Origin of the sequence: Pseudomonas sp. PNPG3 (assembly GCF_023093815.1) — a bacterium.
In the GTDB taxonomy this organism is placed as follows: domain Bacteria; phylum Pseudomonadota; class Gammaproteobacteria; order Pseudomonadales; family Pseudomonadaceae; genus Aquipseudomonas; species Aquipseudomonas asiatica.
This window is the reverse complement of sequence record NZ_JALLKV010000001.1, coordinates 282,002-337,706: the sequence shown is the minus strand read 5'-3', so window position 1 is coordinate 337,706 and position 55,705 is coordinate 282,002. Positions and strand designations below refer to the sequence as shown.

Sequence of the window (55,705 nt, the reverse complement as noted above, 5' to 3'; positions counted from 1 at the left end):
GCCAAGGCCCGGTTGATGTCGAGTTGGGCGAACGCCTGGCTGTTGATCAGCTGGTGTGGCTGGGCAACGAGACTGCATCGGCACGGCGCCCATTGGCTCTGTGCTTCCTGACGGCGAATTGCGCCTTTCGCGACACCGTTTTCCGGTGTCTTGGCGAAGCAGGTATCGTGGCAAAGGTGGTATTTGAAAATGCGTCGGTCGATACCACGTTGACCATGGTTCGCAACGGGCTGGCGGTTACGCCATGGCTGCAAAGTCTCGTTCCTGAAGATATCAGCCTGGCTGCACCTGAATGTGGGTTACCGACACTGCCCGCGTTCGCCGTGCGGTTGCAGACGGTCGAGGATGCCAGTCGTTCCGTTTCTGGCCTCGCGGACATTATCCGGGAACATTTCAAGCGCTGAGACGGCTGCGTTTCTCATCACTGCGAAGCCGGTCCAAATGAGCAGTGCCAGATTGTTTGTTGACGTTGCTCCACGCCTGTGCACCCGACTGACGCAGGCCTACGGCTCTTGCGCAAGACCGTGCAGGTGCTCGCGCAGAAAGTCGATGAAGGCCATCGCCCGTGCCGAATGTCGCCGCTCGCGGCTGAACACCGCGCTGACGGGCAGTGCCGTGGCTTTGTAATCGTCAAGCACGCTTAGCACGCTGCCGCGTTCAACGTCTGCTTTGAAAAGCCATTGTGGGGAGAGGGAGATGCCCAAACCGCACAGCACCATTTCCCGAATGGCCTCGCTGCTGTTGCTGGTGACGTTGCCTGTGATGGCGATATCGAACGCGTCCGACCCCCGTGTGAAGCGCCAGCGATCGTATTGCTCCAGCAACGTGAAGCCGATGCAGTTGTGGTTTGCCAGTTCGCCAGGCTCCAGTGGCAGGCCGTGGCGTTCCAGATAGGCAGGCGAGGCGTATACCTGCCGCAGGGTGTTGCCGAGCGGTACCGCCACCAGGCCCTCGTTTTTCACTACGCCTATCCGGATCGCCACATCTATGTCCTCCATGAGCAGGTCTTCGTTGTGATCGTTCAGCCGGAGGTCAAGCCGCACATCGGGATAGCGCTGCAGAAAAGTCCCGATCAGAGGCGCTATGCACAAGCGTCCGTAGCTGACCGGTGCGGCGACGCGCAGGGGCCCCGCTATCTGCTCCTGGCCACTGGCAAAGCTGCGTGTGGCACTTTCGAGTTGACCGAGAATTTCCTGGCAGTGGCGGTAGAAACGTTGCCCTTGGTCGGTCAGCGCCAGGTGGCGGGTGCTGCGGGCGAATACTGGCCCGCCCAGGTATTGCTCCAGCGCACGGACCTGCTTGCTGATTGCCGGCTGCCCCATGTTCAGCTCCCGGGCCACTGCCGAGAAAGACCCACGCTCCACGACGCGTACGAAGATGCGCATGCTGTCGAACAGATCCATTGCCACCTGGCCTCTACTGGGAATGAGTAATATGCAAATTCAGCTTCTTATCGGAATGGGTGAGGGGGCGCAACCTGTATGCATCCACTGAACAGAGGTATCCGTCATGAGTCAGACCATGCTTGCCGCCATCGCCGAGTCCGCCCAAGCCCCACTGGTCGTTCGCCGCATTCCTCGCCCGGTTCCCGCTAGAGGCCAGGTCCTTGTCAGCGTTCACGCCGCTGGAGTAAACCCGCTCGATACCAAGATTGCCTCTGGTGCAGGGGCGCACGCCCGTCAGGCGCTGCCAGCGGTGCTTGGTCTGGATCTGGCCGGTACGGTCGTCGAACTGGGCGAGGCGGTAGAGGGCTTCACGCTCGGCCAGGAGGTTTTCGGCATGGCCGGCGGAATCGGCGGGGCCCAGGGCACCATGGCCGAATACATTGCCGTGGATGCCCGGCTTATCGCAGCAAAACCGCACACTCTGGGCATGCATGAGGCAGCAGCCTTGCCTTTGGTGTTCATCACCGCCTGGGAAGGTCTGGTTGATCGAGCCAATGTCCGGGCTGGCCACACCGTGCTTGTTCACGGTGGTGCAGGTGGGGTAGGCCAGATGGCCATCCAGCTGGCGAAAGCTCGCGGGGCCAAAGTCTGTGCCACCGGTTCGGCCAGCAGCCTCGATTTCATACGTTCACTGGGTGCTACGGCGATCGACTACCAGGCGCAGAGCGTAGAGTCCTACGTCGAGCAACATACCGCAGGGGCAGGTTTCGACATTGTTTATGACACTGTGGGCGGTAGCACGCTGGATGCGTCATTCAAGGCGGTGAAGCCCTATACCGGTCACGTGGTGAGCTGCCTTGGTTGGGGCGAGCACAGTCTTGCGCCGCTCTCGTTCAGAAGCGCCACTTATTCGGGGGTGTTCACCCTGGCCCCGTTGCTCACGGGCCAGGGCCGCGAACACCATGGCGCAATCCTGCGCGAGGCGGCCGAGCTGGCAGATGCGGGGCAACTGACGATCCGGGTGGATCGGCAACGGTTCGCACTGGACGAGGTAAACGACGCCTTCCGCCAGGTCGCAGAAGGCCGCGCCAAGGGCAAGACAATCATCCAGTTGTTGAGCGAATAGAACCGAGAACGTTGAACGCCAAGGCATCCGCCGATGGGGCCGCTTTACCGAGCGGCCCCCTGACTTTGTCGTGCTGGAGAGCAGGTTTCGGGGGACGCGATTCTATGGCACACGCTGAGTGGGTCAATTGCAATCGCTGGCATGCCTTGGCAATGCACTCGATATCAGTGCTGCCAGCAGAACAAATACTGTGGAGATCCACAGGCAGGCCTCCAACCCGTAAGCCTGGAATACCCAGCCGGAAAGCAGCGTACCGACCAGCCGCCCTAGCGCGTTGGACATGTAGTAGAAGCCCACATCCAGCGATACCCCGTCTTCCTTGGCATAGCTGACGATCAGGTAGCTATGCAGTGACGAATTAACGGCGAACAGCACGCCGAACAGCATCAGCCCGCCAAGCACCATCACCTGGGCCGACCAGCCCGCCGACAGGCCCACGGCGATGAGCGCCGGCAGCCCGGCAAGGGCGATCGCCCAGATGAAAGCCGCGCGACCGTCGGGCACCTGGCCGCGTTTCTTGCCAGTGATGTGGGGGGCAAGCGACTGGACGATGCCGTAGCCGATTATCCATGCAGCCAGGAAGCCGCCGACCAGCCAGAAGTCCCAGCCAAAAGCCGTGGTCAGGTACACCGGCAATGCCACGACGAACCAGACGTCACGGGCGCCAAAGAGAAACAGCCGTGCGGCCGAAAGAATGTTGATGGCCCGGCTCTTGGACAGCATGTCGCGGAACTTCGGCTTGGCCTTGGCCTTGCCGAGGTCCTTCTTCAGCAGGATCAGGCTGCCGACCCAGATCAATGCCAGTACCGTCGCCATGGCCAGCACCGCCAAGGTAAACCCGAGCAGTGCGAGCAGTGCTCCGCCGAGGAAGAAGCCCACTCCCTTGAGTGCATTTTTCGAGCCCGTGAGGATGGCTACCCACTTGTAGAGGGTGCCTTGCTGGCTATCCGGCACCAGGAGCTTGATGGAGCTCTTGGCACTCATCTTGTTCAGGTCCTTTGCGATGCCGGACAGCGCCTGTGCCGCCATCACCCAGGGCACTGTCAGCCAGGCTGCTGGTACCGTGAGCATCAGCAAGGCCAGCACCTGCATGCCCAGGCCGATGTTCATGGTGCGGTTGAGCCCCAGGCGGGCGCCGAGGTAGCCGCCCACCAGGTTGGTGATCACGCCGAACACTTCATAGAACAGGAACAGCGCCGCGATCTGCAGCGGCGTGTAGCCCAGCGTATGGAAATGCAGTACCACCAACATGCGCAACGCACCGTCGGTGAGGGTGAAGGCCCAGTAGTTGCCGGTAACCAGCAGGTACTGACGCACGTGTGCAGGCAGGGCTGACAACGCCTTCATGATTGCCGGTTACTCCGCCGTGCCGACCATTCGGGCCAGTTCCGCTGCGCGGTTGGCGTAGCCCCACTCGTTGTCGTACCAGGCGTAGATCTTCACCTGGGTACCATTGACCACCAGGGTCGATAGCGCATCGATGATGGAGGACCGCGGGTCGGTGCGGTAGTCGATGGACACCAGCGGTCGCTGTTCGTAGCCCAGAATACCCTTCAACGGGCCTTCGGCAGCCGCCTTCAACAACGCATTTACCTCTTCGGCCGTGGTCTCGCGTGCCACTTCGAACACGCAGTCGGTCAGCGAGGCGTTGGCCAGCGGTACACGTACGGCGTGCCCATTCAGTTTGCCGCGCAGTTCAGGAAAGATCTCGGCGATTGCGGTAGCCGAGCCCGTGGTGGTCGGGATCAGGCTCATGCCCGAGGCGCGGGCGCGACGCAGGTCCTTGTGCGGTGTATCGAGGATGCTCTGGGTATTGGTCAGGTCGTGGATGGTGGTGATCGAGCCGTGGCGGATGCCCAGGTTCTCGTGAATCACCTTGATCACCGGGGCCAGGCAGTTGGTGGTGCAGGAAGCGGCGGTGACGATACGGTGCTGCGTCGGGTCGAACAGGTGCTGGTTGACGCCCATCACCACGTTCAGCGCGCCTTTCTCCTTCACTGGCGCGCAGACCACCACGCGTTTGACGCCCTGGTCCAGGTAGGCCTGGAGCACGGCCACCGACTTCATCTTGCCGCTGGCTTCGATGACCAGGTCACAGCCCGACCAGTCGGTGTCGGCGATCGTCTTGTTCGCAGTGACCTTGATGCGCTTGCCCTCGATCACCACCGAGTCGCCATCTGCCCCGGCTTCACGATCCCAGCGGCCGTGGACCGAATCGAAATTGATCAGGTGGGCGTGGGTTTCGGCGTCGCCAGCCGGGTCATTGATCTGGACGAATTCGAATTCCGGCCAGCCCCAGGACGCGCGTAGCGCCAGGCGACCGATACGGCCAAACCCATTGATGCCTACTTTGATTGCCATGGTCTTGTTCTCGAGTTGTGACTTCAGATGGATCGTTGATTGACACGCCTGGATAATTCCTCGGCCGACTCCTTGCGCTCGGAGTAGCGGTCGACGAGGAAGTCGGCGCGGTCGCGTAACAGCAGGGTGAACTTCACCAGCTCCTCCATGACATCGACGACACGGTCGTAGTACGGGGACGGTTTCATGCGGCCCGTTTCGTCGAACTCCAGGTAGGCCTTGGGCACGGACGACTGGTTAGGGATGGTGAACATGCGCATCCAGCGGCCAAGCACGCGCAACTGGTTGACCACGTTGAACGACTGCGAACCGCCACATACCTGCATGACCGCAAGGGTCTTGCCCTGGGTCGGCCGTACGGCGCCCATGCTCAGGGGGATCCAGTCGATCTGCGACTTGAACACGCCGGTCATTGCACCGTGGCGTTCCGGCGAGCACCAGACCATGCCTTCGGACCACAACACCAGATCGCGCAGTTCCTTGACCATGGGGTGGTCATCGGGCACGTCATCCGCCAGTGGCAGCCCGGTCGGATTGAAGATGCGCGTCTCGGCACCGAAGTGCTCCAGCAGGCGCGCCGCTTCTTCCGTCAGCAGGCGGCTGAACGAGCGTTCGCGGGTCGATCCGTACAGCAGCAGGATGCGAGGCTTGTGGGTGGACTGCTGCGCGATCGCCAGTTTCTCGGCTGTCGGCACATCGACCAAGTCGTTGTCGATGTTGGGAATGTGGTGTTCGGTCATGGTTTCACTCCTGAGACAAGGCGCCAGATGGCTGATCGAACCAGCGACGCTTGAGCCACCAGGCCACGCCAACCAGCGAGATCAGTACCGGCACTTCCACCAAGGGCCCGATGACGGTGGCAAACGCGACCGGCGAGGCGAGGCCGAAGGTGGCGATGGCCACAGCAATGGCCAGTTCGAAATTGTTGCTTGCCGCGGTGAAGGCCAGCGCAGTGGTGCGGGGGTAGTCGGCCTCCAGCAGCTTGCCCATCCAGAAGCTGAAGAAGAACATCACCACGAAATAGATGGTCAGCGGGATGGCGATGCGCAGCACGTCCAGCGGCAGTTGCAGCACCATGTCGCCTTTCAGGCTGAACATGGCAACGATGGTCAGCAGCAACGCCACGAGCGTCAGCGGGCTGATTTTCGGAATGAAGTGCTCCTGGTACCACGTGGCACCTTTCCGGCTGATCAGGGTCTTGCGGGTCAGGAAACCGGCCAGGAACGGGATGCCCAGGTAGATCAACACCGATTGGGCTATATCGAGGAAGCTGGTCTCGATGACGCTACCTTCCAGGCCGAACAGTGGCGGTAGCAGGCCCAGGAAGATCCAGGCGTACACGCTGAAGAACAGGATCTGGAAAATGCTGTTGAAGGCGACCAGTCCGGCCACGTACTGGTTATTGCCGCCGGCGATCTGGTTCCATACCAGCACCATGGCGATGCAACGCGCCAGGCCGATGAGTATCAGGCCGGTCATGTACTCGGGCTTGTCGGAAAGGAACACTACTGCCAGCCCGAACATCAGCACCGGGCCGATCACCCAGTTCTGGATCAGCGACAGGGCGAGGATGCGCTTGTCCTTGAAGACCTGTGGCAACTCCTCGTATTTCACCTTCGCCAATGGCGGGTACATCATGACGATCAGGCCGATTGCGATGGGGATGTTCGTCGAGCCCACCGACAGCCCGTTCAGCCACGCTGGCAACCCCTGGAACAGGCTGCCGAGAGCGATCCCCAGGCCCATGGCCAGGAAGATCCAGACCGTCAGGTAGCGGTCGAGGAAGGAAAGCCGGCTTTTGCTCATGGTGTATCTCCCTGAACGTCAGTGCGTTCCGATGATCGCCAGCTCGGCCTTGAGCCCGGCGGCATCCAGTTGTTCGAAAGGCAATGCGAGAAATGCCTTTTTTCTCGGCAGTGGTCAGCAGCAGGCAGCGACGCGCTGAGGGCGGTCACCCATGGTGTCCAGTCGTTTGGCGCTGGTGCTCAACCATTCGCGATTGGCTTCCAGTGTGGTTACCAGAACATCGCGTACCCAGGCGGGAAGCTCTGGATGCAGGCGGTAGTAAACCCATTGGCCCTGCCTGCGGTCTTCAAGCAGGCCGCAGGTGCGCAATTGTGCGAGGTGGCGGGAAACCTTGGGTTGGCTTTCTTCCAGGGCACAGATCAGTTCACAGACGCACAGCTCTTCCTCGCGAGCGATCAGCAGCATCATCCGAATGCGGTTCTCGTCGGCGAGGCATTTGAAGACCTGGGTCGGGGTCAGCGAGTCAGTCATGGGCGTTCTCGGGGCGGGCAGCTGGTGCCTATGGCGGGGTATTCAATGTATATGTTTTTTCGAATATACGGATTTTCGAATGTATTGCAAGGCCGCCGGATCTGTTCTGCGCACCATGTGAAAGCAACGGCCTTGCTCAATTCCCAAAGCTGGCGCGATCCCTGTGGGAGCGGCCTTGTGTCGCGAAAGGGCCGCAAAGCGGCCCCAGGTTTGATGTGCAACAGTTGAAATTGCTGGGGCTGCTATGCAGCCCTTTCGCGACACAAGGCCGCTCCCACAAGGTCCTTGTCAACTTGATGAGGCACAGTGGCGTTCTGTCGATCCAGGCTGTGCAAATACGTTTAACATGCTCCAGGCCCGCCCTCATCGTTGAAAGAGAGTTGTATGGAGTTACGTCAGCTTCGCTATTTCCTGAGTGTTCTGGAGTACGGCAGCCTTGGCAGGGCTGCGGTCGAGCTAGGGGTTGGCGCCTCGGCTTTGAGCCAGCAGTTGTCGAAGCTGGAGAGCGAGGTGAGTACCCGGCTTTTGACGCGTTCGAGCACCGGCGTAGCGCCGACCGCGGCCGGGCTGGCCTTCGAATACCATGCGCGTCTTGCGCTTCGTCAGGCGGAACATGCTGTGCTGGCAGCTCAAAGTGGCCGCATGAGCGGCTATGCCAGTGTGGGGCTGGCACCGACCACTGCATCGATCCTTGGCTTGGCGTTGATCGACAGGATGCGCGAACGCTATCCCGACATCCGGCTGCACCTGGTGGAGATGCTGTCTGGTTATCTGATGAACCAACTCAATGCCAGGCACCTTGACCTGGCGGTGCTGTTCCAGGCAGAGACGGGGCCGCGCCTGGAGGTGCGGGGGCTGCTGACGGAGCGGCTGTTCGTGCTGGTTCCCGCACCGCTGGTCAAGGACGGCTGGGGCGAGTCGCTCACGTTGCAACAGATCGCGACGTTGCCGTTGGTGATGCCCAGCAACCAGCATGGATTGCGCACGACGTTGCGCTCGATTTTCGAGCGGGCAGGGCTGGAGGCCAGCATCGTCATGGAAGTCGATGGCCTGTCGCTGTTGATGGATTGCGTGTGTGCGGGCCATGCCGCCACCATCCAACCTGGTGCGACAGTGGCCCGGGCGCATCAGGCGGGCCTGCGCGTGTTTGCTGTCGACGAAGCCCTGGCGCAGCGTCGCAATGTGATTGTCAGCCTGACTGATGACGAGCTCTCACCGGCGGCGCTGGCTACGCGGATCGTACTGCAGGACGTTGCCCGGGAGCTGGTGGAGCAGGGCCGATGGCCAGGCGCACGGCTGCTTTGACCCAGGCGCCGGGTGCGCTTGTTCCGACCCTTTAGAAAAACTGAATGCCTCCCCCCGACCATCGCGTTTCGCGGTCTGCGGGCGCTCATTAAAGTCCCCGGTCACGAGGAGCAGCCGAACATTCGGCTCTTCGTGATCTGGAGGCGAAATGATCGATGTGCTAGTCATCGGAGGGGGCAATGCCGCCCTCTGTGCCGCGCTGATGGCGCGAGAGGCCGGAGCCAGCGTGCTGCTGCTCGAGGCCGCACCCCGCGCCTGGCGTGGTGGCAACTCACAACACACGCGTAACTTGAGGTGCATGCATGATGGCCCGCAGGATGTGTTGGTCGAGGCATACCCGGAAGAAGAATTCTGGCAGGACCTGCTGAAGGTTACCGGTGGCCAGACCGACGAAAAGCTTGCGCGGCTGGTGATTCGCGCGTCCTCCAGTTGTCGCGGGTGGATGCGCCGCCATGGCGTGCATTTTCAGCCCTCATTGTCCGGTGCGCTGCACACAGCAAGGACCAACGCCTTCTTCATGGGCGGTGGCAAGGCACTGGTCAATGCCTACTTTCGCAGCGCCGAAAACCTTGGCGTACAGATACGCTACGACACGCCAGTAGCCGACATCGAACTGCAGGGCGGACGCTTCGTCGCGGCCCATGTGCCGGCGCGTGAGGTTCAGGGGCGACACCTGCCTGCCGAGCGCATCGAGGCGCGTACCTGTGTGCTTGCCGCCGGCGGCTTCGAGTCCAACCGTGAGTGGTTGCGCGAGGCGTGGGGGCAGAACGAGCGAGGGGAGTGGCCTTCGGACAATTTCCTGATCCGTGGCACGCGCTTCAATGACGGGGTGCTGTTGCGCCGCATGATCGAACAGGGCGCCGACACGATTGGCGACCCGACCCAGGCGCACATGGTGGCGATCGATGCTCGTGCGCCGTTGTACGACGGCGGCATTTGCACGCGCATCGATTGTGTGTCGCTGGGCGTGGTGGTCAACCGCGATGGCCAGCGCTTCTACGATGAAGGCGAGGATTTCTGGCCCAAGCGCTATGCCATCTGGGGGCGCCTGGTGGCGCATCAGCCTGGGCAGGTGGGGTTCTCTATCATCGACCAGAAAGCCCTCGGGCGCTTCATGCCACCGGTTTTTCCAGGCGCCACTGCCGATAGCCTGGAGGCGTTGGGCGGCCTGCTCGGTTTGCCTGTGCAGGCCTTCCTGGAAACCGTGCATGCCTACAACCGAGCCTGCCAGGTGGGCACTTTCGACCACACCCGGCTGGACGACTGCCACACCGCAGGCCTGGAACCGGCGAAGAGCCACTGGGCGCGCCCGATCGATACGCCGCCTTACTACGGCTACCCGCTGCGCCCTGGCGTGACTTTCACCTACCTGGGGCTGCGCACCGATGAAACCGCCGCCGTCCATTTCGACGGGCGTCCCAGCCCGAACCTGTTCGTTGCCGGCGAAATGATGGCGGGCAATGTACTGGGCAAGGGCTACACCGCAGGCGTCGGCATGTCCATTGGCACCGCCTTCGGCCGTATTGCCGGGACCAGCGCTGCTGCGGCGGCGGGTTACGAACATCCAGAAAAAGAGAAGAGCCATGACTGCGCAACTGCCTGAGCCACGCCAGCCTGACACCGCCGGGCCGGCCCTCGAACTGATCCCGGTGTTGAACGTCGAGGAGCAGGAAGTGGACCGGCAAATGCGGATCTGCAATGCCTGCCGTTACTGCGAGGGCTTTTGCGCCGTTTTCCCGGCGATGACCCGCAGGCTGGAGTTCGGCAAGGCCGATATCCATTACCTGGCCAACCTGTGCCACAACTGCGGCGCCTGCCTGCATGCCTGCCAGTACGCGCAGCCCCACGAATTCGCGGTGAACGTGCCCCAGGCGATGGCCAAGGTGCGCGGGCAGACCTACGCCGAGTACGCCTGGCCGGCCCTCTTCGGGCGGCTGTACAGGCACAACGGCACCTATGTCGCCAGTGCATTGGCCGTAGCCTTGTCGCTGTTCCTGCTGCTGACCTTGTTCGTCAACGGCACGCTGCTGCCCGGGCGGTTGGCTGGGAATTTCTATGCGGTCTTCCCGCACAACACCCTGGCACTGATGTTCGGTAGCGTCTTTGCCGCTGCAGCGCTGGCCCTGGCGGTGGCGGTACGTCGCTTCTGGCGCTCGGTCTCGCCTGCCGAGGCGCTGGCGCAACCGGCCAAAGGGGCGGTGTTCGAGGCATCAAGCGCGGTGTTGACCCTGAAATACCTCGACGGTGGGCACGGCCAAGGTTGCAACAATGCCGATGATCGCTACACGCTCTGGCGCCGTCGCTTCCATCACTTCACCTTCTACGGCTTCATGCTGTGCTTTGCCGCCACGGTGGTCGCCACCGGTTATCACTACCTGCTGGGCCAGCAGGCGCCGTACCCGCTGCTGAGTGCACCGGTGTTGCTCGGAACCCTGGGCGGAATTGGCTTGATTGTCGGGCCGGCCGGGTTGCTGGCGCTGAACCTGCGCAGGGCGCCGGAGCAGGGCGATGTGGCCCAGCGCCCCATGGACCGGGCCTTCATTCTGCTTCTGCTGTTGGTCAGCGCCACAGGCCTCGCCTTGCTGGGCCTGCGTGATACCGCCGCGATGGCGATCGTGCTGGCGCTTCACCTGGGGACGGTGATGGCGCTGTTCATCACGCTGCCCTATGGCAAGTTTGCCCATGGCCTGTTCCGCAGCGCGGCACTGCTCAAGTTTGCACTCGAGAAGCGCCGGCCCAACAAGCTGGGCCTGGGCGGGGAGTGAACCATGAACTCAGCCCGTATTTCCCCTGCGCCGTGCCGAGCCGGAAGCAAGGCATTTCGTTCAACGGTTGGGCCACTTGTCCAGCAGGATCGACACGAACTTCTCCGCTGCCGGCGACAGCGACGCCCCTCTGCGGTAGACCAACCCCAGGGTGCGGGTTACCTGGGGCTCGATCAGCGGCACGCTGACCAGCGTCGGGTGGTCGGCGCTGGGCATGGCCAGGCTGGGCATGGCCGACACGCCCAGCCCGGCCTCGACCATGCCCAGCGAAGTGGACAGGTGCTGAACCTCATAGAACCACTTGGGCCGCAGGTTGAGCCCGGACAGGGCATGGTCCAGCAGCATCCGGTTACCGCTAAGCCGGCCTACGCCGATCAGGCGGTAGTCGGCCAGTTCTGTCCAGGTGACGGCCTCACGGTTCGCCAGCTTGTGGTCCCTGCGGCAGGCCAGCACGAAGTGCTCCTGTACCAAGGAGACGAACTCGATGTCCGGGTGCTGGCCACTCATCATGTTGATGCCGAAATCGGCTTCACCCCGCAGCACGGCTTCGAGCCCGTCGTTGGCACTGAGGTCCAGCAGACGAATGCGAATCTTGGGGTATTGCTCGTTGTAGTCGCGGATCACCGATGGCAGGAAATAGAACGCTGCGGTCGGAATACAGGCGAGGGTTACCTGGCCGGTCTGTCGTTCTGCGAGTTCGCGAATGCTCAGGATCGAGTCTTCGAAGTCATCCAGCAGGCGCCTGGCCTTGGGCAGGAAGTCACGCCCGACGCTGGTCAGGCTGACCCGACGAGTAGTGCGTTCCAGCAACGAAGTGCCCAAGCCTTCCTCGAGCTTCTTGATCCGTCGGCTCAAGGCGGGCTGGGACAGGTGCAGCGCTTCTGCGGCTTCGTGGAAGCTGCCGAGTTCGGCGATTTTCACGAAAGATCGTATGTCTTGCAGCTCATATTCCATCTCGGATCGCTCTTGGCATTGGGTTCGGTATTGATGCTTAAATCGGAACAATAACTACGATATTTGCATTGGATTGATTTATCCATCCCTGTCAATCTTTTGTCCACAGCATCAATGATGTCCATTGATCAACAAGAGTGCGAAATCATGCAACGAATTCCTTGCGTACTCATGCGCGGTGGCACCTCCAAGGGCCCCTTTTTCCATGCATGGGACCTTCCTGCCAATGTGGTCGAACGCGACGAATTGCTGATCAACCTGATGGGTTCCGGGCATGAACTGGAAATCGACGGCATCGGTGGCGGTAGCCCGCAGACCAGCAAGGTAGCGATTGTCAGCCCCTCGCTGCATGCCGACGCCGACGTCGACTACCTGTTCGTGCAGGTCATGGTCGCCCAGCGCCGGGTCGATACCGCGCCCAACTGCGGCAACATGCTGTGCGCCGTTGGCCCGTTCGCCATTGAGCAAGGTCTTGTCAAAGGCCAGGACGGCAAGACGCTGGTGCGTATTCGCAACCTCAACACCGGCACTTTCGTCAATTCGCTGGTGGAAACCCCCGGCGGCATCGTGCGCTATGAAGGCCGCACGGCGATCGATGGCGTACCGGGCACTGCCGCCCCGGTACACCTGACCTTCCTCGATGCGGTCGGCAGCAAGACCGGCAAACTGTTCCCGACTGGCAAGGCCAAGGATGTGATTGACGGCGTTGCAGTCACCTGCATCGACATGGCCATGCCGATGATGGTGGTGGAAGCCAGCCAGCTGGGCGTCACCGGCTCGGAATCCCCGGCCGAACTCGACGCCAACGGCGAACTGCTCGAGCGCCTCGAGGCGTTGCGCCTGAAGGCCGGCAAGGCCATGGGCCTGGGTGATGTCAGCGGCATGGTCATCCCCAAGCCTGTGCTGGTGTCCAAGCCCCGTTATGACGGCACGTTGCAGGTTCGCTACTTCATGCCGCACAACTGCCACCGCGCCTTGGCCATCACCGGAGCGATAGGGCTGGCGACTGCCTGCGTCAGCCCAGGTACGGTGATCGGCGATCTGCTGGGCGAGGGCGCCGTGCAGTTGACCGAAGTGCGTCTGGAACATCCAAGTGGCGGTATCGATGTCGCGCTGTCGCGCAGTGGCGCAGATGGCAAGACGATTCAGGCCTCTGTGGTGCGAACTGCCCGGCGGTTGTTCTCAGGCTTCGTTTACGCGCCTACATTCCGCAGGTTGGCGGGGTAGGCCCAGGCGGTAGTCCAGACCTGTACATTCGCAACAAGCGCATCCGCACAATTTCAACAATGGGTGATGCCTCATGAGACTCGCCAAATCGCTGTACTTCCAGATCCTCTGCGCCGTCCTGCTGGGCGTGGTGGTCGGTCACTTCTGGGCGCAACAGGCCGTTGCGCTCAAGCCCCTGGGTGATGCGTTCATCAAGCTGATCAAGATGATGATCGCGCCGGTGGTTTTCTGCACTATCGTCACCGGTATCGCCGGGATGACCGACAAGCGCTCCCTCGGGCGTTTGATGAGCAAGACCTTGCTGCTGTTCCTGGTATTGACTGTCATCAGCCTGATGATCGGCCTGGCAGCGGTATACCTGTTCCGCCCAGGTGTCGGCATGAACATCGACCCTGCCACTCTCAGCACTGCGGGGCTCGGCCAGTACGCCGCATCTGCGGCGAAGCTCAGCGTGGTCGACTTCTTCATGCATATCATTCCCGACACGTTCATCGGGGCGTTCAACAAGGGTGAAGTGTTGCCAGTGCTGTTCATCGCGGTGCTCAGCGGCTTCGCCTTGTCTTCGATGGGCGAGAAGGGCAAGCCGGTACTCGATGTGCTGGAGTCTGCCTCGACCATGGTGTTTCGCATCTTTGGCTACCTGATGCGTTTCGCACCGGTCGGCGCCTTCGGTGCCCTGGCCTTCACCGTCGGGCAGTATGGCGTGACGTCCCTGGGTGCACTGGCCAAGCTGGTAGGTACGCTCTACATCGCCTGTGCGTTTTTCGTGCTGGTGGTGCTTGGCGGCATCTGCCGTGCCCATGGCTTCAGCTTGTGGAAGCTGCTGCGCTATTTCCGCGAGGAGTTTCTGGTGGTGCTCGGCACCTCGTCCACCGAGCCTGTACTGCCGCGCATGCTGGAAAAGCTGGAGAAACTGGGCTGCAAGAAAGGTGTGGTCGGGCTGGTACTGCCAACCGGTTACTCCTTCAACCTCGACGGTACTGCCATCTACCTGTCGTTGGCGGCGGTCTTCATCGCTCAAGCTTGCAACATCGACCTGAGCCTTGGCCAGACGGTGACGATGCTGGCAATCATGCTGTTGTCGTCAAAAGGCGCGGCGGGTGTGACCGGTAGTGGTTTCGTTGCGCTGGCTTCGACCTTGACCGTCATTCACGACATCCCGTTGGCAGGGCTTGCCTTGCTGATCGGCATCGATCGCTTCATGTCCGAGGCGCGTGCCCTGACCAGCCTGGCCAGCAATGCCGTGGCCACGGTGGTCATCTCGCTGTCGGAGAATGCCTGTGAGCGGGAAACCTTGCTGCGCCGCCTGAACGGCATTCCGGCTGCACCGGACGAGGCGGATATTGCGCAGGCCGACTGGTCTGCCGAGCCTCGGCATCACGGCTGAAAAGCCTCTTCACCTTCCATAGTTGACTTAGAATCCCACTCAGCATCCCTGCGATGCCGAGTGGGGTAGGGGGCCGTCTGCCTTGCCGATGGCCGCAATAGAATAAAAACAAGAGAAAAGACCATGCTCGCACTCCTGGGCCTGATCATGGTGGTGACCTTCACCTACCTGATCATGAGCAAACGCCTGTCGCCAATCGTTGCGCTCACCGTGGTACCCATTGTCTTTGCAGTGATCGGCGGCTTCGCCCCCGAGCTGGGCAAGATGATGCTCGATGGCTTGAAAATGGTGGCGCCCTCGGCGGCCCTGTTGTTGTTCGCCATCCTGTTCTTCGGCCTGATGATCGATGCCGGCCTGTTCGACCCGCTGATCCGCAAGATCCTCAAGCGCGTCAATGGCGACCCGGTCAAGATCGCCATCGGTACCGCGCTGCTGTCGCTGCTGGTGGCGCTCGACGGTGACGGCACCACCACCTACATGATCACCTGCGCGGCCATGCTGCCGCTGTACAAGCGCATCGGCATGAACCCAATGATCCTGGCCACGGTATCCATGCTGTCGCTGAGCATCATGAGTGGCATGAGCCCTTGGGGTGGGCCGGCCACCCGGGCCATTGCCGCGCTCGGGCTGGATGCGACCGAGTATTTCATCCCGATGCTGCCGACCGTGATCGGCGGTGCGGCCTGGGTAGTGTTCACCGCGTTCCTGCTGGGCCGCGCCGAGCGCCGACGCATCGGTAACATCGCCCTGGAGTCGGGTGGCGGCAACTGCTACATCAAGGAAATCCTCGGCGAGAGCCCACATAAGCGCCCACGCCTGGCGTATGTGAACCTGGTGCTGGTGATTGCCGTCATGGCAGCGCTGGTGATGGGCGTGATGCATTCCGCACTGTTGTTCATGATCGGTTTCGTCGCGGCGCTGATGATCAACTACCCGCAGCTGGATCTGCAGAAAGAGCGCATCCTCGCCCATTCTGGCAATGCCATGACAGTGGTACTGCTGGTATTCGCCGCAGGCATCTTCGCGGGGATCTTCTCGGGTACCAAGATGGTCGATGCGCTGGCTCAGACCCTGGTCGACTGGATTCCCGAGGCGTGGAGCCACTGGTTCCCGCTGGTGGTGGCGCTGACCAGCATGCCGCTGACCTTCGTACTGTCCAACGACGCTTACTACTTTGGCGTGGTGCCGATCCTTGCCAACGCTGCGGCCGCCTACGGCATCGACCCGGTTGAAATCGCCCGCGCCTCGGTGCTGGGGCAGCCAGTGCACCTGATGAGCCCGCTGGTGGCCTCGACCTTGCTGCTGGTGGGCATGGTCGATCGCGACATCGGCGACTTCCAGAAGGCCACCGTGAAATGGGCGGTGCTGACATCACTGGTCATCACCGCACTGGCCTTGGTCACGGGTGCCTTGTCCTTCTTCGTCTGATCTGCTTCGGGCGCCGCTGGCGCCCACCTCATCCAAGAACAACAACAGAGTATCGAAAATGTCCCGAATTGTTTTCCGCCGGGCCACCTGTGGCCTGCTTTGCGGCTGGCTGCCTGTGGCCGGCGCTGCCGGATTCATCGACGACGGCAAGCTCAAGCTGCAGCTGCGCAACGTTTACTTCAACGAAAACTTCCGCGACGAACAAGGCATGAGCGCCCGCGCTGCTGCAACTGCAAAGAGCGAGCGGGTGGAATGGGCGCAGGGTTTTCTGCTCGACTACCAATCAGGGTTCACCCAAGGCCCGCTGGGCCTGGGGCTCGATGCCTTGGGGCTTGTAGGCGTACGGCTCGATTCGGGCCGCGGCCGCAGCGGTACCGGCTTGCTGCCGGTGCATGACGATGGCCGTGCCGCGGACGAGTTCGCCAGTGCCGGGGTAACCGCCAAAGCTCGACTGGGGCAGACCATCGTCAAGCATGGCACCTTGCTGCCCAAGACACCGGTGTTGGTGTACAACGATGCACGATTGTTGCCTCAGACCTACCAGGGTACGCAGCTGACCAGTACCGATGTCGATGGCCTGACCCTGACCGCCGGCCACCTGGACCGCTTCAAGCAGCGGGACTCCTCGGACAGCACCGGTCTGTTCCTGGATGGTTATGGTGGCGGCGAGTCTGGCGATTTCAACTTTGCCGGGGCCGACTATGCCGTCAGCAAGCAGCTGCGCCTGAGCTATTTCCACGGCCAGCTCGAACACTTCTATCGCCAGGACTATGCCGGCCTGGTACACGACCTGCCGTTGGGTGGAGGGGTGTTCACCACCGACTTGCGCTATTTCAAGAGCCGCGACAGCGGAGCCGCTCATGGCGGCCAGATCGACAATGACATGTTCAGCGGGCAGTTGTCCTATACCCACTCCGGGCACACTGTCGGTGCCGGTTACCAGGTGCTCGACGGCGAGGCAGGGCTGCCGTACATCAGCGGCGCGACGGTTTACTCGTTCAGTAACGTTGGCATAGGCAAGTTCATCGAGGAGGAAGAGAAAACCTGGATGGCGAGCTACGCCTACAACTTTGCAGCGGCCGGTGTGCCCGGGCTGACCTTCATGGCGCGTTACCTGAGCGGGGACAACGGTCGTTCCGGTGAAGCCGGGCTCAGCGAGTGGGAGCGTGATGTGGAGCTTGCCTACGTGGTGCAATCCGGGCCTGTGAAAGGTCTGGGTGTGAAGCTTCGCAACTACGTCTACCGCTCTGACTTTTCCCGAGGGCGCGACAGCAACCGGATCTACCTGACCTACGATATTGCGATCTGGTAATGCGGCCGTGCGAGCATGCATGCCTCGAGGTGCTTGCTCGCACGCGTTTCATGCTTTGGACGGCTGTGGCGCTTTCTTGCCAAGTCGGATCAGCTCATTGGAGAAGCACAGGCCGAAGAGAATCAGCCCGGCCCCCAGGTACAACGTGTCCCGCGGTACTTCATTGAGCACCACGAACGCCAGCAGTGCGGCAAACAGCGGCTCGGTCAGCTCCAGCGCCTGGACTTGCGAGGGTTTCAGGTACTCGATGGCCTTGGTGGTACAGAAGAAGCCGAGGATAGTCGGCAACGCAGCCAGCGCCAGCAATGCCAGGACCGCTCCCGGCGACAGTTCACCAATGATGAACCCATCGGTTGCAGCCGGCATCAGCAGGTAGAGGCTGCCGAAAAACAAGAGTTGCCGAGTGAAATGCAGCCCCCCGGAAACGCCCATGCGCTTCATGGCAACTGAAAATGCACCGTAGCCGCAGCCCCCAGTCGCAGCAAGCATTGCGCCTTGCAGCGTGAAGCCTTGGTCCAGGTCGGCTCCAAAAATCACGGCAATACCAGCTATGGTCAAACCGGCGCCTACTGTCGCATTGGCGGTGATTGGATCCTTGAGGACTATCCGTCCCAGTAATATCGAAGAAATGGAGGCGCTTGCCATCAGGATCACCACGACGCCTGCCGCGGCGTAATGGCTATAGGCCGAAGTCTCAAAGTGGAACAGCACAAAAATGCCGAGAAAGGCGCAAACGGCGGCATGGAACCATTTGGCCGTATGCAGTGGCCGCTTGAGGAACAGTAGCAGTGCTGACAGCAACAGGCAGCCGAGGACTGTTTTTATCAGGGCGATGCTGCTGGAGCTGAATCCGCTGTTCATCAATACCTTGCTGAGTACACCGATCGTTGCATTCAGTGCAGCGGCGCAGAGTGCAAAGAGCAAGCCTTTGCTGAAATGAGATTGCATTTATACATTCCTTGTTATTTGGTTTTATGTCTTCGCCCGGTCGACATGGAGGCGATTGCGGCCGGCCTGCTTGGCGATATAGAGCGCCCGGTCGGCGCGCTCAATCAGTGATGGCGCGCTGTCCAGGGCCGTACCTTCGGAGCAGGCGATGCCGATACTGGCGGTTATGTGTCCGAATGGGCTGCCGTTGTGAGGGATGGCTTGCAAGGCCAGGCGCTCGAGCATCAGCCTGGCGACGACGGCCGCTCCATCGTTGTCGGTATCGGGCAGGATTACCGCCATTTCCTCACCCCCGTAGCGTGCCAGCAGGTCGCGAGGGCGGCGAATGCAGGAAGAGAGCAGGGAGGCTATCTGCTGCAGGCAGGCATCGCCCGCCGGATGCCCGTAGGTGTCGTTGTAGGGTTTGAAATGATCGATGTCGATCATCAGCAAAGCCAGCGTGGTGCCATTGCGATGGGCCGTGCGGATTTCCTGAGTCAGCGCTTCGTCAAAGCAGCGCCGGTTGGCAAGCCCCGTGAGCGCATCGTGCATCGCCAGGCTCTCGAGCTGCTGGTTGCTGTCGAGTAGCCGTTGCTGGGTCAGTCGAAGCTCGCTTTCGACCGCATTTCGCCGGCTCATGGCGCGAATCAACAGCCAGCCAATGGCCCCGGTCAGTGCCAGCAGCACAGCGACCACCAGCGTTGACAGCAGCGCCTCGAGCCGCCAGGCCGAGAGTGCCTCCTGCTTGCCCAGCGCGACCGTTGTCACCAAAGGTAGCTTGTCGCTCTTGCGAAACGCATAGAGGCGCTCCACGCCGTCCAGGCTGGAGGTGAACGATGCAGTGCCTGCTGACTGGTCGACGAGATACTTGGTAAAGATGGGCGACTTCGAAAAGTTGCGCCCCATGTCCTGTTCCCGAAACGGGTAGCGCACCAGCATGGAACCGTCGGTATAGGCCAGCCCGATGGCACCCTCATGGCCGACATCGAGTTTGCCGAATAGCTGCAGGAAGTTCTCCACGCCAAGCGTCATGGCGACAACGCCGGCGAATTCGCCATGGTCATCGTTGAACCGCCGGCTGATGGTGATCACCCATTCCTGGTTGACGCGGCTACGGATTGGCAGGCCGATGAAAGGGTCGCGGGACGGGTCGTCACGATGGTGTATGAAAAAGGCGCGGTCGCTGCTGTTGGCACCGACGGGGGTCGGCTGGTTGGACGACATCAGCCAGCGTCCGTCCCTGGCGTAGATCATGATACCGCTCATTGGCGGCATCAATGGTTGCTGGCGCTTGACCAGTTGATCCAGCCGCTCGATCTGCGCAGGTCCCGAGCCCTCGGTTTCCAGGCGCTCGACCAGCCCGAGCAGCAGCATTGAGCTCTGACGGACAATACCTTCCGAATAGGTGGACAATGCCTGGGTCAGGTTAAGGCCATGGACATTGATGTCTTCCAGGGCACGCTCGCGAGAAGCCATGACCTTCCACAGCGTTAGCGAGGCGAGAGAACAACCGATGACCGATAGCAGTAGCACAACGAGGTGGATGTCACGCTTCACGTCAATTCACACGCCTTTTTCCCTAAAGACCAAGTTGAGCGTCGACACGCTTTAGCTAACCGGACGGTCAGAAAGTAACCAATCGGTTCATGTGCAACAATATAACACCGAAGTTGCTGGAATGTTCGACAGAATCACGCGTTCTGTCAGAACCCGTTTGTTATCTTCCGGCAGGATATGCAGAAGTATGAACATGACGATTGGGCAAGTAGCCCTCAACGTAGCGCACCGTCTTTTCCAAAGTTCGCGTCATGTCGGGATGGGCCAACTGATACTTTCGTTCCAGTTGCTGGCTGTCGTTCATGTCGAACCGCTGCGTCTGGATGAAGTTCAGTGACTCCGCGCTGATCGATAATCGGTTGGCCAGTCCTGGAATCGCCAACAGCCACTTCAGCAACCCTATGGGTACATGGCGGCGGGGGGGCTCTATATCCAGCGTTTGTGCCATTTGCTCAAGCATACCCTGCAGGTTCGGCGTGTACTCATACAGCGCCAGGACCTGCCGGTTGACCATTGATGGGTCGAACGCCACGCACGTCATCATCTTTACCAGGTAATCAACGCTGACCAGCGGCAACCAGTGCCTGGCGGAACCGGGGACAGCCTTGAACCGGCCCAGTGCCAGGTTTCTGATGAGGTCCACCAGAGGTTGACCTTCAGGGATATGCCCACTCTCGCTGTGACCACATACCGTAGCAGGATGAACGATCGAGTAATCTGCGCCTACCTCCTGCATGTAACGGATGACTGCGAAATGGGACTCCAGCTTGCTGCCTTCGTAGCCCCCGACACGGCCATATACTGCAGGCCAATTGGTGTTTTCAGGGTGCGCGTTATCAACCCCGATACTTGCAAGATGGGTAAGGTTCTGCAGCATATAACCGCCAGCCATTAGCAAGCGGATACGCTGGCTCGCCGCAAGCCTGGCGACCCTCAGCGCCCCTTGTACGTTGACTGCGCGGGCCTGTTCCATTGTAAGGCCCCAGGTAAACTGCGCCGCGAGGTGAAAGACCACCGCGGCCGAAGTTACGCATTGCCTGTCTGCTTCGCTGAGTCCAAGCCCATCCCTGCTGATGTCTCCTTCAACTGCGTTTAAATACGCGGGATTACCTCCCAGCTGGCCTACCTGCTCTTTGAGGCGTTCGATGTTTGCAGGGTTGCGCATGAGCACCCAGGTCTTGTGCCCTGTCGCGGTAAGATGGGCCAGCAGATGTTGACCCACAAACCCACTGCCGCCAGTGACGAAGCATTCCACGCTCATATCTGAATCCTTGTCTGGATGATCGGCGCAGGCTAAGGTGTAGAGCCTACTCTACAGTCAAGGAATTTTTATCGTGAATGTCGGAGAGTTGGAGCGCCGGAGTGGGGTGGGCCGCCATACACTGCGTTATTACGAGCAACTCGGGCTTATCGTGGCCCATCGCCAAGCCAACAATTACCGCAGCTACAGCGACCAGACCGTTGTTGACCTGGCCTTTATTCAAAGTGCCCAGAGCGGCGGTTTTTCGCTCGCCGAGATTGGCGACATCCTTGCGGCCAAGCGCGGTAACACGATCGATTGCGCCCAAGGCGCGATGTTGGTAGCCGGCAAGATGGCTGAAATTCAAGCGAAGATCAACACGCTGCAAGCCGCCTATGTCTTTCTGGATGCGGAGCGTGCAAAGCTGGAAGCCAGTGCCATTGCCAACGGTCTGACCATTCCTCGCCCTCTCTCGGTTTAGCATGGCTCGATGCTGTAGCTTGTTTATTCGCAATTATTTCTCATTTACACTTGTGTCTTGTTTTCGAGGCCTACCTCTTATCCAGGATGCATCGTGTCGTTCGATCCCGCCAAACCGTCGCTGCTGTCTACATTGGTCCGTCACTATGACGAGCTGGTGGACCACATTCGCCGACGCTTCGGCGACAGAAGCATGGCGCGCGATGTAGTGCATGACGTGTGTGTGCAGTTGCTTGAGCGCGGTGAGAAAGAAGACGTCAGAACCCCACTGGCCCTGCTACGAAAAATCTCCCACGACACCGCCGTGAGCCGCTATCGTAGCGATCGGCGCCGAGGCGCCTGGGTAGAGGCAATTTCCGAGCTGCCAGAGGTGGCCTGCCCGGCAGCCACCCCGGTGACCAGGTATGACAGCGCGCGCGAGTTTCAACTGCTCGTCAACGCTATCGCTGATCTCCCACCACGCTGCCAGGCTGTTTTCGTCATGCACAAGATTCACGAAATCCCCCAGGCAGAAGTCGCTGCGCGCCTCGGTATTTCCCTCAAGACTGTGGAAAAGCATCTGCGCCTGGGGTTGGCGGCGTGCAGGCAACGGCTTGGGCGCGATGAGGTGCATCCATGACCAAGCAGCCCGAACAGGTGCCATTGGACGAGGCACTGGGGCGACATCGTGAAGAGCTCAAGCAGCTGTTCCCCATGCCGCCGTCCAGGTCAGCGCCCTCCAAAGCGGTGAAGTCGGCCGGTATCACACTAGCGGTTGCGATCGCCTTTGCGGCCCTGGCGTGGCTGAACCCAGCCTACAAGAGCGAGCGTTTCTCTACCGCCATTGGTGAGCGGCGCGCTGTGCTGCTGAGCGATGGAAGCAAGCTGCTGCTCGACAGTGGCACGCATGTCGATATCAGTTGGCGTCTGCTCAGCCGCGAAGTCGACCTGCGCGCAGGGCAGGTGCTTTTCGATGTGTCCTCGGCCGTGTACCGCCCCTTCGTAGTGTCCGCTGGCATCGCGAAAGTCGAGGTGCTCGGTACGCTGTTCAATGTCCGCCGGCTGGATAACGACGCGGTGCGTGTGACCCTGGCCCGTGGGCGCGTGGACGTCACCGCTGCTGCAGCACAGGCGCCTGTCACCCTGACGCCAGGGCAACAGGTCGACTCGATTGGCGGGCAACTGATGCCGGTTGCAAAGGCTGACGCCTCCAAGGCGATGGCATGGAAAGATGATCGCATCGTGTTCGAGCAGACGCCGCTGGATGAAGCGGTGTCGTTGTTGCGCCACTATCGCAAGGCCCCCATCGAGCTGAGCGACCCAAGCCTGGCCGCACTCAAGGTGACGGGGGTGTTCGAAGCGCGCAATGTCGACCTGCTACTGGATCTGCTCCCCAGCATTCTGCCTGTCGCCGTGCTGCAGGTAGGGGACGGCAGTGTCCGGATTCAACGCAAACCGACAAGAAAATAATTCTCAGGCGCAGGTAGGGTTTCTCGATCCCCATGGCGGCTACTGAAAAAGCCCAACCACAAAAAGGAACTCGAGAAGTGCATTTTCCCCTCCGCAGTCGCCAGCTACGCCTGTCATTGCTTGCCAGTAGCCTGCTCATCGCAATGTCGGCCCAGGGCCGGGAAAAGGTGAACGTGGATCTCCCCGCCGCACCGCTGGGCGATGCCATCAACGCACTCGCACAGCAATCTTCGGTACAGATCATCTTCGCCAGCGATCTTGGTGCAGGCCGAAACGCGCCTGCGGTGAAGGGGCGGTTCACACCCGAGGAAGCACTTCAAACACTGCTAAAGGACAGTGGCTTGCAGGTACAGGCCAAGGATGAGCGCACGTTCGTCATTGTCGCGCAGGGTACCCCTGCATCAAGTGCTGGAATCCAGAGCGGACCCGTGGAAATGGCCCAGATGGAAATCACCGCCTCGCGCACCAGCAGCAGCCTGGTTTCCGCGACGCGGCAATCCACCATTCTCGAGCATGAACAACTGCAGGAGCTGCGCCAGGGGTCAGAGAGCCTGGCTACGGTACTGGCCAAGGCGGTTCCCGGCATGTCCGACTCCAGCCGCACCGTCACCGAGTATGGCCGGACCCTGCGCGGGCGCAGCATGCTGGTCATGGTCGACGGGGTGCCGCTCAATACCAACCGCGACTCCTCGCGCAACCTGGCCAACATCGACCCGGCACTGATCGAACGGGTCGAAGTCATTCGTGGCAGCAGCGCCATCTACGGCAGCGGCGCCACGGGGGGCATCATCTCCATTACCACACGGCCCGCGGGTGGTGAAAACCGCGCCGAAACCAGCCTGAGCGCGACGTCGCCGCTGACCCGCCTTGGCAGCGATGGCCTGGGGGGGCAGTTCCAGCAATATTTCGCGGGCTCTCAGGGTGCGGTGGACTACTCGTTCGACTTCGGTACCCGTCATATCGGTGCCTCGTATGATGCGCACGGTGACCGGATCGCCCCGGAGCCAAGCCAAGGCGACCTGTTCGATTCGAACATCTACAACATTGGCGGCAAGCTGGGGCTGCACATTGACGAGAACCAGCGAGTGCAGCTTGCAGTCAGCCACTACGATGCCCGCCAGGACACCGATTACGCTACCGACCCAAGCGTCGCGAAACTCCCTGCTGGCTCTGTGCCGGCCAATACGATCAAGGGCCTGGATCTTGACGAGCAGAACCGCATTCGCAACACGCTGGTGAACCTGGAGTATGAAAATCTCGACATCCTCGGGAGCCGGCTTTCTGCCCAGATGTACTACCGGGACTACTTCACACGCTTCACCCCGTTCGATGCCCGTGCCGTTGCTACCCGCGGCGGCAATGTTGACCAGATCATGCAAAACAGCGAAGTCTTCGGAAGCCGCCTGACCCTGCGCACGCCGATTGGCGACAGCGGCAGTACCGAACTGGTGTGGGGTGGTGACTATAACCAGGAGCGCAGCGACATGCCGCTCGATGTCTTCGACCCGGCGGCTTATGACGCCAGTGGCGGCCTGGTTTTCGACAAGACTGGCAAGCTCACGTACATGCCCCCGCTGAGGACGCGAAGCGCCGGTGCCTTCGCCCAGCTGCAGCATCGCTTCGATGAGCATTGGTCGGTCGACGGCGGCCTGCGCTACGAATACTCCACCGCCGAATTCGATGACTTCGTTCCGTTGTCCGAATCCACGGCTGCCTCCCCGGTGGCGGTGAAGGGTGGCGACATTGATTACGATGCGGTGCTGTCGAACCTGGGCATCGTCTACTCGCCGGTACTTGGCCAGGAAATCTACGCCTCCTTCAGCCAGGGCTTCCAGTTGCCCGACGTGGGCATCCAGCTGCGCAATGCGCGCCGTGGCTTCGACATCGGCGCATCGAACCTGGAGCCGGTCAAGACCAACAACTATGAGCTTGGCTGGCGAGGAGACCTGGGCAGCAACACACTCGGCACCCTGGCGCTGTTCTACACCACCTCCAAACTGGGGGATGTACAAAGTTTCAACAACGGCCTGATTCTGACCCGCACCAAGGAGCGTATCTACGGTGCTGAAGCCAGTGCCGATTGGCTGTCGGACGATGTTGTGTGGGGCGCAGGGGGGAGTGCGACCTGGATGCGCGGACGAGAAAAACCGGACGGTAAAGACTGGCAAGACATGACAGGCTATCGCGTTCCGCCGCTGAAGCTGACCGCCTACGTGCAATACAAGCCGACCCTGGATTGGAGCAACCGCTTGCAAGCCACGTTCTTCGATGCCAAGGACTACAGGCTCGATGGGGTGGACAGCTTTGGTCGACATCAGGTGAGCAGTTATACGACAGTCGACCTGGTCAGCCAGTACCAGATCTCCGCAGACGACAAGGTGAGCGTCGGCATCCAGAACCTGTTCAACCGCGACTACTACCCGCTCTACAGCCAGTTGCTGCGCAATAACAACAACACCAGCCACCTGCCGGCACCCGGCACGGTATTGACTGCCAGTTACACGCACAATTGGTAAGGTAGTGAAAACCCACCGGGCTCGATGTCGGCCCCGGTGGTCATTGTCATGTTTCACACCAATAGCTGGCCTGTAGGGTAGGGAGTCTACGATGGAACGGTCTTGCACCACTTATTATCTGGAAATGGTCTCGGCATCCGAGCTGAAGGAAAAACCACAGCTTCACGAACTCCAGATCATTGAATGTGAAGTGCCTCAGGCGGAATTCAATCAGTTTCTGTACAAGCTGGTAGGCACACCTTGGGAGTGGGGCGATCTTGACACCTGGGGGATTTCTGACTGGCAGGCACTCGTCGAACAGGATTGCCACCGTACCTGGGTTGCCTATTACCGTGGTGCGATAGCCGGCTATTACGAGCTCTATCGCCCCGATGGCAGTAACGCAGAGATACGCTACTTCGGGCTGGCACCTCAATTCCTGGGGTGTGGCTTCGGCGGAGCGCTCCTGAGTCACGCTGTTCGAGCAGCGTGGGAGTGGAGCGGTACAGAGCGGGTGTGGGTACATACCTGCACCTTCGACCATCCTGCCGCGCTTCTAAATTATCAGGCGCGAGGGTTCCATATTTTCAAGCAGGAGCAGGTGGTGGAGGCAAGCCAATAAGCCCTTTGTCCTGGAGCCGCATTCGTTTTTGACAGATTTCGGATGTGGCTGACTATTTTCATTTTTCGATATAAAATTCCATTTTTTCATTATTTATAGCAATAAATTTTCGCCGGTTGCCGAATTGATGCTGAATAACGCAATCGAGGTAAGCCAGGTTCTGTGTAAATTGGATCCAATACTTTGGCTTGTCCATCACGGGCAAGTACAAGGTGTTACACAGGCCCAGGAGAAAGCCGCCATGATGCTCAAGGATCCATCAATCAAATATCGCCACTTCGCCACAGTCGACCTGCCAGACCGCCAGTGGCCCAATCAGGTCCAGAAGGTCGCTCCCACCTGGTGCAGCGTCGACATGCGAGACGGTAATCAGGCACTGATCGAGCCGATGAACGCCGAACGCAAGCGTCGATTCTTCGACCTTTTGGTGAAGGTCGGTTTCAAGCAGATCGAGGTTGGCTTCCCGGCAGCATCGCAAACCGATTTCGACTATGTGCGTGAATTGATCGAGAGCGGTCGGATCCCCGAAGATGTGACTATCCAGGTCATGACACAGGCCCGTACACACTTGATCGAGCGTACCTTCGAAGCGCTCAAGGGGGCGCCACGGGCCATCGTTCATGTGTACAACGCAACGGCTCCCGTATTTCGTGATGTGGTGTTCGGCGTGGATCGCGCAGGTTGCATCGGCATCGCCACGCAGGCTACCCGGGAGATCAAGGCGCTGATGCAGGCCAATCCGCAGACGCAGTGGACTTACCAGTATTCACCAGAAACCTTCTGCTTCACCGAGCTCGATTTTGGCCTGGAAATTTGCGAAGCGGTGATCGACGTATTCGAACCGTCTCCCACCAACAAGATGATCCTGAACCTGCCTACCACCGTGGAAGTTTCGACCGCCAACGTGTTCGCCGACCAGATCGAATGGTTCTGCCGCCACGTACGCAAGCGCGATAGCGTGATCATCAGTATCCACCCGCACAATGACCGTGGCACAGGTGTGTCTACCGCCGAGCAGGCCTGCCTGGCAGGCGCCGAGCGGGTCGAGGGCACCTTGTTCGGCAATGGTGAGCGCACCGGTAATGTCGATATCCTGACCTTGGCCATGAACCTCTACACCAGTGGCATCAGCCCGGAACTGGATTTCTCTGACATCATCCATGTCCAGCGTGAGGTCGAGTTCTGCAACCAGTTGCCGACCCATCCACGCCATCCCTATGCGGGAGAGCTGGTGTTCACGGCATTTTCCGGCTCTCACCAGGACGCAATCAAGAAGGGCTTCGCCCAACGGCGGAAAAACCCCGACGGTTTCTGGGAGGTGCCGTACCTGCCGATCGACCCGGCCGACATGGGGCGCAGCTACGAGGCAGTCATCCGGGTCAACAGCCAGTCGGGCAAGGGTGGTGTGGCCTATCTCCTGGAGCAGCAGGGTATCGTCCTGCCGCGCCGGTTACAGATGGAGTTCAGCGGCCTGGTGCAGCAGGTCGCCGATAGTGAAGGGAGGGAGATCACCAGCGAAATGATCTTGTCGTGCTTCACCAGAAACTACCTGGAGCAGGGTAATCCCTACGCCTTGCTGCACCCCATGGTCACCACTGACGAAGCCTGCACTTACCTTGACGCTCAACTGCTGGTCGAGGGTGAACGCCTGGCGTTCGCTGGCAAGGGTAATGGCCCAGCGGCCGCACTGGTCCATGCGTTCGCCCAGCAGGGGCTGGTCTTCGATATTGCCGATTACCACGAGCACGCCGTGCGTGATGGTGCTGAGGCCGAAGCCATTGCCTACGTCGAAATACGTGTCAAGAACCAGTTGCTGTTTGGCGTGGGCAGGGACGGCAGCACACTCCAGGCATCACTCAAGGCTGTGGTGAGTGCTGTCTGCCGGGCCACGCGCCTGGGGCTGCTCGATACAGTGAAAAGCACGGTCGCCACGGCTTGAGGGATACTGGCTGGCGCTGCTCGGCGGTGTGGTGACCAATGCTGCTGCGGCCACGGCGAAAAAGGTGAAATGCCAGCTTTGTAACCCTGAACCGCTATTGACCTCGAGTTAACTCAAGGTTTTAGAGTGGCGGCACACTCGCTGCTTGCGCAAACGAACTCGCAAGCACCAGAAATGGACACTCCGACTTCACTGCTGGTTTTCCAGATTATCGGCTTCATCGCCTTGGGCCTGTCGAAGGCTATGACCGATCCAGTGAGGCCTGGAGCAGATCAGGGAAAGAGGAACAGCATGTGAAGACGATGATCGTAGGCGCCAGCAGAGGGCTGGGGCGGGCTTTGCTCGAAGGCCTCGGCAAGCCCGGGGACACGCTGATTGGCGTATCACGCAAACAGCCGAAAGATCTGGCCCTTGCGCCGGGCATCGACCTGTACTGGATCGATGCCGACCTTTCCAAGCCAGTGGCGGCTGTAGCACGGATCGCGGACCGAACACCTGCCGATCTGGACGTACTGATATACAACGTCGGCATCTGGGAAGAGCATGCCTTCAGCGAGCACTATGCATTCTCCGAAGACAGCGACGAATCGATCACCCGGCTGGTCGAGGTGAACGTCACCGCCACGCTGCTCCTTCTCAAACGCCTGATACCCAGATTGCTCGGTGCTCCCCGGCCGCAGTTGATCCTCACCGGCTCGACTTCGGCTCTTCGCCAGAGCGGGCGCCCGGAGGTAGCGTTCGGTGCCTCCAAGTTCGCCCTCAACGGCATGGCTGATGCGCTACGCGAAGGCTTCAGGGATGACAACCTGGCGGTGACCGTGCTTCAGCTGGGTTACCTGAATACCGATGACGCCCTGTCCACGCCATTGATGCAGGCTGCTGCGCGAGGTGAGCGGCGTTGGGTACCGGTACATGATGTGGTCACCATGGTCGATGCGTTGTTGCGCCTGTCAGGGGCTTCATTCGTACGGGAGTTGATCTTGCCCGCGATCGGGGATGAGCGCTTCTGACTCGCCCTGAGTCCGGATAGCAGCTGACGCGTACCAGGGCGCGACAGAATCGACATGCACGTGTTTCTGCTTCCTTGGCAGAAACGGTGTATCAAAGGTACCGCTGAACGGTCAGTGGTTGCCAAACTGCGCACGATACCTCATGGGCGCCAACCCCACGGTCTTGCGAAATGCTGCCCGGAAACTTTCCGCCGAGGCGAACCCGCAGCGTTCGGCGATTTGCTCATTGCTCAATGGGCTGCTTTCCAGCAACTCACGCGCCACGTTCATGCGCACCTGAAGCAGCCAGGTTTTCGGCGTGATGCCTGTCGCTTCGATGAAGCGTCGCAGGAAGGTACGTTCGCTCATCAGTGCCTTCGCTGCCAGCTGCTTGACCGTAAGCGGCCTGCCCACATGCAAGGTCGCCCACTCCAGCACCGCGGCAAGATCATCGCGAGGCTTCTGGGCAACGGGAGCGGGGAAGAACTGTGTTTGCCCTCCGGAACGCTGGGGTGCCATAACCAGGCGACGGGCAACGGTGTTGGCAACCTGGGTACCAAAGTCTCGACTCACCAGGTGCAGGCAGGCATCTATACCGGCAGCGCTGCCTGCCGAGGTAATCAGCTGGCCGCAGTCTACGTAAAGCACGCCAGGGTCAACTTCAATGAGTGGATAGCGTGCCGCGAGTTCGTCCGTATAGCGCCAATGGGTGGTGGCACGCTTGCCGTCCAGAAGGCCCGCAGCCGCGAGCACGAACACCCCCGAACAGATGGAAAGCAGCCGCGCCCCGCGTTGATACGCGGCGCGCAAGGCGTCCAGCAGCACCTGCGGCGGGCGCTCATCGCGGCTACGCCAGCCCGGAATGATAATGGTATGGGCATCAACGAGCGACTCCAAGCCGAACTCGGCAACGACCCGCATGCCACCTGCCGCGTGCATTGGTGCGGGATCGACGGCGACGATGCGATGCGTGTACCAGGCGAATTCGAACTCCGGGCGTGGCAGCCCGAAGATCTCCACGGCAATGCCGAACTCGAAGGTGCACAGCCCGTCATAGGCCAGCACGGCGACCAAACCAGGGTTCGTGAGCATTGGCGGAAAACTACCGGTGACTGTCGAGTGCGCCACTGTAGCGATACAGGCGGGCTTCCTACAATGGGCGCACTTTCAACCGAGGAGTGAAATCCATGCCAAGCCTGGTCAGCGAATATCCTGCCGCAAGCCCATCCGATGCCCTGCTTCATTTCAGCCGCCATCTGGCGTTCGAGACGGATTGTTCGGATGTTGAACGTAGCCAGCGGTCGGGTGATGTCGACTATGTGCTGGTAGATGTAAGGAGCAGCGAGGCGTTTGCGCAGGGCCATGTGCCGGGCGCGATCAATATTCCTGGCCGCACCATCAGCGCAGAACGCATGGCTGACTATGCGCGCCAGACGCTTTTCGTTGTTTATTGCGCGGGGCCGCATTGCAATGGCGTACATCGGGCGGCGGTTCGCTTGGCTGAGCTGGGTTTCCCGGTGAAAGAAATGATTGGCGGGGTTACCGGCTGGCTTGACGAGGGTTTTTCGTTGGTGGGGGTGGACGTCGCTGCACAGGGTAACGGCGTTTCCTGTGCATGTTGAGTCGAGAGGGCACAGTTCGAGCGGCATCACGCGATGACGTACCCGGCCTGATCGAGCAAATGCCGCTTTGAGTCAAAGATGGAAGGGGGAGGCGGCGGGGCTTCGGATGAGCCCCGCGTTGTCTTCAAGATGCTGAAGGTCGGTTGGCCGGCTGCGCATGGATGGCCAGTTCTTGAGTGATGAAGGCCGAAATCATCGCCCGGTAGACCTGCTCCACGACCTCGGCCGAGGCACCAGTTTCGTCAGCCATTTCACGAACCTTCCTTATCACTTGCTCGACCCGAGCTGGCGCACGCACATCATCGGTGGTTTTTTTGAAGACCGCTGCTTGCGTCACAAGACGGCCCCGTTTTGCGAGAAGCGAAACGAGATTGCGGTCGATTTCATCGATATCTGGATGTTGGGGCCGCGCTTGCAAAACTGAATCTCGCAGCAAATTCTGCCTGGGGCTTCTGGCATGAACCCAGGATCAGGGCACCCATATCGTCATTGTGAGCGACGTACAGAACCCCAAGAGGCAGAGTATCCCGATACCATAGTAAACCGTGCGCCATGGCTGGATACCCCTCAAGTAAACCACGGTATGCAGGACCCTGGCGACGGTGAACAGAATGCTCAACACTGCCGTGACGGTTGCAGGTGCATTCGTGGCAATGGCCAACCCACCGAGCGCGAAAAAAGTCGGGATGTTCTCCAGGTCGTTTGCCCAGGCCCTGCTCGCCCGATTCACTTGTGCAAGCTCTGCTTCACGGGCAACCCGATTGAAAACAGCGGCGTCTTCTGCGTTGGTGAATGCCCTGTGCCGCAGTCGGAACCAACCTTGGTAACAGGAGACCGCAAACATCTTGAGGAACAGCACAACCACGCACAGCGCGTAGACGTTCAAGGCATCGTTCACACCTGGCGCCCCCGATCAAGGCCATTGACCGCCAGATAGAGCAGCGGCCCGACGGACACGAAAACCGCCGTGAGCAGCAAGTAGGGAAGCATTGCGATGAGCGACCTGCCCCGAGAGTGGTTGTCCTTCACCATCCAGACGCAGGCCAGCGCCGCCATCAAGTACAAGTCGATGACCACCTGGGCTGTGTCCGGTCGCGAAACAAGCTCGCGCCCAAAGGCCAGTAGCGATTGTTCGGCAATCAACATCGTCCAGCCACTGTAAATCGAAAAGAGCACCAACGATGCCAGCGCACAAATACGAAGAGCCATGATCATGTCCCTGATAGGTTTTCCTGGCACATTAGGGGTAGGATGGTCGACGCTCAATGACCTCTGAGGTCATTGAGCCGGAGCGCAAGGACGGGCTAGAGACGAAGCATGAGTTACCAACTGTTCCATCAAAAATCCCCCGCGCCGGCCACCTCCGCGGGCCAGCACTTGCGCCACCTGCGTCGGCAGGCGGGGCTCAGCCAGCTTGACCTGGCACTGATGGCCGGGGTTTCGCAGCGCCACCTCAGCTGTGTGGAAACCGGGCGTGCCAAAGTCAGCCCCGACACCTTGCATGCCTTACTGATGACCCTTGGGGCGCCACTGGATTACTGCAACGAAGTGTTTCTTGCCGCTGGCTACGCGCCGCGCTACGCCGCGACGCCACTCGATGCGCCCGCTATGGGTGTGGTACACACGGCCATCGAACATATCCTGCATGCAAACAATCCGGCGCCGGTCATCGTCATGGACAGCAACTGGGATATCACTGCCGCCAATGTGAGCACAGGTCTGCTGTTGGCGCTGGCGGGTGTGGCGCAGGACCTATCCTCAGGCGTCAACCTGCTGGAAACACTGTTATGCCCCGGCGGCCTGGGTGATCGCCTGGCCAATGCCCAGGAGGTCCGTGCTGCCGCGTGGCAACGCGCGGCCAGGGAGTCAGTCAGCAACCCTACGCTCGCAGAGCGCCTGAGCAGCCTCCCTCCGCCGGGCATGGCCTTGCACGCAGAGACTGCCAGCCCCGTGCTGCTGACACGAGTGCGCATCGCAGATGGCGAGTTGAGCTTTCTATCTACCTTCACGACCTTCGGGCTACCCCTGGACATCACTGTAGAGTCACTGCGAATCGAGCATTTGATACCTGCCGATCTATCGACCAGACAAAGGATGATGCAAGCTTTCGATGCTTGGAATGCGGAATACGGCGAATAGCGCATAGCAGCTATCGACCCGAAGCTGCCGGTCTGTAACGTTACCTCTCGCGCATGGTCTGTTAGCAGAGGCGTTGTTGCATATCTCTAAGTCGGATGTTCTGGTATAGAAATACCCCTACCCAAGTCACGGACGACGACCATGCAGATACGCAAGATGACTCAGGAAGACCTGCCAAGCGCCAACGCCCTGTGCTTGGAGGCGTTCATGCTAGCGGTTGCGCCATCGCTGTCGGCCCAGGGCGTGGAAACCTTCGCAAAAGTGGTTGCTCAGAAGGCGTTTGCCGAACGAATGGTAAGTGACAACCTGATGCTGGTTTGTGTCGCGGAGGGAACCCTGGTCGGGCTGATCGAGCTGAAGGAAGGGCGCCATGTGGCGATGCTGTTCGTTGCGCCGGCCTGGCAGCGCCACGGCGTTGGGAGGCGCTTGATGAATGCGGCTCTGGAGCAGGCCAGGACCAATGTAGTAACAGTTAGAGCGTCGCTATCTTCAGTGGCCGCTTATGAACGTTACGGTTTTGCGTTGGCAGGGGAAGTGGGCGAGCTTGCCGGGCTGATCTACCAACCGATGGAGAAGCGGTTGACCATTTGAAGCGCCGTCTACGACCCAGGCTGCTGTTCTTAATGACTTCAAATGGTCGTTAGGGGCCTTGCGCCAAGGGCCGTAATGGGTCGTTAGTCGCCGTTTGTGGACCAACGGCGGGTCAGCCCAGATCCATGGAGCGATGAGGCGAGCGAAGGTTTCGCCGTGAGTGCTAACCGGCCCCTGTTTGAAACAAGCCCCGCACCACCTCCCTGATCCAGCGATTCCCGCTGTCTTGCTGGTACCGTGCGTGCCAGTGCTGCTTGACCGTGAAACCTTCCACTGCAAACGGGCAATCGTGCACGTGCAAACCATGCATGTCGGCGAGTGTCTGGCCGATGTGCCGTGGCAACGTAGCCACCAGGTCGGTCGACCCGACAATCATCCCCAACCCCAGAAACGCCGGCAGCTCCAGCATGATCCTGCGTTCGATGCCGGCCCGCGCCAGGCCAGCCTCCAGTAACTTCTGCCCGGTCCCGGCACTGATTTGTACATGCCCCTCGGCCTGGTAACCCGCCACGCTCATGCCGTTGCTCAAACGCGGGTGTAGCGGGTTGCTCAGGCAGACCCAGTCCTGCTCGAACAACACTTGCTGATACATCCCCGCACCCAGCCAGGGCACGAAGCCGATGGCCAGGTCCGCCTCGCCCGACTCCAGCGCGCTCTCGGTATTGCCATCGATGCGTGCAGCTTCCAGGCGAATACCCGGCGCGTGGGTGCGCAGGTGGTTGAGGATGCTGGGCAGCAGGGTGATATGGCTGGCATCACTGACGCACAGGCGAAAGCGCCGCTGCGCCGTGGCCGGAACGAACTGCGGCTCCCAGGTAGTCAGGCGCCGCAGCGATTCCAGCACCTCGCGGCATGGCCCGATCAGCTGGTCTGCCCGCGGGGTTGGCGCCATGCCGCCTGGCGTACGCACGAACAGTGGGTCGTTCAACTCTTCACGCAAGCGCCCCAACCAGATGCTCACGGTAGGTTGGCTCTGGCCGAGCTGTTCAGCACTGCGAGTGACACTGCGGCATTGGTACAGCACATCGAACAGTTGCAGCAGCTTGGGGTCGGGCAAAGCGTCGAGCGCACTCATTATTGCGAAATCCAATAAGTGTATTGAGTCCATTGTATAGCCGAAATAAGGCTCGCTGCATAAGGTAGTCGCAAACCACAGGAGGTCAGCGATTTGAAAATCTGCATTCTGGGCGCCGGCGCCCTGGGTTGTGCCATCGGTGCGGCCTTGAGCGAAGCGGGGCACGAAACCTGGCTGTTGAACCGTGGCCATGCACATGTCGAGGCGATGAACCTGCACGGGCTGCGGGTGCAGGACGAACGCGGCGAGCGGCAGGTCCGGGTGAAGGCAGCCTGCGACGCGGCAACCGTGGGCGTGGCCGACCTGGTGGTGGTGCTGGTCAAGTCATTCCACACCGGCGAGGCGATTGCCGGGGCCAAGGCGCTGATCGGGCCGCAGACGCTGGTGCTGTCACTGCAGAACGGTCTTGGCCATGAAGACATCCTGGCCGAGGCCGTGGGCCGTGAGCGGGTGCTGGCTGGCAAGACCTACGTCGGTGGCGTGCTGCTGGCGCCGGGTTCGATCCGCGCCGGTGTTGCGGGCAAGCAGACTTTCATCGGCGAGCTCGACGGCCAGAGGACGCTGCGTGTGCAGGCCATCGCCGAGGTCTTCAATGGTGCCGGGCTCGCCACCACGGTCAGTGACAACATTCTCGGCACCATGTGGGACAAGCTGCTGGTCAACGTCGCGACAGGCGCGCTCAGCGGCATCACCAGGCTCGGTTATGGCCAGTTGTACAGCGAGCCGCTGCTGGAAAGCACCGCCAAGGCAGCGGTGGCTGAAGCCATTGCCGTCGCTGAACGAGCAGGCATCCGCCTGAGCCTCACCAGCCCGGATTCTGCATGGCGGCTGGCCGCCGAAGGCCTGCCGGCAAGCTTCCGTACCTCGATGTTGCAGAGCCTGGAAAAGGGTTCGGTCACCGAGATCGATTTCATCAATGGCTCCGTCGTGCGCTGGGGCCAGCGCCATGGCGTGGCCACGCCGGTCAACGCGACCCTGGTGGCCTGCATCAAGGGCATCGAACGCGCCATGGCCGATCAGCAGAAGGGGAGTAATCCATGAGCCAGCCGAAAGCCTACCTTGAACACGTTGCGTTCTGGGTGCGCGACATCCAGTGGCACATCCGCTTTTTCAGCGAGGTGTGTGGCATGACCATGCGTGAAATACAGGGTGACGTCGAGCAGCCTGCACAGTACTGGACCCTTGGTGGCCTGCAGTTCATCCACCAACCGGACTTTGCCGGCCCGGAAGGGCGCATGGCGCACCTGGGCATCATGTGCGAGGACCTCGAAGCTACCCTGGCCGCCGCACAGCGTTTCGGCGTGAGCGAAATGCCCCAGGGCCGCAACTGGCTGCGCCTGCCTGACGGCCTTGCGGTCGAGTTCATTCAGGCATCGCCGGCGAAATGCGTTGCCCAGGCACTGGCCATCGACCCACGTGCAGAGGTGGTGGCATGAGCGTAGTGGAAAGATACTGGGACGATGCCCGCGAAGGCGATGAATGCATCAGCCCCACCTACACGGTGACCCGCGAACGTATCCTGGCCTACGCAGACCTCACCGGCGACCACACCCCCGTGCATGTCGACGAGGCCTACGCCAACGCCAGTCATTTCGGTTGCCTGGTTGCCCACGGCCTGTTCGGCCTGTCGATCGCCGACGGCCTGAAGACCCAGTGCGAATACCGCTTTGTGCCGGGCATGTCGCTGGGCTGGACCTGGGACTTCGTGCTGCCAATCAAGGTCGACGATGTGCTGCACGTGCGCATGCGCGTGGGGGCGATGCGCCCGAGCAACAGCCGACCGGGCTGGGGCATCGTGGTCTTGCCGTCGGAGCTGATCAACCAGCACGGCGAAGTCGTGCAGCGTGGCGAGCACCGGCTGATGGTGCCCCGGAGGGTGCAGGCATGAGCCAGGCATTGCCATTGGCAGGTATCCGCGTCATCGACTACAGCCACTTCCTCGCCGGGCCCTATGTGGGCCGCTGCCTGGCAGCACTCGGCGCCGAGGTGATCAAGGTCGAACGGCCGGGCAGCGGCGATGCCGGGCGCCAGCATGCATTTACCCTGGATGAGCAGCAGAGCGGTTACTTCCTGCAGCTGAACATGGGCAAGCAGGGCGTCAGCGTGAACATGAAGGACCCGCGTGGCAAAGCGTTCATGCAACGCCTGACCGACTCGGCCGATGTGTTCATCGAAAACTATCGCCCCGGCGCCCTGGACAAACTGGGCCTGGGCTATGCCGAGCTGTCGGCGCGCAACCCGCGTCTGGTGTACTGCTCCATCTCCGCCTATGGCCATACCGGGCCGGATGCCCACCGCGCCGGTTTCGGGCTGATCGCCGAGGCCAAGAGCGGGATCATGCAGATGGTCGGCGTGCCGGGCGAAGCGCCGCCGTTGCTGCGCATTTCCCTTGGCGACATGTACACCGGCATTCATGCCGTGGCGGCGATCAATGCGGCATTGCTGGGCCGGGTGAACAGTGGTCGCGGCCAGCACATCGACATGGCCCTGTACGACACGCTGGTGTCGATGCATGAATATGCGGTGCAGTGCTACACCTTGTCCGACGGCACCGTCCTGCCCGAGCAGGCCGGCCATGACATGCCCACCTCCACCCTGTACGGCGTGTTTCGCGCGGCCGATGGCGACCTGGTAATCGCCGCCCAGGTCGACGATGCCTGGCAGCGCTTTGCCGCGATGCTGGAAGCCAACGGTGGCCCGGCCGGGTTCGGCAGCGACAGCCGCTACCACAGCCTCAATGGCCGCAACGCCCATCGCCAGGCGATTCTGGCCGTGGTTCGCGACTGGGTCGGCGCGCGCCAGGTGGCGGATATCCTGCAGTTGCTCGATGACATCGATATCCCCAGCGCCAAGGTGCAGCGCATCGACGAGGTGGTGGCCGACCCGCAGATTAAGGCGCGCAACATGGTCATCGAGCAGCAGCACCCGCGCTACGGTACCTTGCGCCTGCCCAACCTGCCGTTCCGCTTTTCCGACTGTGACACCACGATCCACCAGGTGGCCCCGGACCTCGGTCAGCACAATGCCGAAGTGGCCGCCGGCCTAGGTTTCACCCCTGAAGAAATCACCGCCATGCAGGCAGACGGTGTGCTGTTCACCCACGGAGATGCACGATGAGCGACCGCTATGCAGTGATCGGCCGGCCGATCAACCACACCAAGTCCCCGTTGATTCATGGCCTGTTCGCCCAGGTTGCCGGCCAGTGCCTGGAGTATGGCGCGCTGGAGGGCGAGCTCGAGGGCTTCGAGGCTCAGGTACTGCAGTTTCGCAGTGATGGCGGGTTGGGCATGAACATCACCGCGCCGTTCAAGCTGCGAGCCTTCGAGCTGGCCGACCAGCGCAGCGAGCGCGCCCAGTTGGCGCGGGCGGCCAATGCGTTGAAGTTCGAGGATGGCCGTATCTTTGCCGAAAACTTCGACGGCATCGGCTTGCTGCGGGATATCGAGGAAAACCTCGGTGAGCCGCTGGCCAATCGACGGGTACTGTTGCTAGGCGCCGGTGGCGCGGTACGCGGTGCATTGCTGCCGTTCCTGCAGGCGGGGCCGAGCGAGCTGGTGCTTGCCAACCGTGACATGGCCAAGGCGCTCGCCCTGCGCAACGAACTGGATCATCCAAGGCTGCGCATCAGCCGTTATGAGGAGTTGGAGGGACAGTCCTTCGACATCGTGGTCAACGCCACCTCTGCCAGCCTCACCGGCGAGCTGCCGCCACTGCCTGAAGGCGTGCTGGGCGCGACGCAGCTGGCTTACGAGCTGGCGTATGGCAAAGGCCTTACACCGTTCCTGCGCATGGCCCAGGCGCAGGGGGTGGTGCACCTGGCCGACGGTGTCGGCATGTTGGTCGAGCAGGCGGCGGAGGCTTTCGCCTGGTGGCGCGGGGTACGGCCAGAAACCCGCGCCGTCATCGATCGCCTGACTATTCCGCTGGAGTAGGGCCAAGGCCACTGTGGGAACGGGCATGCCCGCTTCCACAGTGGCCCTGCCTATCAGTACGGCGGCGCTGGCAGTTCGGCCAACAGTCTTTTGAGCCCGTCGCTCCACTGCCTGCGTATCTGCTCGTAGTACACATCGTCGCTGGCGATACGCTGGCGTTTCGGTGTTTCCAGGCTGTCCTTCTGATACACCAGCAGGTCCAACGGCATGCCCACCGACAGGTTGCTGCGAATGGTCGAGTCGAAAGAGATCAGGCCGCAGCGCAACGCTTCATCGAGTGGCATATGGTAGCCGAGGTTGCGGTCGAGAATCGGCCGCCCGTACTTGCTTTCGCCCAGTTGCAGGAACGGGGTGTCCGGCGTGGCCTGGAAGAAATTGCCCTGCGCATAGACGTTGTATATGCCCATGGGGCCGCCGGCAATCTGGCCGCCGACGATGAACGAACTGCTCAGGTCGATTCCGGCCGACAGCTTGCTGCGATCACGGCTGACCACCTCGCGCAAGGTGTCGGCGACCAGTACCGTTGCATCGTAGAGCGTCGCAACGTTCAACAGGTGGGGGCCGGGGCCCTTCGTACGTTGCTGGAGCAGGTTCACCACCGATTGCGAGGTCGCCAGGTTGCCAGCGGTCTGCAGGACGATCAGGCGCTCCCCCGGCACGCCGAACACGAACAGCTTGGCAAAGCTGGCGATCTGGTCGATGCCCGCATTGGTGCGTGAGTCGCTGATGAAGACAAGCCCGTCCGCCAGGTGCATGGCGACACAATAGGTCATGCTGTTTCCCTTGTTTTTTTCATGAACGGATGCCGCACCTGTCATTGGCGGTGCACGTGTACGCTGGCCTGCATCGATTCGGCGCCGCCCCCGCGGCGCACGCCCCTGACCGGGCAGGCATCGAGGTAGTCCAGGCCCACTGCCAGCTTCAGGTGGCGTTCTGGCCGGGTCAGGCGGTTGGTGATGTCGAAGCTGTACCAGGCGTCATCGACCCAGGCTTCCGCCCAGGCATGGCTGGCCAGGTGCTGCTCGTCTTCGGTACATAGGTAACCGGACACATAGCGTGCCGGAATACCCAGGCTGCGCGCGCAGGCGAGAAACGCATGGGTATGGTCCTGGCACACCCCGGCAGCGCCGCTGAACGCTTCGATGGCAGTGGTGCCCACCGATGTGGCACCGGGGCTGTATGGCATGTGCTCGGCCAGGCCTTGCATCAGCCCGATCAGCGCTGCCCGGTCACGGTGCTTGCCACAATGTCGGCTGGCGAAGGCCTTGAGTGTGTCATCGGCCTGGGTCAGGTGGCTGCCGCGCAGGAAGGGCAGGGGTGAATGTTCGCCGGCCTCTTGCTCGCGATCCGGGTCGATTTCTACCTGGCCGCTGGCGGTCAGTGCCAGGTGGCCATGGGGTTTGTCCAGGGTCAATACATGCAGGATGTTGCCATACGGGTCGATCTGGCCGTTGACCTTGCAGGGCAGGTCGAGTTGCCATTCAGTGATGCGCTGGCGCTCGCTGCTGCGTGGCGTCAGGCGCAGGAACTGGATGCTGTTGCACACATCGCTTGCATAGCTGTAGGTTGTGTCGTGGCGAATGGACAGTTTCATACGACCTCCAGATAGGAGTGGTGGACCGCCTGGCCCAGTTGATTGATGCGCCCGATGAAGTCGCTCAACCACGGGTGCAACCCTGCTTCGAGTATTTCGTCGATCGCGGTGTAGCGCAGGCGAGCGTTGAGTTCGGCGGCCATGCGCTGGGCGGCGCGCCCGGTGCTGCCCGGCAGGCTGGCAAGGATCTGGTCCAGCTCCTCGATGCAGGCATGCAGCGAGCGGGGCACATCGACCCGCAGCAATAGCAACTCGGACACCGGTCGTGCACTGGGTGCGGCGCGATACAGTTCGTTGAAGGCTTCGTAGGAGGTCAGCGCGCGCAGCAAGGCGCTCCATTGGTAATAGCCGCGGGCAGAATCATCGCTGACTTCCTCGGAGGCCTCCCCGAACATTTCATAGCGTGCATCGAGCAGGCGCAGGGTGTTGTCAGCCCGCTCCAGGAAGGTCCCCAGGCGGATGAAGCTGTAAGCGTCGTTGCGCATGATGGTGCCTGAAGTAGCACCGCGGAACAGGTGCGAGCGTTCCTTGACCCAGTCGCAGAACTGGCTGATGCCATAACGGCCGAGGCCATTGCTGGCAATGTTGCGCATCTCGATCCAGGTAGCGTTGATGTTCTCCCACATGTCGGCAGTGATGCGGCCACGCACTGCGTGGGCATTGGTCCTGGCCGCCTGCAGGCAGCAATAGATGCTGCCGGGGTTGGTCGCATCCAGGGCGAAGAAGTGCAGCATGCGCTCGGTGTCCAGCTCGGTGTGCCGGCGGCGGTAGTCGTCCAGCGTTCCGGATGCCAGCAGTGACATGGCCAGCTCGGCATGGCCGTCGCTGCGGCCAGCCTGGGGCATCAGCGACAGCGAATAACTGACCTCGAGCATGCGCGCAAGGTTTTCTGCACGCTCCAGGTAGCGCGACATCCAGTAAAGGTCGGAAGCAGTTCTCGAAAGCATGGTTCAGTCCTCCACCACCCAGGTGTCCTTGGTACCGCCGCCTTGCGACGAGTTGACCACCAGCGAACCTTCCTGAAGGGCCACGCGGGTAAGGCCGCCTGGCACCAGTCGGGTTTCACTGCCGGACAGCACGAACGGGCGCAAGTCGATGTGGCGCGGTGCGATGCCGCTGTCGACGAAGGTCGGGCATGTGGAAAGGCACAGGGTAGGTTGAGCGATGTAGGCGTGCGGGCGGGCCTTGATGCGGGCGCGGAAGTCCTCGATCTGTGCGCTGGTCGCCGCAGGCCCGACCAACATGCCGTAGCCACCGGAGCCCTGGGTTTCCTTGACCACCAGCTCGGGCAGGTGGGCCAGGACATGGGAAAGCTCTGCAGGCCTGCGGCACTGCCAGGTAGGAACGTTGTTCAAGACCGGCTCTTCGCTCAGATAGAAGCGGATCATGTCGTCGACATAGGGGTAGATCGACTTGTCGTCTGCCACCCCGGTGCCTACCGCATTGGCCAGCACCACGTTGCCAGCGCGGTACACCGAAATCAGCCCCGGCACGCCCAGCATCGAGTCAGGGTTGAACGACAGCGGGTCGAGGTAGTCGTCGTCCAGGCGGCGATAGATCACATCCACCTGTTTTGGACCAGCGGTAGTACGCATGTAGACGTGCTCGTCACGGATGAACAGGTCCGCACCCTCGACCAGTTCGATGCCCATTTCCCGGGCCAGGAAGGCGTGCTCGAAATAGGCACTGTTGAAGCGGCCAGGGGTGAGCAACACGGCAGTGGGGTTGTCCAGTGGGCTGGCGCTCTTGAGCGTGTCCAGCAGCAGGTTGGGGTAGTGGTCGATGGGCGCGATACGCTGTGCGGCGAACAGCTCGGGGAACAGCCGCATCATCATCTTGCGGTCTTCGAGCATGTAGCTGACCCCGCTGGGGGTGCGCAGGTTGTCCTCCAGCACGAAGTAGCTGCCATCCCCGTCACGGACCAGGTCGACGCCAGCGATATGGGCATAGAGCCCGCGGTGCAGGCCCAGGCCCTGCATGGCGATCTGGTAGCCTTCGTTGGCCAGCACTTGTTCCGGCGGGATGATGCCGGCCTTGAGGATGCGCTGGTCGTGGTAGATGTCCTGCAGGAACAGGTTCAACGCCTGAACCCGCTGGATACAGCCGCGCTCGACCATGCGCCATTCGCTGGCGCGAATGCTGCGCGGGATGATGTCAAAGGGGATCAGGCGCTCGGTATCCTCTTTGTCACCGTACAAGGTGAAGGTGATACCGGCGCGGTGAAACAGCAGGTCAGCTTCGCGTCGGCGTTGCTCCAGCAACTCCAGCGGGGTGTTTGCCAACCAGCGGGCGAACTCCTGGTAATGCGGGCGGCAACTTCCGTTCGTATCATACATTTCATTGAAAAATGCCCGGGACATACCCACTCCTTGCCACCGTTGCCGGCAGCTTCATTGCGGTTCATCTACGTGTTTCAGGGTGCGGCCTTGCGGGTCGGTGGGTGTTTTGTCTGCGGTGAGCCTCGAATCCGATCAATTGCTGTGCGTTGTGCACGCAAGAGGCCATTGCAATGAAGGTGCCGAAAGCCGGGCACAGCTCTGGAGTGGCAACAGGCTGGCGGTAACACCTTGAAACTCTTGGGTTTTATTGCTGAATTCGATGACTGCGCCGCATGCAGCCGTGCGGGAACGTCGGGAGGGGGGGCAGGCGCGCCTCAAAAAAGTGCCGGTGTCAAGTCTTTCGTGCCAATCACGCAAGGCTTGAAACCGTATATGGGACAGTAGGTTAGCTCTTTTCTAGGCCACTTTGCAGAAGTTTGGCCGCGTGGGCTAGGAGCCACATAAGAGCGTCGGGAGAGAAAGCCGCATCGCACTGTGTCGTGCTGGATTGCCGAGGAACGGCGGGCCTGTCGCAGCATCATAGCCCAAGCGGCTCTTGGCGGCATCCAGAATGAAGAACGCGCAGCCTGGGGCTGCGCGTTCGATGGCTGCCGCTGGCATGCGACGCCATCATGTCGGCTTCGATGGCGCGCTCCGGGTTGCCGTGCCTTTCCTGAACCCCCGATCCCCCGCCATGAACGCCTCCAGCATGTGCGGGATCAACTTCTCTGCATCGACTGCTTCGCCGTATGCCTGCGCGTGCAGCGAGGCGTAGCGGTCGAGGTCGGCTTTCAGGCTGGCCGGGCAGGCAAAGGTCAGCTTGACGCTCTCGGTCTTGGGCAGCGGCCCGAGCCGCAGCTTCTTGGTCGCGCTCATTGCGAAGCTCCCCGATTGAAGAACAGCGGCTGGTAGGGCCGCAGCACCAGATCCCGGTTGACGATGATCCGTACCGGCAGGCCCGGCCGCTCAGTCAATGTCGGCTGGATGTTCATGTTGCGTCGGGTGATTTCTTGGCCGACCTGATTGATGCTGTCTTGGGCGCTGTCGCGCCCGGCGATGACGATGCGGTTGCCATCCTGGCGGTTCTCCGGCGCGGCCAGCTCGGCGCCCACGCCCAGCAGAGTCGTCAGCACCGCACCGGCGACGATGCGCTTCCAGTGCCAGTCCACGTCGTCTTCCAGGCCGGCGTAGCCGGCCGGGTCGGTGCCCACGAGGTTGTCGAGCGTCAGCGAGGACGTGTCGGGCAGGATGACCCGGTTCCACACCACCTGCACGCGGCTTTGCCCATAGCTGACCTGGCTGTTGTATTTGCCCAGGATGCGCGAGCCCTGCGGGATCAGCAGGAACTTGCCCGTGGCCGTGTCAAAGACCGGCTCCGTCACCGTGGCGATCACGTCGCCCGGCAAGTCCGACTTGATGCCCGTCACCAGCGCACCCGCGATCACGGTTCCGGCCATCACCTGATACGGTGACGCCGGCAGCGCCAGGTTGCCGGAGTTGCGGGTTTCCGTAGAGCCGCCTTTCAGGAACGCCTCTTTCTGGTCTTGCCGGTTCTGCACGGCGGTCGGGTCGGCAGGCTGCGCCGCCACCGACGCCGGCCCGGCGGCGAGCGGGTCGAAGGCCGCGAGCGTGTTTGCAACGCCGGGCGTCCCCGGCGTTGCCTGCGCCACCGTGGCGGCGACTTGGCCCTGGCCCCCCGAACGGAAGAACACCGACGAAGCCGCCGCGGCTTCCGCCTCCTTGCGCAAGGCGTCGTTGGGATCGTGGCCGGGGGCCGCGTAAGCGGCCACGGCCGGTTGCTGCGAGTTCACGATGGCCGGGCCAAGATCGCCCGGCAGCGGCGGCCCCAGCTCGGGCAACTTCGGCGGCAGCTTCGAGTAGTCGGCCGGCAGGCCATCCAGCCCTTCGGACTTCGAGACGCGATCGACGTTGTAAAGCTCGGTCTGCTCGCTGGCTCCGCGCCGCTGCGGCTGCAATGACCAGATCGTGGCCCCGAGCACGGCGACCGACAGCCCGCCGACAAGGATGGCCAGCATGCGCCGGTTCAGGCGCGTGACCGGGCGCGGCTGGGCGCGCAGCGTCACCGCCTCGGGCGCGACCTTGCCCGCCTGCGGCGTGGCGAGGTCGGGGGTGTCATCCTGGCTCATGGTCAGTTCCTCCGTGCCACGCCATCCGTGCGCTCGATCCGCACCGCGTCGCCCTTGTCACCGCCCAGGCGCAGTTCGGCCGCGCCGAACAGCCGATCTACGATGTAGTACGGCGAGCGGAAGCGGTAATTCACCAGTTGCCCGTCGCCCTGCGCGCCGATGACAAACAGCGGCGGCAGCTCGCCTTGCGCGATGCCCGCCGGAAACTGGATATAGACCTTTTCGCCGTCATCGAACGCACGCAGCGGCTTCCACGGCGGATTGCTGCCGCTGATCGCGTAGCGGAAGCGCAGGTTCTCCAGCGCCAGCCCAGTATCGACCGGCGCGGCGGCGCTGGCCGCCTGCGCCTGGCGCTGCAAAGCCAGCATCCGGTCGCGTGGGTACTCCCAGGACACCGATGCCATCCACGTCTTTTCCGTCGAGGACAGCTCCAGCAGGTATGTCCTGCGGCTGGTGGTGATGACGAGATTGGTCTTGAGGCCCGAGCGGATCGGCTTGACCAGCACATTCACGCGCAAGTCGGCACCGCCGCCGCTGGACGTGTCGCCCACGATCCAGCGCACGGTATCGCCGGCGGCCACCGTCACCAGTTCCTCGCCCGGTTGCAAGGCAATCACGGTCACGCGGCCCACGGCCGCATAGACTTGGTAGAGCGCGCCATCGGTGAAGGGCCACACCTGAATCGCGTTGACATAGCCCTCGCGCGTGGGCGCGACGCGGGCCTCGGCATTGGCGCGCGAGACGCGCACCTTCTCGTCTGCCGGTTCCGGCGCGGGTTTGGCATCTTCCGCCTCGGGCACGGGCTTCAACTGTGCTGGCATCGGCAGCACCTCGGGCACGGCCACCACCTCCACCGGCGCAGGCGGCTCTGGCAGCGGCCGGGCCTGCACCGGCTCATCGAGCGAGATCACGGGCGGCGGCTTGCCTTGCGTGGCGCAGCCCGCGAACAAGACCGTCGAGGCCAGCAGGATCACCGGCAAGGCGGATTTACGGAAAAGTGCATTCATGGTCTGGCTCCTTCGGAAGAATCCAACTCACGGCTCCACGACAAGCCGTTGACGTAGATGCCCAGGGGGTTCTTGCGCAGGCGTTCTTCGGTGCGCGGCGGCTGGAGCACGATGGACACCACGGCCGTCCACCGCTCCAGTCCGGCCGCGGCACCGTTGACGTAGCGGCGTTCCGTCCAGCGCACGTTGAAAGACGTGTCGCTTGCGCGCACGACGCTGGTGATCTGCACCGTCACCGACTCCTTGCCGATGCGCGCGAACGGGTCGTTGACCCGCGCGTAGTCGTTGAGCACGGCCGCGCCCTTGTCGGTCGTGTAGTCGTAGGCGTCCAGCCAGTTCTGGCGGACGACGATGGGGTCAATGGACAGCGAGCGCACCAGCGTCACGAAGCGCGCGATGTGGTGCGCCGTCTGTGCATCGTTGGGCCGGTACGGCGTAGCGGCTTCGCCCACGGCGCGCACCTGGCCCGCGTTGTCCACCTCCACCACGTAGGGCGTCACGATGGACTGCGCCGAGCGCCACACCAAGCCACCCGCCATCAACAGTGCGAGCGTCAGGCAACCGAAGGCCATCAGCCGCCAGTTCTTCGCCTGCACGCGCGGCGTGCCGATGCGGTCGTCCCACACCTGGCCGGCAGCTTGGTACGGCGTGGCAGGCTGCGGCGTGTCGGCATAGCGCACCTGCGGTTTCTTGAATCGCATGGTCGGTTCTCCTTATGAATCGGAATCGCGCAGGCTCGGGCCTTGCCCGGAGCCGCCACCATCGCCACCGCGCAGCGCGTGGGCGGTGGTGGTCGCGGCATGGGTGAGTTGCTGGCGGCGATGCAGTCGCTCGGCCCAAGCGGGTTGTGCATTGGCTGCGCCAGCGGCCTCGCCTGCGGCGGCCTGGCTGGATGCTCCGGCTCCCCCGGCCGCGCCTGCATCGGCCGCCTGGCCGTTCCAACCAGCGCGGAACGGAGCAGCCATGCGCTGCCCGGCAGAGGAAGCACGGGAGGCAGCCGCGCGCCCTGCTGACTGCGCGCCGGTCTTGGCGACGTTGCCCAGGCCAGCCATCGCACCCTTCGCGCCACCGCCTGCGGCGGCGGAACCGGACTGGAACGCCGATTTCGCGCTGCTGGCCGTCGAGGCAGCAGCAGGCGCCATGCGTGCGCCGGCCATGACGGCGCCACCTACGCCCGTCGCGGCAGCGCCGACGGCAACGGCCGTGCCGGCTGCGCCGATAGCAGCACCGGCCATTGCGCCCGCGCCGAGCTGCGGCGCGCCGGACACCAGGCCCGTAGCGATGCCGGGGCCGAAGATGCCGAGCGCCAGCAAGGTAAGCGAGGCCAGCATGATGACCAGCGCATGGTCGATGGATGGCTCGGCGGGATGGACTTGGAACTGCGCGAACAGACCCGAGCCGATACCGACGATGACGGCCAGCACCAGCACTTTGATGCCGGCGGACACGACGTTGCCCAGCACTTTTTCGGCGAGGAACGCGGTCTTGTTCCAGAGCGCGAACGGCACCAGCACGAACCCGGCGAGTGTGGTCAGCTTGAATTCGATCAGCGTGATGAAAAGCTGGATCGCCAATACGAAGAAGCACAAGACCACGACCAGCCACGCGAGAAACATCACCGCGATGGCATCGAGATTGACGAACACCTCGGGGAAACCGGCCATCTCGCCGACCTGCTCCAGAATCGGCGCCCCGGCGTCGATGCCGGTCTTGGCGAGCCGGCCAGGCTGCAAGAAGTTCTCCATCGTGATGGCCGAGCCGGTGGCGGTGATGCCCAGCCCCGCGAACGAGCGGAACACGATGCCGGCCAACCAGTTGAAGTTGCCGATGATGTAAGCGAAGGCACCGACGTAGAGCACCTTGCGCAGCAGCTTGGCGATCACGTCCTCGCCCTGGCCGGTGGCGTGGCTCATCGCCCAATACAGCCCGGCGATGGTCATGTCGATGACGATCAGCGTGGCGGTGAGGAAGGCCACTTCGCCCTGCAACAGCCCGAAGCCCGAGTCGATGTAGGCGGCGAAGGTGTTGAGGAACTGGTCGATGATGGTCACGTCATTCATGGCGTGTCCTCTGATTCGGTGGGCGATGCCGGCGCCTCGCCATCGGCCGGTTCATCGAAGCTCGGTGGGATCGGCGGCAGGTCGGCCAGCGTTTGGTATTCATCCGGCCCGGCTTGGCCGGAGAAGAAGCGCCGCCGGAAGGCTTCGGCAGCGGCGCGGCAGGCGTCCTCGCCCGTGGCGTGCCGATCGGCTGCGCATTGCGCGCGCAATGCCTTGAGCCGCACGGGATCGGCGGCCAAGGCATCGGCAAGGTTGTCGGCCGGCTGCTCGCTGCAAGCGGCCAGCAGCGCGGCAAGCATCACAACAGACGGGGCGAGGACGCATCGCATGGCGGCCTCCCGTCAGTTGCCGTAGAAGTTCACGGGCTGCGGCGTGTACGGCGTGCCGTCACCCAGGAAACGCCGCCGCACCTCGCGGGCGCGTTCCGTAGCCGCCGCCTGCCGCGCCAGCTCCAGCGCAGTCGCCCGGTCTTGCGTGATCTGGAGCCGCTGCGACTGAATCGACTGCTTGGCCTGCAAGGCCAGCAGTTGGTTCATGGCCTGCATCGCTTGCAGCGCGCCTTCGGCCGACTGGCTCTTGCCAACGAGGTCGGCCAGCACGCTTTCGTCTTCGCCCAAGTTCTGCGACACCTGGGCCTGCATTTGCATCGTGGTCTGCAAGCCGTTGAGCGTGTTCCGCCAACGCTCCTGCGCGTCGCGGTACATCTGGTCGCCGCTGATCGTGGCGGCGTACTGCTCGGGATACAGACGCGCGAACTCCCGATCCAGATTCGTCACGTCGTAGGCCAAGCCCCTGGCCTGGGCGATCAGCCGCTCGGTCGTCGCCAGATTGGCGCGCAACTGGTTCACCACACTGGACGGCAGACTGGCGAGGTTGCGCGCCTGGTTCATCAGCATCTGCGCTTCGTTCTGGAGCTGCTGGATCTGGTTGTTGATCTGCTCCAGCGTGCGGATCGCGGTCAGCGTGTTCTGCACGAGGTTCGTGGGATCGACCACGACCCATTGCGCATGGGCGGTGGCGGTGCAAAGCATGGCCGCGACAGCGGCGGCGATTAGGCGCTTCTTCATGACAGGCTCTCCTGTGGGTGGTCGGTGGTACGGAGGGAACCCGGCGCAAGGCCGGGGAACGAGGGCAGCAGGTCGGCCGCCCAATCGAGGCCGCGATGGCGCAGCCAGGCGCCCGCGAAGCCGGGTACGCCGGCATCCAGCAGCATGCGATCCATGTCGCGCTGGTCTTGCGGTGTGGAAGCGCCGGCGAAGGCCAGCGTCGCCGGCCCCAGGTCGAGGTCGAACAGGCGATTGCCGAGACGGGATTGGTAGTAGTAGTCGCGCTTGGGCTGCGCGGTGGCGACGATCTCGATCTGCCGGCTGTTGAGGCCGAAGCCCTGATAGATCGTGCGAATCTGCGGCTCTGTCGCCTGCGGGTTCGGCAGGAAGATGCGGATGGCGCAGCTCTCGATGATCGCGGACGCAATGCTGGAGTTCTGAATGTCCGCAAGGCTCTGCGTGGCGAAGATGACGCTGACGTTCTTCTTGCGCAGCGTCTTGAGCCACTGGCGGATGCGCGCGGCGAACATCGGGTCGTCCAGGAACAGCCAGGACTCATCGAGGATCAGCAAGGTCGGTGCGCCGTCGAACCGCTCATCGAAGCGCGCAAACAGATAGCCCAGCACCGACCGCACGGCGGCGGGGCTGCCCATCAGTTCTTCCATCTCGAAGCACTGCACGTCTGCCGTGCCCAGCCGGTCGTGATCGGCATCCAGCAACTTGCCGTGGGCGCCACCGAGCACGTAGGGCGCGAGCGCCTGGCGTAGCGCGTTCGATTGCAGCAGCACGGAAAGCCCAGTCATCGTGCGCTGCTCCACTGGAGCACCGGCAAGGCTGCCGATCGCCGACCAGATGGCCGCCTTCTCGTCGGGGCCAATCGTCACGCCTTCGTGCAGCAGACGGCCCTCGATCCATTCCGCCGCCCAGGTGCGGTAGCCATCGCGGTCGATGCGCGCGAGCGGCTGAAACGCGATACCGCCATCGACGCCCAGGTCGTAGTGCTCACCACCCAAGCCCAGGATCGTGGCGCGCATCGAGCGCCCCATGTCGAAGGCGAAGATGCGTGAGCGCAGATAGCGACGAAACTGCATCGCCAGCACGGCCAGAAATGCGGACTTGCCCATGCCGGTCGGGCCGACCACGGCCATGTGCCCCACGTCGCCGATATGCGTGACCAGCCGGAACGGCGTAGCGCCATCGGTGCGGGTGACGATGGCCGGCGGCCCGTCGAGGTGCGCGTTCTTCTCTGGCCCGGCCCACACCGCCGACACCGGCATCATGTGAGCCAGGTTCAGCGTCGAGACGATGGGCTGGCGCACGTTCGCGTAGGAGTTGCCGGGGATCGAGGACAGCCACGCATCCACGGCGTTGAGCGTTTCGGGGATGGTGACGAAGCCGCGTCCCTGGATGACACGCTCCACCATGCGCAGTTTCTCGTCCGCCACGGCGGCGTCTGCGTCCATGACGGTGACGGTCGCCGTCAGGTAGCCGAAGGCAACTTGGTCGCTGCCCAACTCCTGCAAGGCGGCGTCGGCGTCGGCCGCCTTGTTGTTGGCGTCGGTGTCCACCAGCGGGCTTTCCTGCTGGAAGATCGTTTCGCGCAGCAGCGCGATGACGTTCTTGCGTTTGGCGAACCACTGGCGGCGCAGGCGTCCCAACTCCCGTTCCGCCTCGGCTTTGTCGAGGCAGAGAAAGCGCGTGCTCCAGCGATACGCAAAGCCCAGGCGGTTGAGGTCGTCCAGAATCCCCGGCCAGGTCGAAGTCGGGAAGCCCCGCACAGACACCACGCGCAGGTGCTGGTCGCCCAGCATGGGCGCCAGGCCACCGACCAGTGCGGAATCGGTCAGCAGCGCGTCGATGTGGAACGGCACTTCGGGCACGCCGACGCGGTAGCGTCGCGTCGAGATGGTGGCGTGCAGGTAGGTCAGCGTCTGGCTGTCATCGAGCCAGGCGATTTCCGGCATCACGCCATCAAGCAGATCGAAGACGCGGTCCGTCTCCGCGACGAACGCTTGCAACCGCTCGCGCCAGTCCACGCCTTCGGTGGGCCGGTTCTCGTACAGCATTCCCGCCGCGCGGGCGCGCGATTCCTCGGGCGGTAGGTACACCAGCGTCAGGTGATAGCCGCTCTCGAAGTGGTTGCCCAAGTCCTCGAAGGTCGCGCGGCGTTCCTCGTCCACCAGCCACGACAGCGGCTCGGGAAACTCCGAGTGCGGATAGTCGGCAGCGGGTCGGCGCTCGGCCTCGATGAACAGCGCCCAGCCCGAACCCAGGCGGCGCAGCGCGTTGTTCAAGCGCGCCGACGTGGCGATCAGCTCGCCTTGCGTCGCGCTGTCGAGGTCAGGCCCGCGAAACCGGGTCGTGCGCTGGAAACTGCCGTCCTTGTTCAAGACGACGCCCGACGCGACCAACCCGGCCCACGGCAGCCAGTCGGCGAGCAAGGCCGGGCGCTGGCGATATTCGGCAAGGTTCAGCATTTAGGCATCCCCTACACGTCCAGCAGCGGGCGGTGCTTGATGTGCCGGGCGAACACGGACATGAATTGCGGATCGACGCGCGCACCCCAGACCGCCAGCGAATGACCGACTATCCAGAGCACGACGCCAGGAATCCACAGTTGCAGGCCCAGCCCGACGGCGGCGGCCAGCGTGCCGTTGGCAATCGCCACGGTGCGCGGTGCGCCGCCCAGCAGGATCGGCTCGGTGAGCGAGCGATGCAGCGGCACCTCGAACCCGGCCGCGAAGCTGTCCGGGCCGCTCATACGACAGCCCCGCCAGAGAACGAAAAGAACGACAGGAAGAACGAGGACGCAGCGAAGGCGATGCTCAAGCCGAACACGATCTGGATCAGCTTGCGAAAGCCGCCCGACGTGTCGCCGAACGCGAGCGCGAGGCCGGTGGCGATGATGATGATGACCGCGACGATGCGCGCCACCGGCCCCTGGATGGATTCGAGGATGGATTGCAGCGGGCCTTCCCACGGCATCGAGGAACCGGCGGCCTGCGCGGTTCCGGCCAAAAACAGCAGCAGCGCGGCCAGCAGCAGCCCTTGCTCCGCAGGGCGGGCCAGGCTGCGCAACCGCGCCAGGTTGGACGGGTGCGAAGGCGGATTTACGGAAACACGGAAAGCAGGAACGGTCGTCTGCGTCATGGCAGTTCTCCAAGTGAGTCAGGGGATGGGGAAGTCGCCGCAGCGGGTGCGGCATCGGAAACGGGCGGCAGCTCGGGAAACGGCGCGTCCATCGCGTCCGCCAGTTGGTAGCCCACGCCGTCGAAGCCGACGACGCGGGCGATGCTCTCGATGCGGCGCTTGCGCCCGCGCCCGGCGATGTGGATCACCACGTTGACCGCCTCGGCGATCAGCGCACGGGGCGGATTCACCGCCACTTCGAGAATCAGTTGCTCCAGGCGCAGCAGCGCGCCGAGCGCGGAGCCGGCATGGATCGTGGCGATGCCGCCGGGGTGGCCCGTGCCCCACACCTTGATGAGATCCAGCGCCTCGGCGCCGCGCACCTCGCCGACGACGACACGATCCGGGCGCAGGCGCATGGACGAACGCACCAGCTCCGTCATGGACACCACGCCTGCGCGCGTGCGCAGCGGTACGTGGTCGCGGGCCGCGCATTGCAGCTCCACCGTGTCTTCGAGCACCAGCACGCGGTCGCCGGTGGCGGCGATCTCCGCGAGCAAGGCATTGGCGAGCGTGGTCTTGCCGCTGCTGGTGGCGCCGGCGATCAATACGTTCTGCCGCTCGCGCACCGCGCGAACGAGAAAGCCCGCCTGGGCGCTGGTCATCATCCCGTCGAGGACGTACCGCTCCAGCGGGATCACGCCGATGGCCCGCTTGCGCAGCGCGAAGGCCGGCCCCGGTGCAGCCGGCGGCAAAATGCCCTCGAAGCGTTCGCCAGTTTCGGGCAGCTCGGCCGACAGCAGCGGTTGGCCGCGATGGACTTCCGCGCCCACATGGGCTGCGACAAGGCGGATGATCCGCTCGCCATCGGCCTCGGGCATCTCCACACCCATCGGTGCGCGGCCCGACGAAAGGCGGTCCACCCAAAGGGTGCGGTCGGGGTTGAGCATCACCTCCACCACGTCCGGGTCTTCGAGCGCGGTGGCGATCAGCGGCCCCATCGCAGTGCGCAGCATCTGGATGCGGCGGTCGAGCGACGTGGCGCTCATGGACTGCGGAGCGGCGCTCATGACGCACGCTCCTGCGCTTGCGCGGCTGCCGCCGCGTCCTCCATCCGCATCGGATCGGGGTGCAGTTCTTCCACCACGTCGCGCACCAGGCTGCGCCCGCGCAGCAGGTGGCGGCCCAACTGCTCAACGAACTGCTCGAAGCGCGCTTTGCCCTGGGCGCGAGCGGCGTCTTGGTGCGCCTCGGGAACAGGCGTGCTGACGGTCAGGTAGTAGCGAATGAACAGCGCCAGCGTCTCGATCTGGATGTTCTGGTCGCGCTCCAGGCGCTCGGTCTGACGCGACAGGCGATCCAGCCGCTTGGCGATGGCCGCCTCGCGCTGGTCTGCTGCGTCCGGCGACAGCCAGGACGCCAAGGCAGCGGCGACGATGGACGACTTGGACACGCCTTTCTTGGCGGCCAGCTCGCCCAGGCGCTTGGCGTGCTCCGGCTGGATGAACAGGTTGAGGCGGTAGTGGCTCATAGCTCGATTCCGTCGTTGGGGTCGAGAGAAGCCAGCCGCGCCGTGCGCTGCATGGCTGGGTCAAGCTGGCGAGGAAGGGGAAGCGGCAGGTCGTCGTCGTCATCGAGCAGCGCGAGGTCGGCCGCAGGCGCGGCCAGCTCGGGGGCATAGGCAACGGCTTCGGAGAGTTCGGGCTGACGGCGCGGGCCTCCGTCGTCGGCAGAGGCAGCGAAGCCCTCGGCGGTATCGGCCGCAGGCGTGACGGGCACGGCGGGAATTGCCAGGCCGCTCCAGTCGTCAGGCCGCGATGGCGGCGCATCTGCGTACTGCCCGTCCGCCAGTGCAGGCGGTGGCAACACGCGGCGCTTGAAATTGCTGTCCGCGTAGTAGCGCAGCTTCTTCGCCTTGATCGGCGCCACGCTGGACACCATCACCACGGCTTCGTCAGGCGGAAGCTGCATCACCTCGCCCGGCGTCAGCAGCGGGCGAGCCGTCTCCTGACGCGACACCATGAGGTGCCCCAGCCACGGCGCGAGCCTGTGGCCGGCATAGTTGCGCTGCGCGCGCAGCTCGGTCGCGGTGCCCAGAGTCTCGGAAATACGCTTGGCCGTGCGTTCGTCGTTCGTCGCAAACGTCACGCGCACATGGCAGTTGTCCAGAATCGAATGGTTCTGGCCGTAGGCTTTGTCGATCTGGTTGAGCGACTGCGCAATGAGGAAGCTGCGGATGCCGTAGCCGGCCATGAAGGCCAAGGCCGTCTCGAAGAAGTCCAGGCGCCCCAGCGCCGGAAACTCGTCGAGCATCAGCAGCAGCTTGTGGCGGCGCTCGATGCCGTCGGAGCCATCGAGCGATTCGGTGAGGCGCCGTCCGATCTGGTTGAGGATCAGGCGGATCAGCGGCTTCGTGCGCGATATGTCCGAAGGCGGCACCACCAGGTACAGCGACACCGGATGCTCTGACGCAATCAGGTCGGCGATGCGCCAGTCGCAGCTCGAGGTGACTTCGGCCACCGTGGGGTCGCGGTACAGGCCGAGGAACGACATGGCGGTGCTCAACACACCGGAACGCTCGTTGTCCGACTTGTTGAGCACTTCGCGCGCCGCCGAAGCAACGACAGGATGCGGGCCATCGCCCAGGTGGGGCGTGGTCATCATCCGGTGCAAGGTCAGCTCGAAGGGGCTGGCCGGGTCGGACAGGAAGTTGGCGACGCCGCGCAGCGTCTTGTCCTCGCCCGCGTAGAGCACATGCAGAATGGCGCCGACCAGCAGCGCGTGCGAGGTCTTTTCCCAATGGTTGCGCTTCTCCAGCGCGCCTTCGGGATCGACCAGAATGTCCGCGATGTTCTGCACGTCGCGCACTTCATGCGCGCCGCGCCGAACCTCCAGCAGCGGGTTGTAGGCCGCCGACTTCGCATCCGTGGGGTTGAACAGCAGGCAATGCGAGAAGCGCGAGCGCCAGCCTGCGGTGATCTGCCAGTTCTCGCCCTTGATGTCGTGGATGACGGCCGACGCCGGCCAAGACAGCAACGTCGGCACTACAAGGCCCACGCCCTTGCCCGAGCGCGTGGGCGCGAAGGTCAGGACATGTTCCGGGCCCTCATGGCGCAGGTACTGGCGATCGTGCTGGCCCAGGAACACGCCGGCAGGCTGCGTGAGGCCAGCCCTGCGAATGTCCTGAGCGCTCGCCCAGCGCGCAGAGCCGTAGGTCGTGACCAGGCGCGCTTGGCGCGAGCGCCAGACCGACATGGCGATGGCGACGACCACGGCGACCATGCCGCTGGCGCCGGCAATGGCGCCGCCGGTGTCGAACACCTCCGGTGCATAGGCGCCGAAGAAGAACCACCACTCAAACAGCTTCCACGGGTGGTAGATCGACGTGCCAAGGAAGTCGAACCAGGGCGAGCCAAGGCGTAGTTGGTAGCCAAGGGCCGCTGCTGTCCATTGTGTGGCGCCCCACACGCCGGCGATCACGATGCCGAATACCACGGCGATCTGACCGAACAGCACGTTCGTCCCTTGCATGACCTGGCCTCCGATTTCTCCTGCGCTGATTCCTCATGGAAGAAACGGCACAAGGACGTGCCGCAGGCGTCAGGATCGGTGCCGGGTCAGTGCCGGTCAAAGACTGTTTTAAGCAGAAAGGTCGAGCAAAAAGAAAGAATTAGTGCTGTATCGAATCAAGGTAAAGCATCGCAAACGCAAGTGCGTTGCAGCGTGTTGAACAGAAAATCTAGGCGATGCGGCGAGCCGCCAAAAATCAGAACTTCGGCGTCTCTTTCGGCGGCGTGTAGGGAGTTTTACCGTCGCCATA

At 62.4% G+C, this 55,705-nt stretch carries 57 protein-coding genes (2 of these 57 cut by a window edge); 24 read left to right on the top strand and 33 right to left on the bottom strand.

Going from position 1 to position 55,705, the window contains the following annotated elements:
- Positions 1-404 carry the 3' portion of a LysR family transcriptional regulator gene (locus tag MJ643_RS01590; protein ID WP_013972220.1) on the top strand. 448 nt of this gene lie to the left of the window's left edge, so 404 of the gene's 852 nt are visible here — the last part of the coding sequence; its start codon lies beyond the left edge, outside the window; it ends in the stop codon at positions 402-404.
- Positions 405-503: 99 nt separating this feature from the next.
- Here MJ643_RS01590 and MJ643_RS01585 read toward each other — a convergent pair whose 3' ends face one another.
- Positions 504-1,403, bottom strand: coding sequence for a LysR family transcriptional regulator (locus tag MJ643_RS01585; RefSeq protein ID WP_024086846.1), 900 nt, complete (start codon positions 1,401-1,403; stop codon positions 504-506).
- 106 nt (positions 1,404-1,509) lie between these two features.
- On the opposite strand from MJ643_RS01585, the gene MJ643_RS01580 reads away from it, so the two are divergent.
- Entirely contained in the window at positions 1,510-2,511 is a 1,002-nt protein-coding gene (locus MJ643_RS01580) for a zinc-dependent alcohol dehydrogenase family protein (RefSeq protein WP_024086847.1), read from the top strand.
- 123 nt (positions 2,512-2,634) lie between these two features.
- Here MJ643_RS01580 and arsJ read toward each other — a convergent pair whose 3' ends face one another.
- The 5 genes from arsJ to MJ643_RS01555 all read right to left on the bottom strand — a co-directional run bounded on the left by arsJ (position 2,635) and on the right by MJ643_RS01555 (position 7,149).
- On the bottom strand, positions 2,635-3,858 hold the full coding sequence (arsJ, locus tag MJ643_RS01575) for an organoarsenical effux MFS transporter ArsJ (protein WP_013972223.1): 1,224 nt from the start codon (positions 3,856-3,858) through the stop codon (positions 2,635-2,637).
- 9 nt (positions 3,859-3,867) lie between these two features.
- Complete coding sequence (locus MJ643_RS01570; protein WP_013972224.1) at positions 3,868-4,872, bottom strand: ArsJ-associated glyceraldehyde-3-phosphate dehydrogenase; 1,005 nt, start codon at positions 4,870-4,872, stop codon at positions 3,868-3,870.
- 23 nt (positions 4,873-4,895) lie between these two features.
- Positions 4,896-5,612, bottom strand: a complete 717-nt coding sequence (gene arsH / locus MJ643_RS01565; protein WP_208209232.1) for an arsenical resistance protein ArsH — start codon at positions 5,610-5,612, stop codon at positions 4,896-4,898.
- Positions 5,613-5,616: 4 nt separating this feature from the next.
- On the bottom strand, positions 5,617-6,678 hold the full coding sequence (gene arsB, locus MJ643_RS01560) for an ACR3 family arsenite efflux transporter (RefSeq protein ID WP_013972226.1): 1,062 nt from the start codon (positions 6,676-6,678) through the stop codon (positions 5,617-5,619).
- Between the two features lie 114 nt (positions 6,679-6,792).
- Positions 6,793-7,149, bottom strand: coding sequence for a metalloregulator ArsR/SmtB family transcription factor (locus MJ643_RS01555; protein ID WP_013972227.1), 357 nt, complete (start codon positions 7,147-7,149; stop codon positions 6,793-6,795).
- A gap of 384 nt (positions 7,150-7,533) precedes the next feature.
- Here MJ643_RS01555 and MJ643_RS01550 point away from each other — a divergent pair, with 384 nt between their 5' ends.
- The 3 genes from MJ643_RS01550 to tcuB all read left to right on the top strand — a co-directional run bounded on the left by MJ643_RS01550 (position 7,534) and on the right by tcuB (position 11,219).
- Positions 7,534-8,454, top strand: coding sequence for a LysR family transcriptional regulator (locus tag MJ643_RS01550; protein WP_013972228.1), 921 nt, complete (start codon positions 7,534-7,536; stop codon positions 8,452-8,454).
- A gap of 148 nt (positions 8,455-8,602) precedes the next feature.
- Positions 8,603-10,057 carry an FAD-dependent tricarballylate dehydrogenase TcuA gene (tcuA, locus tag MJ643_RS01545; protein WP_024086848.1) on the top strand — a complete coding sequence of 485 codons (1,455 nt, stop codon included), beginning with the start codon at positions 8,603-8,605 and terminating at the stop codon, positions 10,055-10,057.
- On the top strand, positions 10,038-11,219 hold the full coding sequence (gene tcuB, locus MJ643_RS01540) for a tricarballylate utilization 4Fe-4S protein TcuB (RefSeq protein ID WP_024086849.1): 1,182 nt from the start codon (positions 10,038-10,040) through the stop codon (positions 11,217-11,219). Before tcuA ends, tcuB begins: the two co-directional genes overlap by 20 nt.
- Positions 11,220-11,279: 60 nt before the next feature.
- On the opposite strand, the gene MJ643_RS01535 is transcribed toward tcuB, so the two are convergent.
- Complete coding sequence (locus MJ643_RS01535) at positions 11,280-12,173, bottom strand: LysR family transcriptional regulator (protein ID WP_013972231.1); 894 nt, start codon at positions 12,171-12,173, stop codon at positions 11,280-11,282.
- A 147-nt stretch (positions 12,174-12,320) separates the two neighbouring features.
- On the opposite strand from MJ643_RS01535, the gene MJ643_RS01530 reads away from it, so the two are divergent.
- The 4 genes from MJ643_RS01530 to MJ643_RS01515 all read left to right on the top strand — a co-directional run bounded on the left by MJ643_RS01530 (position 12,321) and on the right by MJ643_RS01515 (position 17,527).
- Positions 12,321-13,400 carry a 4-oxalomesaconate tautomerase gene (locus MJ643_RS01530; protein WP_015270082.1) on the top strand — a complete coding sequence of 360 codons (1,080 nt, stop codon included), beginning with the start codon at positions 12,321-12,323 and terminating at the stop codon, positions 13,398-13,400.
- Between the two features lie 73 nt (positions 13,401-13,473).
- On the top strand, positions 13,474-14,787 hold the full coding sequence (gene dctA, locus MJ643_RS01525) for a C4-dicarboxylate transporter DctA (RefSeq protein ID WP_003256769.1): 1,314 nt from the start codon (positions 13,474-13,476) through the stop codon (positions 14,785-14,787).
- 123 nt (positions 14,788-14,910) lie between these two features.
- On the top strand, positions 14,911-16,215 hold the full coding sequence (locus tag MJ643_RS01520; protein ID WP_013972233.1) for a citrate:proton symporter: 1,305 nt from the start codon (positions 14,911-14,913) through the stop codon (positions 16,213-16,215).
- Between the two features lie 58 nt (positions 16,216-16,273).
- A complete protein-coding gene (locus MJ643_RS01515) occupies positions 16,274-17,527 on the top strand; it encodes an OprD family porin (protein ID WP_038409385.1) in 1,254 nt (417 codons plus the stop codon).
- Between the two features lie 48 nt (positions 17,528-17,575).
- Here MJ643_RS01515 and MJ643_RS01510 read toward each other — a convergent pair whose 3' ends face one another.
- The 3 genes from MJ643_RS01510 to MJ643_RS01500 form a co-directional block, all read right to left on the bottom strand.
- Positions 17,576-18,475 (bottom strand): EamA family transporter, encoded by a 900-nt coding sequence (locus tag MJ643_RS01510; RefSeq protein ID WP_023660554.1) that lies wholly within the window; start codon positions 18,473-18,475, stop codon positions 17,576-17,578.
- A gap of 24 nt (positions 18,476-18,499) precedes the next feature.
- Positions 18,500-20,011 carry a sensor domain-containing diguanylate cyclase gene (locus MJ643_RS01505; RefSeq protein ID WP_023660555.1) on the bottom strand — a complete coding sequence of 504 codons (1,512 nt, stop codon included), beginning with the start codon at positions 20,009-20,011 and terminating at the stop codon, positions 18,500-18,502.
- Between the two features lie 160 nt (positions 20,012-20,171).
- Entirely contained in the window at positions 20,172-21,272 is a 1,101-nt protein-coding gene (locus tag MJ643_RS01500) for an SDR family oxidoreductase (RefSeq protein ID WP_023660556.1), read from the bottom strand.
- A 73-nt stretch (positions 21,273-21,345) separates the two neighbouring features.
- Between MJ643_RS01500 and MJ643_RS01495 the strand changes: the two genes are divergently transcribed.
- The 7 genes from MJ643_RS01495 to MJ643_RS01465 all read left to right on the top strand — a co-directional run bounded on the left by MJ643_RS01495 (position 21,346) and on the right by MJ643_RS01465 (position 29,246).
- Complete coding sequence (locus tag MJ643_RS01495; RefSeq protein ID WP_023660557.1) at positions 21,346-21,732, top strand: MerR family transcriptional regulator; 387 nt, start codon at positions 21,346-21,348, stop codon at positions 21,730-21,732.
- A gap of 93 nt (positions 21,733-21,825) precedes the next feature.
- Positions 21,826-22,350, top strand: coding sequence for an RNA polymerase sigma factor (locus MJ643_RS01490; protein ID WP_013972239.1), 525 nt, complete (start codon positions 21,826-21,828; stop codon positions 22,348-22,350).
- Entirely contained in the window at positions 22,347-23,180 is an 834-nt protein-coding gene (locus tag MJ643_RS01485; protein WP_013972240.1) for a FecR domain-containing protein, read from the top strand. The genes MJ643_RS01490 and MJ643_RS01485 overlap by 4 nt, the downstream gene beginning before the upstream one ends.
- Positions 23,181-23,257: 77 nt before the next feature.
- Positions 23,258-25,696: a TonB-dependent receptor gene (locus tag MJ643_RS01480; RefSeq protein WP_247726587.1), complete on the top strand. Its 2,439-nt coding sequence runs from the start codon at positions 23,258-23,260 to the stop codon at positions 25,694-25,696.
- Positions 25,697-25,787: 91 nt separating this feature from the next.
- Entirely contained in the window at positions 25,788-26,297 is a 510-nt protein-coding gene (locus MJ643_RS01475) for a GNAT family N-acetyltransferase (RefSeq protein ID WP_024086851.1), read from the top strand.
- Between the two features lie 241 nt (positions 26,298-26,538).
- Positions 26,539-28,236 carry a 2-isopropylmalate synthase gene (leuA, locus tag MJ643_RS01470; protein WP_038409391.1) on the top strand — a complete coding sequence of 566 codons (1,698 nt, stop codon included), beginning with the start codon at positions 26,539-26,541 and terminating at the stop codon, positions 28,234-28,236.
- Between the two features lie 293 nt (positions 28,237-28,529).
- Positions 28,530-29,246 (top strand): SDR family oxidoreductase, encoded by a 717-nt coding sequence (locus MJ643_RS01465; protein WP_023660562.1) that lies wholly within the window; start codon positions 28,530-28,532, stop codon positions 29,244-29,246.
- A gap of 111 nt (positions 29,247-29,357) precedes the next feature.
- Here MJ643_RS01465 and ftrA read toward each other — a convergent pair whose 3' ends face one another.
- Positions 29,358-30,317 (bottom strand): transcriptional regulator FtrA, encoded by a 960-nt coding sequence (gene ftrA / locus MJ643_RS01460; protein ID WP_038409393.1) that lies wholly within the window; start codon positions 30,315-30,317, stop codon positions 29,358-29,360.
- 95 nt (positions 30,318-30,412) lie between these two features.
- Here ftrA and MJ643_RS01455 point away from each other — a divergent pair, with 95 nt between their 5' ends.
- On the top strand, positions 30,413-30,847 hold the full coding sequence (locus MJ643_RS01455) for a rhodanese-like domain-containing protein (RefSeq protein WP_038409395.1): 435 nt from the start codon (positions 30,413-30,415) through the stop codon (positions 30,845-30,847).
- 124 nt (positions 30,848-30,971) lie between these two features.
- Here the strand turns inward: MJ643_RS01455 and MJ643_RS01450 are convergent, their stop codons facing one another.
- The 3 genes from MJ643_RS01450 to MJ643_RS01440 are packed head-to-tail and all read right to left on the bottom strand — an operon-like array spanning position 30,972 to position 32,056.
- Positions 30,972-31,280, bottom strand: a complete 309-nt coding sequence (locus tag MJ643_RS01450; RefSeq protein WP_047932587.1) for a chorismate mutase — start codon at positions 31,278-31,280, stop codon at positions 30,972-30,974.
- A 36-nt stretch (positions 31,281-31,316) separates the two neighbouring features.
- Positions 31,317-31,745, bottom strand: a complete 429-nt coding sequence (locus tag MJ643_RS01445; protein WP_047932495.1) for an MAPEG family protein — start codon at positions 31,743-31,745, stop codon at positions 31,317-31,319.
- Complete coding sequence (locus MJ643_RS01440) at positions 31,742-32,056, bottom strand: DUF2834 domain-containing protein (protein ID WP_024086856.1); 315 nt, start codon at positions 32,054-32,056, stop codon at positions 31,742-31,744. The genes MJ643_RS01445 and MJ643_RS01440 overlap by 4 nt, the downstream gene beginning before the upstream one ends.
- A gap of 108 nt (positions 32,057-32,164) precedes the next feature.
- Here MJ643_RS01440 and MJ643_RS01435 point away from each other — a divergent pair, with 108 nt between their 5' ends.
- The gene (locus MJ643_RS01435; RefSeq protein WP_038409400.1) at positions 32,165-32,986 is read left to right on the top strand and encodes a helix-turn-helix domain-containing protein; all 822 of its coding nucleotides are present in this window, start codon (positions 32,165-32,167) and stop codon (positions 32,984-32,986) included.
- A 141-nt stretch (positions 32,987-33,127) separates the two neighbouring features.
- Positions 33,128-33,577 carry a GNAT family N-acetyltransferase gene (locus MJ643_RS01430; RefSeq protein WP_024086858.1) on the top strand — a complete coding sequence of 150 codons (450 nt, stop codon included), beginning with the start codon at positions 33,128-33,130 and terminating at the stop codon, positions 33,575-33,577.
- 163 nt (positions 33,578-33,740) lie between these two features.
- Here the strand turns inward: MJ643_RS01430 and MJ643_RS01425 are convergent, their stop codons facing one another.
- On the bottom strand, positions 33,741-34,652 hold the full coding sequence (locus MJ643_RS01425) for a LysR family transcriptional regulator (protein WP_015270098.1): 912 nt from the start codon (positions 34,650-34,652) through the stop codon (positions 33,741-33,743).
- Between the two features lie 93 nt (positions 34,653-34,745).
- Between MJ643_RS01425 and MJ643_RS01420 the strand changes: the two genes are divergently transcribed.
- Genes MJ643_RS01420 through aroE form a run of 5 tightly spaced genes read left to right on the top strand, consistent with a single transcriptional unit; the run spans position 34,746 to position 38,584 of the window.
- Positions 34,746-35,693, top strand: a complete 948-nt coding sequence (locus tag MJ643_RS01420; protein ID WP_023660573.1) for a ketopantoate reductase family protein — start codon at positions 34,746-34,748, stop codon at positions 35,691-35,693.
- Complete coding sequence (locus MJ643_RS01415; protein WP_015270100.1) at positions 35,690-36,088, top strand: VOC family protein; 399 nt, start codon at positions 35,690-35,692, stop codon at positions 36,086-36,088. Before MJ643_RS01420 ends, MJ643_RS01415 begins: the two co-directional genes overlap by 4 nt.
- Positions 36,085-36,540, top strand: coding sequence for a MaoC family dehydratase (locus MJ643_RS01410; protein WP_003256790.1), 456 nt, complete (start codon positions 36,085-36,087; stop codon positions 36,538-36,540). Before MJ643_RS01415 ends, MJ643_RS01410 begins: the two co-directional genes overlap by 4 nt.
- A complete protein-coding gene (locus tag MJ643_RS01405; RefSeq protein WP_024086859.1) occupies positions 36,537-37,769 on the top strand; it encodes a CoA transferase in 1,233 nt (410 codons plus the stop codon). The genes MJ643_RS01410 and MJ643_RS01405 overlap by 4 nt, the downstream gene beginning before the upstream one ends.
- On the top strand, positions 37,766-38,584 hold the full coding sequence (gene aroE, locus MJ643_RS01400; RefSeq protein ID WP_024086860.1) for a shikimate dehydrogenase: 819 nt from the start codon (positions 37,766-37,768) through the stop codon (positions 38,582-38,584). Before MJ643_RS01405 ends, aroE begins: the two co-directional genes overlap by 4 nt.
- A 53-nt stretch (positions 38,585-38,637) precedes the next feature.
- On the opposite strand, the gene MJ643_RS01395 is transcribed toward aroE, so the two are convergent.
- The 18 genes from MJ643_RS01395 to MJ643_RS01310 all read right to left on the bottom strand — a co-directional run.
- Complete coding sequence (locus tag MJ643_RS01395; protein ID WP_015270103.1) at positions 38,638-39,357, bottom strand: proteasome-type protease; 720 nt, start codon at positions 39,355-39,357, stop codon at positions 38,638-38,640.
- Positions 39,358-39,398: 41 nt separating this feature from the next.
- Positions 39,399-40,178 (bottom strand): transglutaminase family protein, encoded by a 780-nt coding sequence (locus MJ643_RS01390; RefSeq protein ID WP_023660575.1) that lies wholly within the window; start codon positions 40,176-40,178, stop codon positions 39,399-39,401.
- Complete coding sequence (locus MJ643_RS01385; protein WP_015270105.1) at positions 40,175-41,125, bottom strand: alpha-E domain-containing protein; 951 nt, start codon at positions 41,123-41,125, stop codon at positions 40,175-40,177. The genes MJ643_RS01390 and MJ643_RS01385 overlap by 4 nt, the downstream gene beginning before the upstream one ends.
- Positions 41,126-41,128: 3 nt before the next feature.
- Positions 41,129-42,538, bottom strand: a complete 1,410-nt coding sequence (locus MJ643_RS01380; protein ID WP_015270106.1) for a circularly permuted type 2 ATP-grasp protein — start codon at positions 42,536-42,538, stop codon at positions 41,129-41,131.
- A gap of 588 nt (positions 42,539-43,126) precedes the next feature.
- On the bottom strand, positions 43,127-43,372 hold the full coding sequence (locus MJ643_RS01375) for a DUF2274 domain-containing protein (RefSeq protein WP_146537828.1): 246 nt from the start codon (positions 43,370-43,372) through the stop codon (positions 43,127-43,129).
- Positions 43,369-44,643 (bottom strand): TrbI/VirB10 family protein, encoded by a 1,275-nt coding sequence (locus MJ643_RS01370; protein WP_247726586.1) that lies wholly within the window; start codon positions 44,641-44,643, stop codon positions 43,369-43,371. The genes MJ643_RS01375 and MJ643_RS01370 overlap by 4 nt, the downstream gene beginning before the upstream one ends.
- Positions 44,644-44,645: 2 nt before the next feature.
- Entirely contained in the window at positions 44,646-45,650 is a 1,005-nt protein-coding gene (trbG, locus tag MJ643_RS01365) for a P-type conjugative transfer protein TrbG (RefSeq protein ID WP_146537826.1), read from the bottom strand.
- Positions 45,647-46,351, bottom strand: a complete 705-nt coding sequence (gene trbF, locus MJ643_RS01360; protein ID WP_146537825.1) for a conjugal transfer protein TrbF — start codon at positions 46,349-46,351, stop codon at positions 45,647-45,649. The genes trbG and trbF overlap by 4 nt, the downstream gene beginning before the upstream one ends.
- Positions 46,352-46,363: 12 nt before the next feature.
- Complete coding sequence (gene trbL, locus MJ643_RS01355; RefSeq protein WP_146537824.1) at positions 46,364-47,710, bottom strand: P-type conjugative transfer protein TrbL; 1,347 nt, start codon at positions 47,708-47,710, stop codon at positions 46,364-46,366.
- Positions 47,707-48,039: a hypothetical protein gene (locus MJ643_RS01350; RefSeq protein ID WP_146537823.1), complete on the bottom strand. Its 333-nt coding sequence runs from the start codon at positions 48,037-48,039 to the stop codon at positions 47,707-47,709. The genes trbL and MJ643_RS01350 overlap by 4 nt, the downstream gene beginning before the upstream one ends.
- 12 nt (positions 48,040-48,051) lie before the next feature.
- On the bottom strand, positions 48,052-48,777 hold the full coding sequence (trbJ, locus tag MJ643_RS01345; RefSeq protein ID WP_146537822.1) for a P-type conjugative transfer protein TrbJ: 726 nt from the start codon (positions 48,775-48,777) through the stop codon (positions 48,052-48,054).
- On the bottom strand, positions 48,774-51,233 hold the full coding sequence (gene trbE, locus MJ643_RS01340; protein WP_146537821.1) for a conjugal transfer protein TrbE: 2,460 nt from the start codon (positions 51,231-51,233) through the stop codon (positions 48,774-48,776). Before trbE ends, trbJ begins: the two co-directional genes overlap by 4 nt.
- An 11-nt stretch (positions 51,234-51,244) precedes the next feature.
- Positions 51,245-51,517, bottom strand: a complete 273-nt coding sequence (locus tag MJ643_RS01335) for a VirB3 family type IV secretion system protein (protein ID WP_146537820.1) — start codon at positions 51,515-51,517, stop codon at positions 51,245-51,247.
- On the bottom strand, positions 51,514-51,906 hold the full coding sequence (locus MJ643_RS01330) for a TrbC/VirB2 family protein (RefSeq protein WP_146537819.1): 393 nt from the start codon (positions 51,904-51,906) through the stop codon (positions 51,514-51,516). Before MJ643_RS01330 ends, MJ643_RS01335 begins: the two co-directional genes overlap by 4 nt.
- A complete protein-coding gene (trbB, locus tag MJ643_RS01325) occupies positions 51,903-52,955 on the bottom strand; it encodes a P-type conjugative transfer ATPase TrbB (protein ID WP_146537818.1) in 1,053 nt (350 codons plus the stop codon). The genes MJ643_RS01330 and trbB overlap by 4 nt, the downstream gene beginning before the upstream one ends.
- A complete protein-coding gene (locus MJ643_RS01320) occupies positions 52,952-53,416 on the bottom strand; it encodes a CopG family transcriptional regulator (protein ID WP_146537817.1) in 465 nt (154 codons plus the stop codon). The genes trbB and MJ643_RS01320 overlap by 4 nt, the downstream gene beginning before the upstream one ends.
- Positions 53,413-55,416, bottom strand: a complete 2,004-nt coding sequence (locus MJ643_RS01315) for a conjugal transfer protein TraG (protein WP_247726585.1) — start codon at positions 55,414-55,416, stop codon at positions 53,413-53,415. The genes MJ643_RS01320 and MJ643_RS01315 overlap by 4 nt, the downstream gene beginning before the upstream one ends.
- 235 nt (positions 55,417-55,651) lie before the next feature.
- Positions 55,652-55,705, bottom strand: the end of a protein-coding gene (locus MJ643_RS01310) for an entry exclusion lipoprotein TrbK (protein WP_146537816.1). 225 nt of this gene lie beyond the right edge of the window; 54 of the gene's 279 nt are visible here — the last part of the coding sequence; its start codon lies beyond the right edge, outside the window; the stop codon is at positions 55,652-55,654.

Excerpts from the sequence above, each read along its gene's own strand:
- MJ643_RS01585 (WP_024086846.1), bottom strand. The coding sequence starts at position 1,403 with ATGGATCTGTTCGACAGCATGCGCATCTTCGTACGCGTCGTGGAGCGT.
- MJ643_RS01580 (WP_024086847.1), top strand. The coding sequence starts at position 1,510 with ATGAGTCAGACCATGCTTGCCGCCATCGCCGAGTCCGCCCAAGCCCCA.
- arsJ (WP_013972223.1), bottom strand. The coding sequence starts at position 3,858 with ATGAAGGCGTTGTCAGCCCTGCCTGCACACGTGCGTCAGTACCTGCTG.
- MJ643_RS01570 (WP_013972224.1), bottom strand. The coding sequence starts at position 4,872 with ATGGCAATCAAAGTAGGCATCAATGGGTTTGGCCGTATCGGTCGCCTG.
- arsH (WP_208209232.1), bottom strand. The coding sequence starts at position 5,612 with ATGACCGAACACCACATTCCCAACATCGACAACGACTTGGTCGATGTG.
- arsB (WP_013972226.1), bottom strand. The coding sequence starts at position 6,678 with ATGAGCAAAAGCCGGCTTTCCTTCCTCGACCGCTACCTGACGGTCTGG.
- MJ643_RS01555 (WP_013972227.1), bottom strand. The coding sequence starts at position 7,149 with ATGACTGACTCGCTGACCCCGACCCAGGTCTTCAAATGCCTCGCCGAC.
- MJ643_RS01550 (WP_013972228.1), top strand. The coding sequence starts at position 7,534 with ATGGAGTTACGTCAGCTTCGCTATTTCCTGAGTGTTCTGGAGTACGGC.
- tcuA (WP_024086848.1), top strand. The coding sequence starts at position 8,603 with ATGATCGATGTGCTAGTCATCGGAGGGGGCAATGCCGCCCTCTGTGCC.
- tcuB (WP_024086849.1), top strand. The coding sequence starts at position 10,038 with ATGACTGCGCAACTGCCTGAGCCACGCCAGCCTGACACCGCCGGGCCG.
- MJ643_RS01535 (WP_013972231.1), bottom strand. The coding sequence starts at position 12,173 with ATGGAATATGAGCTGCAAGACATACGATCTTTCGTGAAAATCGCCGAA.
- MJ643_RS01530 (WP_015270082.1), top strand. The coding sequence starts at position 12,321 with ATGCAACGAATTCCTTGCGTACTCATGCGCGGTGGCACCTCCAAGGGC.
- dctA (WP_003256769.1), top strand. The coding sequence starts at position 13,474 with ATGAGACTCGCCAAATCGCTGTACTTCCAGATCCTCTGCGCCGTCCTG.
- MJ643_RS01520 (WP_013972233.1), top strand. The coding sequence starts at position 14,911 with ATGCTCGCACTCCTGGGCCTGATCATGGTGGTGACCTTCACCTACCTG.
- MJ643_RS01515 (WP_038409385.1), top strand. The coding sequence starts at position 16,274 with ATGTCCCGAATTGTTTTCCGCCGGGCCACCTGTGGCCTGCTTTGCGGC.
- MJ643_RS01510 (WP_023660554.1), bottom strand. The coding sequence starts at position 18,475 with ATGCAATCTCATTTCAGCAAAGGCTTGCTCTTTGCACTCTGCGCCGCT.
- MJ643_RS01500 (WP_023660556.1), bottom strand. The coding sequence starts at position 21,272 with ATGAGCGTGGAATGCTTCGTCACTGGCGGCAGTGGGTTTGTGGGTCAA.
- MJ643_RS01485 (WP_013972240.1), top strand. The coding sequence starts at position 22,347 with ATGACCAAGCAGCCCGAACAGGTGCCATTGGACGAGGCACTGGGGCGA.
- MJ643_RS01475 (WP_024086851.1), top strand. The coding sequence starts at position 25,788 with ATGGAACGGTCTTGCACCACTTATTATCTGGAAATGGTCTCGGCATCC.
- leuA (WP_038409391.1), top strand. The coding sequence starts at position 26,539 with ATGATGCTCAAGGATCCATCAATCAAATATCGCCACTTCGCCACAGTC.
- ftrA (WP_038409393.1), bottom strand. The coding sequence starts at position 30,317 with ATGCTCACGAACCCTGGTTTGGTCGCCGTGCTGGCCTATGACGGGCTG.
- MJ643_RS01455 (WP_038409395.1), top strand. The coding sequence starts at position 30,413 with ATGCCAAGCCTGGTCAGCGAATATCCTGCCGCAAGCCCATCCGATGCC.
- MJ643_RS01440 (WP_024086856.1), bottom strand. The coding sequence starts at position 32,056 with ATGGCTCTTCGTATTTGTGCGCTGGCATCGTTGGTGCTCTTTTCGATT.
- MJ643_RS01435 (WP_038409400.1), top strand. The coding sequence starts at position 32,165 with ATGAGTTACCAACTGTTCCATCAAAAATCCCCCGCGCCGGCCACCTCC.
- MJ643_RS01430 (WP_024086858.1), top strand. The coding sequence starts at position 33,128 with ATGCAGATACGCAAGATGACTCAGGAAGACCTGCCAAGCGCCAACGCC.
- MJ643_RS01425 (WP_015270098.1), bottom strand. The coding sequence starts at position 34,652 with ATGAGTGCGCTCGACGCTTTGCCCGACCCCAAGCTGCTGCAACTGTTC.
- MJ643_RS01415 (WP_015270100.1), top strand. The coding sequence starts at position 35,690 with ATGAGCCAGCCGAAAGCCTACCTTGAACACGTTGCGTTCTGGGTGCGC.
- MJ643_RS01410 (WP_003256790.1), top strand. The coding sequence starts at position 36,085 with ATGAGCGTAGTGGAAAGATACTGGGACGATGCCCGCGAAGGCGATGAA.
- MJ643_RS01405 (WP_024086859.1), top strand. The coding sequence starts at position 36,537 with ATGAGCCAGGCATTGCCATTGGCAGGTATCCGCGTCATCGACTACAGC.
- aroE (WP_024086860.1), top strand. The coding sequence starts at position 37,766 with ATGAGCGACCGCTATGCAGTGATCGGCCGGCCGATCAACCACACCAAG.
- MJ643_RS01395 (WP_015270103.1), bottom strand. The coding sequence starts at position 39,357 with ATGACCTATTGTGTCGCCATGCACCTGGCGGACGGGCTTGTCTTCATC.
- MJ643_RS01390 (WP_023660575.1), bottom strand. The coding sequence starts at position 40,178 with ATGAAACTGTCCATTCGCCACGACACAACCTACAGCTATGCAAGCGAT.
- MJ643_RS01385 (WP_015270105.1), bottom strand. The coding sequence starts at position 41,125 with ATGCTTTCGAGAACTGCTTCCGACCTTTACTGGATGTCGCGCTACCTG.
- MJ643_RS01380 (WP_015270106.1), bottom strand. The coding sequence starts at position 42,538 with ATGTCCCGGGCATTTTTCAATGAAATGTATGATACGAACGGAAGTTGC.
- MJ643_RS01375 (WP_146537828.1), bottom strand. The coding sequence starts at position 43,372 with ATGAGCGCGACCAAGAAGCTGCGGCTCGGGCCGCTGCCCAAGACCGAG.
- MJ643_RS01370 (WP_247726586.1), bottom strand. The coding sequence starts at position 44,643 with ATGAGCCAGGATGACACCCCCGACCTCGCCACGCCGCAGGCGGGCAAG.
- trbG (WP_146537826.1), bottom strand. The coding sequence starts at position 45,650 with ATGAATGCACTTTTCCGTAAATCCGCCTTGCCGGTGATCCTGCTGGCC.
- trbF (WP_146537825.1), bottom strand. The coding sequence starts at position 46,351 with ATGCGATTCAAGAAACCGCAGGTGCGCTATGCCGACACGCCGCAGCCT.
- trbL (WP_146537824.1), bottom strand. The coding sequence starts at position 47,710 with ATGAATGACGTGACCATCATCGACCAGTTCCTCAACACCTTCGCCGCC.
- MJ643_RS01350 (WP_146537823.1), bottom strand. The coding sequence starts at position 48,039 with ATGCGATGCGTCCTCGCCCCGTCTGTTGTGATGCTTGCCGCGCTGCTG.
- trbJ (WP_146537822.1), bottom strand. The coding sequence starts at position 48,777 with ATGAAGAAGCGCCTAATCGCCGCCGCTGTCGCGGCCATGCTTTGCACC.
- trbE (WP_146537821.1), bottom strand. The coding sequence starts at position 51,233 with ATGCTGAACCTTGCCGAATATCGCCAGCGCCCGGCCTTGCTCGCCGAC.
- MJ643_RS01335 (WP_146537820.1), bottom strand. The coding sequence starts at position 51,517 with ATGAGCGGCCCGGACAGCTTCGCGGCCGGGTTCGAGGTGCCGCTGCAT.
- MJ643_RS01330 (WP_146537819.1), bottom strand. The coding sequence starts at position 51,906 with ATGACGCAGACGACCGTTCCTGCTTTCCGTGTTTCCGTAAATCCGCCT.
- trbB (WP_146537818.1), bottom strand. The coding sequence starts at position 52,955 with ATGAGCGCCGCTCCGCAGTCCATGAGCGCCACGTCGCTCGACCGCCGC.
- MJ643_RS01320 (WP_146537817.1), bottom strand. The coding sequence starts at position 53,416 with ATGAGCCACTACCGCCTCAACCTGTTCATCCAGCCGGAGCACGCCAAG.
- MJ643_RS01315 (WP_247726585.1), bottom strand. The coding sequence starts at position 55,416 with ATGCAAGGGACGAACGTGCTGTTCGGTCAGATCGCCGTGGTATTCGGC.